This is a genomic window from Burkholderia sp. BDU5 (assembly GCF_001522845.1).
GTDB lineage: Bacteria > Pseudomonadota > Gammaproteobacteria > Burkholderiales > Burkholderiaceae > Burkholderia > Burkholderia mayonis.
On sequence record NZ_LOWC01000079.1, the window covers coordinates 1 to 53,101 of the forward strand.

Annotated in this window: 39 protein-coding genes and 3 pseudogenes; 19 read left to right on the forward strand and 23 right to left on the reverse strand. The window is 65.4% G+C overall.

Annotated elements, in window-relative coordinates; genetic code table 11:
• Nucleotides 1-162 precede the first annotated feature (162 nt).
• Both WS69_RS13955 and WS69_RS13960 read left to right on the forward strand, forming a co-directional pair.
• Nucleotides 163-360 carry a hypothetical protein gene (locus tag WS69_RS13955; protein ID WP_059471350.1) on the forward strand — a complete coding sequence of 66 codons (198 nt, stop codon included), beginning with the start codon at nucleotides 163-165 and terminating at the stop codon, nucleotides 358-360.
• Nucleotides 361-540: 180 nt separating this feature from the next.
• Complete coding sequence (locus WS69_RS13960) at nucleotides 541-1,236, forward strand: TetR/AcrR family transcriptional regulator (protein ID WP_059471380.1); 696 nt, start codon at nucleotides 541-543, stop codon at nucleotides 1,234-1,236.
• A gap of 225 nt (nucleotides 1,237-1,461) precedes the next feature.
• Here WS69_RS13960 and WS69_RS13965 read toward each other — a convergent pair whose 3' ends face one another.
• From WS69_RS13965 to WS69_RS13985, 5 genes are all read right to left on the reverse strand, one after another.
• Nucleotides 1,462-2,964, reverse strand: coding sequence for a DHA2 family efflux MFS transporter permease subunit (locus WS69_RS13965; RefSeq protein WP_059471351.1), 1,503 nt, complete (start codon nucleotides 2,962-2,964; stop codon nucleotides 1,462-1,464).
• Nucleotides 2,965-3,449: 485 nt separating this feature from the next.
• The gene (locus WS69_RS13970; RefSeq protein ID WP_059471352.1) at nucleotides 3,450-4,829 is read right to left on the reverse strand and encodes an MmgE/PrpD family protein; all 1,380 of its coding nucleotides are present in this window, start codon (nucleotides 4,827-4,829) and stop codon (nucleotides 3,450-3,452) included.
• Entirely contained in the window at nucleotides 4,826-5,647 is an 822-nt protein-coding gene (locus WS69_RS13975) for an ABC transporter ATP-binding protein (protein WP_059471353.1), read from the reverse strand. Before WS69_RS13975 ends, WS69_RS13970 begins: the two co-directional genes overlap by 4 nt.
• Entirely contained in the window at nucleotides 5,647-6,621 is a 975-nt protein-coding gene (locus tag WS69_RS13980; protein ID WP_226382936.1) for a FecCD family ABC transporter permease, read from the reverse strand. The genes WS69_RS13975 and WS69_RS13980 overlap by 1 nt, the downstream gene beginning before the upstream one ends.
• A 163-nt stretch (nucleotides 6,622-6,784) precedes the next feature.
• The gene (locus WS69_RS13985) at nucleotides 6,785-8,959 is read right to left on the reverse strand and encodes a TonB-dependent siderophore receptor (protein WP_231747138.1); all 2,175 of its coding nucleotides are present in this window, start codon (nucleotides 8,957-8,959) and stop codon (nucleotides 6,785-6,787) included.
• 712 nt (nucleotides 8,960-9,671) lie between these two features.
• Between WS69_RS13985 and WS69_RS13995 the strand changes: the two genes are divergently transcribed.
• From WS69_RS13995 to ahpF, 12 genes and pseudogenes are all read left to right on the forward strand, one after another.
• Entirely contained in the window at nucleotides 9,672-11,294 is a 1,623-nt protein-coding gene (locus tag WS69_RS13995; protein ID WP_059471355.1) for an AMP-binding protein, read from the forward strand.
• Nucleotides 11,291-12,052 carry a thioesterase II family protein gene (locus tag WS69_RS14000; protein ID WP_059471356.1) on the forward strand — a complete coding sequence of 254 codons (762 nt, stop codon included), beginning with the start codon at nucleotides 11,291-11,293 and terminating at the stop codon, nucleotides 12,050-12,052. The genes WS69_RS13995 and WS69_RS14000 overlap by 4 nt, the downstream gene beginning before the upstream one ends.
• A 34-nt stretch (nucleotides 12,053-12,086) precedes the next feature.
• Nucleotides 12,087-13,133, forward strand: a complete 1,047-nt coding sequence (locus tag WS69_RS14005) for a PLP-dependent cysteine synthase family protein (protein WP_059471357.1) — start codon at nucleotides 12,087-12,089, stop codon at nucleotides 13,131-13,133.
• 4 nt (nucleotides 13,134-13,137) lie between these two features.
• Nucleotides 13,138-13,707, forward strand: a complete 570-nt coding sequence (locus tag WS69_RS14010) for an allene oxide cyclase barrel-like domain-containing protein (protein WP_226382934.1) — start codon at nucleotides 13,138-13,140, stop codon at nucleotides 13,705-13,707.
• A 12-nt stretch (nucleotides 13,708-13,719) separates the two neighbouring features.
• Complete coding sequence (locus WS69_RS14015) at nucleotides 13,720-16,602, forward strand: type I polyketide synthase (RefSeq protein ID WP_082716192.1); 2,883 nt, start codon at nucleotides 13,720-13,722, stop codon at nucleotides 16,600-16,602.
• A 20-nt stretch (nucleotides 16,603-16,622) separates the two neighbouring features.
• Nucleotides 16,623-17,636: a Glu/Leu/Phe/Val dehydrogenase dimerization domain-containing protein gene (locus WS69_RS14020; RefSeq protein WP_059471359.1), complete on the forward strand. Its 1,014-nt coding sequence runs from the start codon at nucleotides 16,623-16,625 to the stop codon at nucleotides 17,634-17,636.
• A 125-nt stretch (nucleotides 17,637-17,761) separates the two neighbouring features.
• A pseudogene (locus WS69_RS14025) lies at nucleotides 17,762-17,959 on the forward strand (IS110 family transposase); the annotation flags it as partial.
• 570 nt (nucleotides 17,960-18,529) lie between these two features.
• Nucleotides 18,530-19,702 carry an ABC transporter substrate-binding protein gene (locus WS69_RS14030; RefSeq protein ID WP_082716193.1) on the forward strand — a complete coding sequence of 391 codons (1,173 nt, stop codon included), beginning with the start codon at nucleotides 18,530-18,532 and terminating at the stop codon, nucleotides 19,700-19,702.
• Between the two features lie 71 nt (nucleotides 19,703-19,773).
• Nucleotides 19,774-21,057 (forward strand): FAD-dependent oxidoreductase, encoded by a 1,284-nt coding sequence (locus tag WS69_RS14035; protein WP_082716194.1) that lies wholly within the window; start codon nucleotides 19,774-19,776, stop codon nucleotides 21,055-21,057.
• A gap of 140 nt (nucleotides 21,058-21,197) precedes the next feature.
• Nucleotides 21,198-21,482, forward strand: a complete 285-nt coding sequence (locus tag WS69_RS35485; protein ID WP_156438136.1) for a transposase — start codon at nucleotides 21,198-21,200, stop codon at nucleotides 21,480-21,482.
• Nucleotides 21,483-21,584: 102 nt separating this feature from the next.
• A complete protein-coding gene (gene ahpC, locus WS69_RS14045) occupies nucleotides 21,585-22,148 on the forward strand; it encodes an alkyl hydroperoxide reductase subunit C (protein ID WP_059471360.1) in 564 nt (187 codons plus the stop codon).
• A 129-nt stretch (nucleotides 22,149-22,277) separates the two neighbouring features.
• Complete coding sequence (gene ahpF / locus WS69_RS14050; protein WP_059471361.1) at nucleotides 22,278-23,885, forward strand: alkyl hydroperoxide reductase subunit F; 1,608 nt, start codon at nucleotides 22,278-22,280, stop codon at nucleotides 23,883-23,885.
• 215 nt (nucleotides 23,886-24,100) lie between these two features.
• On the opposite strand, the gene WS69_RS14055 is transcribed toward ahpF, so the two are convergent.
• The 8 genes from WS69_RS14055 to WS69_RS14090 all read right to left on the reverse strand — a co-directional run bounded on the left by WS69_RS14055 (nucleotide 24,101) and on the right by WS69_RS14090 (nucleotide 36,503).
• Nucleotides 24,101-24,472, reverse strand: a complete 372-nt coding sequence (locus WS69_RS14055; RefSeq protein WP_059471362.1) for an MAPEG family protein — start codon at nucleotides 24,470-24,472, stop codon at nucleotides 24,101-24,103.
• A 348-nt stretch (nucleotides 24,473-24,820) separates the two neighbouring features.
• The gene (locus WS69_RS14060; protein ID WP_059471363.1) at nucleotides 24,821-26,956 is read right to left on the reverse strand and encodes an AprA-related methyltransferase; all 2,136 of its coding nucleotides are present in this window, start codon (nucleotides 26,954-26,956) and stop codon (nucleotides 24,821-24,823) included.
• Between the two features lie 13 nt (nucleotides 26,957-26,969).
• Entirely contained in the window at nucleotides 26,970-30,791 is a 3,822-nt protein-coding gene (locus WS69_RS14065; protein WP_059471364.1) for an AMP-binding protein, read from the reverse strand.
• Between the two features lie 129 nt (nucleotides 30,792-30,920).
• A complete protein-coding gene (locus tag WS69_RS14070; RefSeq protein WP_059471365.1) occupies nucleotides 30,921-31,817 on the reverse strand; it encodes an MBL fold metallo-hydrolase in 897 nt (298 codons plus the stop codon).
• Between the two features lie 5 nt (nucleotides 31,818-31,822).
• Nucleotides 31,823-32,821, reverse strand: a complete 999-nt coding sequence (locus WS69_RS14075) for a ketoacyl-ACP synthase III (protein WP_059471366.1) — start codon at nucleotides 32,819-32,821, stop codon at nucleotides 31,823-31,825.
• Nucleotides 32,811-33,917 (reverse strand): 3-oxoacyl-ACP synthase III family protein, encoded by a 1,107-nt coding sequence (locus WS69_RS14080; protein ID WP_059471367.1) that lies wholly within the window; start codon nucleotides 33,915-33,917, stop codon nucleotides 32,811-32,813. The genes WS69_RS14075 and WS69_RS14080 overlap by 11 nt, the downstream gene beginning before the upstream one ends.
• Entirely contained in the window at nucleotides 33,917-34,801 is an 885-nt protein-coding gene (locus WS69_RS14085; RefSeq protein WP_059471368.1) for a hypothetical protein, read from the reverse strand. Before WS69_RS14085 ends, WS69_RS14080 begins: the two co-directional genes overlap by 1 nt.
• 79 nt (nucleotides 34,802-34,880) lie before the next feature.
• Nucleotides 34,881-36,503, reverse strand: a complete 1,623-nt coding sequence (locus tag WS69_RS14090; RefSeq protein ID WP_059471369.1) for an AMP-binding protein — start codon at nucleotides 36,501-36,503, stop codon at nucleotides 34,881-34,883.
• Between the two features lie 673 nt (nucleotides 36,504-37,176).
• Here WS69_RS14090 and WS69_RS33330 point away from each other — a divergent pair.
• On the forward strand, nucleotides 37,177-37,404 hold the full coding sequence (locus tag WS69_RS33330) for a hypothetical protein (protein ID WP_156438138.1): 228 nt from the start codon (nucleotides 37,177-37,179) through the stop codon (nucleotides 37,402-37,404).
• 316 nt (nucleotides 37,405-37,720) lie between these two features.
• Here the strand turns inward: WS69_RS33330 and WS69_RS14100 are convergent, their stop codons facing one another.
• The 10 genes and pseudogenes from WS69_RS14100 to WS69_RS14145 form a co-directional block, all read right to left on the reverse strand.
• Nucleotides 37,721-40,252 carry an adenosylcobalamin-dependent ribonucleoside-diphosphate reductase gene (locus WS69_RS14100; protein WP_059471371.1) on the reverse strand — a complete coding sequence of 844 codons (2,532 nt, stop codon included), beginning with the start codon at nucleotides 40,250-40,252 and terminating at the stop codon, nucleotides 37,721-37,723.
• Between the two features lie 394 nt (nucleotides 40,253-40,646).
• Nucleotides 40,647-41,951, reverse strand: a complete 1,305-nt coding sequence (locus WS69_RS35665; RefSeq protein ID WP_442854904.1) for an acyl-CoA dehydrogenase family protein — start codon at nucleotides 41,949-41,951, stop codon at nucleotides 40,647-40,649.
• Nucleotides 41,924-42,490, reverse strand: a complete 567-nt coding sequence (locus WS69_RS14110) for a carboxymuconolactone decarboxylase family protein (RefSeq protein ID WP_059471372.1) — start codon at nucleotides 42,488-42,490, stop codon at nucleotides 41,924-41,926. Before WS69_RS14110 ends, WS69_RS35665 begins: the two co-directional genes overlap by 28 nt.
• A 157-nt stretch (nucleotides 42,491-42,647) precedes the next feature.
• Nucleotides 42,648-43,602 (reverse strand): annotated as a pseudogene (locus tag WS69_RS14115) (AraC family transcriptional regulator).
• Nucleotides 43,603-43,942: 340 nt separating this feature from the next.
• Complete coding sequence (gene groL, locus WS69_RS14120; RefSeq protein ID WP_059471373.1) at nucleotides 43,943-45,583, reverse strand: chaperonin GroEL; 1,641 nt, start codon at nucleotides 45,581-45,583, stop codon at nucleotides 43,943-43,945.
• Between the two features lie 13 nt (nucleotides 45,584-45,596).
• Nucleotides 45,597-45,887: a co-chaperone GroES gene (locus WS69_RS14125; protein ID WP_059471374.1), complete on the reverse strand. Its 291-nt coding sequence runs from the start codon at nucleotides 45,885-45,887 to the stop codon at nucleotides 45,597-45,599.
• Nucleotides 45,888-46,053: 166 nt separating this feature from the next.
• Nucleotides 46,054-46,467: a hypothetical protein gene (locus tag WS69_RS14130; RefSeq protein WP_059471375.1), complete on the reverse strand. Its 414-nt coding sequence runs from the start codon at nucleotides 46,465-46,467 to the stop codon at nucleotides 46,054-46,056.
• Between the two features lie 101 nt (nucleotides 46,468-46,568).
• On the reverse strand, nucleotides 46,569-47,531 hold the full coding sequence (gene speB, locus WS69_RS14135) for an agmatinase (RefSeq protein ID WP_059471376.1): 963 nt from the start codon (nucleotides 47,529-47,531) through the stop codon (nucleotides 46,569-46,571).
• Nucleotides 47,532-47,661: 130 nt separating this feature from the next.
• Complete coding sequence (locus WS69_RS14140) at nucleotides 47,662-49,152, reverse strand: aldehyde dehydrogenase (protein WP_059471377.1); 1,491 nt, start codon at nucleotides 49,150-49,152, stop codon at nucleotides 47,662-47,664.
• A gap of 98 nt (nucleotides 49,153-49,250) precedes the next feature.
• Nucleotides 49,251-49,802 (reverse strand): cupin domain-containing protein, encoded by a 552-nt coding sequence (locus WS69_RS14145; protein ID WP_059471378.1) that lies wholly within the window; start codon nucleotides 49,800-49,802, stop codon nucleotides 49,251-49,253.
• Nucleotides 49,803-50,230: 428 nt separating this feature from the next.
• Between WS69_RS14145 and WS69_RS34770 the strand changes: the two genes are divergently transcribed.
• From WS69_RS34770 to WS69_RS31100, 4 genes and pseudogenes are all read left to right on the forward strand, one after another.
• On the forward strand, nucleotides 50,231-50,434 hold the full coding sequence (locus tag WS69_RS34770; RefSeq protein ID WP_071811507.1) for a hypothetical protein: 204 nt from the start codon (nucleotides 50,231-50,233) through the stop codon (nucleotides 50,432-50,434).
• Nucleotides 50,435-50,737: 303 nt separating this feature from the next.
• The gene (locus tag WS69_RS14150) at nucleotides 50,738-51,538 is read left to right on the forward strand and encodes a gamma-glutamyl-gamma-aminobutyrate hydrolase family protein (RefSeq protein ID WP_059471386.1); all 801 of its coding nucleotides are present in this window, start codon (nucleotides 50,738-50,740) and stop codon (nucleotides 51,536-51,538) included.
• 26 nt (nucleotides 51,539-51,564) lie between these two features.
• Nucleotides 51,565-52,899 carry a glutamine synthetase family protein gene (locus tag WS69_RS14155; protein ID WP_059471379.1) on the forward strand — a complete coding sequence of 445 codons (1,335 nt, stop codon included), beginning with the start codon at nucleotides 51,565-51,567 and terminating at the stop codon, nucleotides 52,897-52,899.
• A 35-nt stretch (nucleotides 52,900-52,934) separates the two neighbouring features.
• Nucleotides 52,935-53,101: pseudogene (locus WS69_RS31100) on the forward strand (aspartate aminotransferase family protein); the annotation flags it as partial.

Here is a 53,101-nt window from a genome sequence, read left to right on the forward strand (position 1 = left end):
AAGCGTCAGGCATCCGCAGCGTCGCTACCCCGCAAACATCATCTTCCAAGCACGGCCACTTCAAACGCTCAATTCCAGAACGCCGTCGTTTAGTGTCGGATTTGGACCGGCGTTCACACACGGCGAGTTCGCGGGAATGGCGGCCGGGGGGTTCTCTCCACTTTGCAGCAGCTGGGAGCCGCGTTCGGCGTGACCGCCGTCAGCACGATCATGCAGATTACGCTCAGGAAACTGTCGAACCTGGACGCGCTTCCTCCGCTTCAGAGCGCATTCGTCTACAGCATGCTGTTCAACCTCGCGACCGCCGTGATCGCCAGCCTGCTCCTGCGCACGTTGCCGGAACGGCCACAGCGCGTCTGAAGCGCCAGCGTTCCCCCGCCTCCCGACCTGGGCGTGCAACGCAGCGTTGATGCACGGAACCTCACCAGAACTGATTTTCATGCACAATTCGACCTGCGAAGGGTCATCAACGACAGGTTGGTTACAACCGTTTCATGGCCTAGACTTCTGACTTTTGCACACGAGCTTCCAATCTGCATGATGAGATACAAGACCAGCCAGCGCGAACAGGGAACGCCGAAATCTCCCCGCACCAAGCCAGCCGAGGTACGTTTAGACGAATTGATGGCCGCTGCGGAAAAGTTGTTCCTGGAGCAAGGCGTCGAGGCCACCACGATCAACGATATCGTCGAACTGGCCCAGGTCGCCAAGGGCACCTTCTATCATTACTTCGCATCCAAGAACGAATTGCTGACTGCCATGGGCCAACGCTACACGGCGCAATTCCTGGACCGCCTGAAACAAGCCGTCGACGCGTGCGCCGAGGACGATTGGTTAGGTCGACTTTGCACCTGGATCCGCACGAGCATCGAGGTCTACGTCGAGACATATCGCACGCACGACATCGTGTACACCGACCATCATCATCACAACCGCAGCAATCGCGAAAAGAACGCCATCCTCGACCAGTTACAGGACATTCTTGACGGCGGCGCGCGGGCAGGCGTATGGCAACTTGCGCAATCGCGCGTCACCGCCCTCCTGATCTACACGGGCGTACACGGCGTCACGGACGACGCGATCGCAGCTCAGGAGACGGATTGCTCCGAATTCGCCCGCGATGTCATCGCGGTCTGCCTGCGCATGGTCGGCGTTGCCGACGACGGGCAGCCGCCCAAGCCGCGCCGCCGGTCGCGCCAGGCAGCCGGCCGTGAAAATCCGGCCGACAATTCCTGAACGCTCATGCACGGAAAGCGTGCCCGGTTCCAGTCAGGCGTGCGCCGCGTCAACCACGATCAAGCAACAACGCGCCCGACTCGCCATTCAGCCCCTTGGTGGTTCCAGACAGTGTCGATTATTCGATATGCCAACGTTCTGTTGCACGCATAAACTGTCGTTCCTCGGCTACTGCGGCGAAGCAGCCGAGGTATCGCAACCATAACTGGAGCCTCTATCGACGCACTACTTGTTCGTCGGCACCACCTGGAGAGCGGGTCGCTCGGTATGAAAGAAGAGCAACAGGCATGCAATCAACAGGCAGACCACGCCGGCGCATGCCATCGCGAGTGCGAAACCGCCGGCCATGGCAGACCGATACAGATCGGAAACCCATGCTTGCTGCGTCGGCAACACATGGTCCAGCACTGCACTCCTCGCCATTCTTGCAGGATCGCTCGCGCCCGCCGCCGCGACCGAAACCGTCAGCTGGCGGACAGCGCAAACGCTCATTGCGCTGCCCAGCATGGCGATCCCCAAGGTCATTCCGGTTTGGCGCAAAGCGTTCATCGTGGCCGACGCAATGCCCGAGCGCTCCGAAGGCGCATACCCCATGACCATCATGCCGGTTGCGGGCACGGACAGCCCCATCCCCAGCCCCAGGACCGCAAAGACCAGCTTGATCACGGCATCGGACGTCCATGGCGTGAAGGAAACCATGATGCATAGCGCCAAGCCGACCAACGCGTAGCCCGCAACCATCAGCAATTTCAGGGAAAAACGCGCTGCGAGGCGACCGAACAAGAGCGATGCCGCTGCCATCACAGCGAACTGCGGCACGAGTTGCCAGCCAGCGAGCGCGGGCGCACTTCCTTTCGCTTGCTGAAGGTAGAGAGACAGAAAGAACAGACTGCTGTAGGCCGAGAAGCCAAGCGCAAACGACGCCAGATTCGCCAGTGCCAACGAGCGGTTGCGGAACAGCTGCACGGGAAACAGCGGCCGCGGGACACGCGTTTCGATCCAGACGAAGGCGACGAACCCCACCAGGGCGATGCTCAAAGGCTTCATCACCTTATCCGGAGAGGTGCCGTGCTCACCGATCCCGATCAGGCCGTAGCTGAGCATCCCCAACCACACCATGCTGAGCACCTGCCCCACCGGATCAAACGCCGCGTGATCGGGATGCTTGCGTTCCGGGATGCCCCATGCGCCGAGCAATGCCGCGGCGATGCCCAGAGGGACATTCACGAGGAAAACGCTCTTCCAGCCGACATTCTCGACCAAGAGCCCACCAAGCAACGGCCCGGAAATCAGCGCAAGCGCATTGAAGGCGGACCATCCGCCGATCGCGCGAGCGCGTTGGCGCGGATCCGGGAACGCATGAGTGAGGATGGGCATGGCGCCGGGAATCAGCAACGCACCGGCGATGCCTTGAATCGCGCGCCCCCACAGGAGCGTATCGAGGTGGCTTGCCGCCGCGCAGGTAATTGATCCAAGGACAAACAAAAGAACACTGCCAAGCCACACCCGCTTATGCCCATAGCGGTCCCCCAACGGCCCAGCCGACAGCATCACGGCCGATAGGGCTATGGCATACACGTTGACAACCCATTGCAGGCCGGCCAGATCGGCCCGCATAGCCAGTTGAAGAGTCGGCAGCGCGACGTTCACGATACTGATATCGATAGAAGCGAGAAATGTGCCTAGATAGGCAGCCGCGACTAAGGCGGAAAGGCGATATCTGTGCATGGCGATCCATTAGGTAGTCCGAAAGCAGTTCCTATGCTATATACTGACCGACCGTCGGTCAATAATAATCGCTCGCGATACCGTGAGCGTGGTCAAGACTGCAAACTCTTGTGCGCCAGAGGCGGCGGTCGATGCGGGTAGCCAGATGAGTGATTGAATCGGCGGCGCACCTGGATACGCACTAGTGTCACAGCCTGCGTCGAAACGTACCGCATCCCCGCCATCGTTTACACTCACTGCCACCATGATCGAAGCAACCGCGGAACGAACGCCATGTAGGATCTGCCGGAAGCGATGCAGGAGGGTGGGACACAGCCGGCACGTGGCAGCCTGGCCGTGCTCGTATCACGGCCTGCCAGCCCACTCGGGCGTGCACGGCGTCATCGACGACGCCATTGCAGCCCGGCAGAGGAATGCGAGCAAATCGCTCAAGACGTCGCCAGCGTGGCTGCGCCTGGTGGGTGGAACAGGAGAACCCTGGCTCGTCAGCCGTTACCGCCGATCATGCTGACAAGCATGTCGATGCTGGGAGCCCGCTCCAGGTCATCGACCAACGCCGCGATTTCTTCATGACGCGTGTGGAATCCCGCGCATGCTGACTGGCCGCAGCAGAGCCGGAACTTGTTGAGCAGCTCTTCGATCTCTAGCGGGTTTTCCGGCCAGCCCTTCCCATAGGCAGCGTCGATCGAGAAGCACTCCACCTGCTGCTCCGTGATACTGAGGCGGCATTGATCGAAACGCTCGAATTCCGGAACTTCCACCAGCTCGATGCGCTGCGCCAGCTCGACCACCATGGTTTCGCGTGCGGCATCTGCATGGAATTCACTGGGCGTGGCACTTCCGCGCAGCAAAGCGTTGGCAGTGACGTACTGCGCGCTGAATTGGGCATCGATTTGCGCCGTATCCGACGGTTGGTAGTGAGCACCGCACACCATGCGCATGGTCGGCGAGACTTCGAGGCGGATGTCGCATGCGTCGAGCCTCAGCCCCAGCATGTCGGATTTGGCGGCCAGCAGTGAGTCGGTCAACGCGAGCAGAATGCTGCAGTGGGGGTATGCCTTGAAGCATGTATCCGCTCGTCCCAGGAACCGCACTCCCAGGTCCGCCGTGAGAATGGACAGATCCGGCTCGCCAGGGGCATAGAGATTGAAGAACCCGTTTTCGCCAGCCAATATCCGGCGCGGCCCGGTCACGCCCGCCTGTGCCAGAATGGCCGCCTCGATGGCATGGCGCGCGACCAGCCCCTGTCCGAAGCGCACCGCCATCACCTTGTCCTGGTAGTGCTGGAATGTGCCGACGCCGTAATCGAACGCGAGTCCGATGGCGTCGACATAGCGCTCCGCAGGCAGGCGAAGCAGTCGCGCTGCGATGATCGCCCCCGAAAACAGGCCCAATACATTGGAGTCGAAACCCCGGTAGAAAAAGCCATTGCCCTGCGCGGCGAGATTGATTCGTTGGCCGATGTCCTGACCGATCGCCATCGCGGCCAGCATCTCGCGCCCGCTGGCCCCGGTCATCTCTGCCATCGCCAACGCAACCGGCAGGTCCGACGAGCTCGGGTGCCAGCCGGGAGAAACGACGTCGCAGTAGTCCAACGCGCGGGCGCGCACCGCATTGACGAACGCAGCTTGACCGGCAGCCAGCCGCAGGTCCGAGCCAAGTACGGTTGCCTCCGAGCAGCCACTGTAGCGTTGCGCGAATTCAATGGCCTGCTGCACACCAGCCGCATCGTAACCGGCTGCCAGGCATGCCAGATGATCCAGGAGACGCAGGCGCTGGAACGCCATCACGTCTTGCGGGATTTGCTCGACATCGGTCGAGAAGGCACTCTGCGCGAGTATCAGGATAGGGTCGACGGTTGTCATGTCAGGGTCCTTTCTAGGACAGGCGAAGGGAAAGCAACTGCAGGTTCGACGTGCGGTCCGTCGACAATCACGTGCAGGTGACCTTGAGAGCAGTGCTCGACCCGCGCACGCACGCCGTAGACCTGCGTGAGAAGCGAAGGCGTGATGACTTCCCCGGGAACACCGAACGCCAGGACGCGGCCCTCGTGCAGCACGGCGACGTAGTCGGCAAACCGCAGCGTGTGGTTGAGGTCGTGACTGGCCATCAGCACGCACAACCCGCGCTCACGAGTCAGCCACCGCAACAGCGCCAACAGTTCGAACTGCCGCTGCAAATCGAGCGCGCTGGTGGGTTCGTCCAGCAGCAGAATGCGGGGGTTCCGAATCAGCGCTTGCGCAATCGAAACCAACTGACGCTGGCCGCCGCTGAGCGTTTGCAGTTCGCATTGCGCGATACCTTCGATCCGCAGCTGTCGCAGAAGCACGGCCACTGCATCCAGTTCATCCGCGGCGATGCGCCAGCCACCCTGCTGCTTGCACGCGAGCAGCAGGGCTTCAAGCACGCGCAACGCAGCGCCAGCAAAAATGTCCTGCGGCACGAACGCCGGGCGATTGGAATGCTGAGACGGCCAGAACTCGACGGGACGACTGTCGACCTGGATCAAGCCCGGTCCGTCGAGATCCCCGGCGATTCGCCGCAGCAAAGTGGATTTCCCGGCGGCATTGGCGCCGAGCAGCGCGGTTAGGCTGCCGGGTGGCAAGGGGCCGATGCCCACCCGGTCAAGCACCCTCCGCCCATCAAGCGTGGCGCCAACGTTTTCGATGCGCAGCAGTTCCATCAACGCATTCCTTTGCGCACGATCAGTACAAAAAACAAGGGCACGCCGACCAGCGAGGTGACGATGCCGATCGGCAACGTCTGCCCAGCAAGAACCACCTTGCTTGCCACCGAAGCCGCCGACAGCAACGTCGCCCCGCACAGCGCCGCGGCCGGCAGCAGGAACCGCTGGTCCTCTCCGACCAGCATGCGCGCAATATGAGGCCCGATCAGCCCGACGAAGCCGATAGCACCGACGAAGGAAACGCAGACGGACGCCAGGAGGCTGCTCAGCACGATGGTCCGCAACCGGAGTTTCGCTACCGGGACGCCCAGCGCGCCGGCACGGGCGTCCCCCAGGCGCAGCGCCGTCAAGGCCCACGCATTGCGCATGAACGCGACGAGTACCAGCAGCAAGGCGCCCGCCATGATGGCCAGCTGGATGCCGTTGGTACGGGTCAGGCTTCCCATGCTCCAGAACACCACAGCGGCCAGAGCCTGGTCCGGAGCCATATATTGCAGCCCCTGAAGCAACGCCGTGAACGCAAAGACAAGCGTGGTCCCCAAGAGGACGATCAACTCACTGCTCATGCCGCGCCATCGCGTCACGCGGTCGATGAGCAGAACCGCGCCCATGGCCATCACAAAGGCATTGACCGGAATGATGTACGGAACCAGTGCGGCGGGAAGGACGCTGACGCCCAGCACCAGGCCGAGTGCGGCACCGAAGCTGGCCGCGGCTGACACCCCGAGCGTGAACGGGCTCGCCAGAGGATTGTTCAGCACGGTCTGCATCTCCACGCCGGCGACAGACAGGCTGGCGCCCACCACCAGGGCGGTCAGCGCCGCCGGAATGCGGATGTCATGCAGCACCACCCGTACTACCTGGGAGGCACGCGGGTTCCAGAGCGAGGAGAACACCTTGTTCATCGGGTAATGCGCTGGCCCTACCGACAGATCGGCAAAGCTGCACAGCAGCGCCAGCAGGCCCAGCATGGCAAGCCACCGCAGGCGTCGCTGGACTGAGCCGGCGTACAACTGCCACATGCCGGATTGTTGAGACCCTTGGGCATGCTTACCCGCATGCGCCCCACTCGCCGACCAGGACGACGACTGCCTGCCTTCAGGCTTGGCAACTGCTACTTGAATGCGCGCCATGTCACCACCGATAGGAGAGCGTTGCGTTGATCACCCGGTCCTGACCGATGAAGCAGTACATCTCCGAGGTGCAACTGGCCACGTAGGACTTGTTGGTGAGATTGCTCACGTTGAGCGAGAGCGTCGCATCATGTCCGATGAGGTATCCAAGATCGTAGCTGGCAGCCAGATCAATCAGCGTTGCCGACGGCACCTTGAACGTGTTGCGCGGGTTGCCCCAGGTCGAACCAAGATACCGCGCGCCGCCACCTAGGCGCAGCCCGGCGAGCGCGCCCCTGAAACTGTAGTCCAGCCAGGCACTGGCAGAGTGGCGCGGTGTTCCGGCGGGTGATTTGCCTTGGTAGAGCGAATCGCTGACCAGGCTGCTGTCCAGGTAGGTGTAGCTGGCGATAAGATTCAGGTCGCGCGTCAACCTGGTAACCGCCTGCAGGTCCAGCCCGCGCGAACGCAACTCGCCAGCCTGCGTCCAGTAACCCAGGTGCAGTACGTCGCTCGACTTCACGTTGGTCTGGTTGGTCTGGAATAGCGCGACGGTCAGCATGGTGGTGCCGCCTGGAGGCTGGTACTTCACCCCCACTTCCGTTTGCCTCGCCTCCACCGGAACGAAAGCGCGCCCCTTGAAATCGGCACCCAGTTGCGGATCAAATGAAGTGGCGTAGCTGACGTAAGGCGCAAGGCCACTGTCGAAGACATAGCCGAGCCCGACACGTCCCGTCCACTTGCTGTCTTCTTGCCGGCGGGACTTCCAGACGGGCGAGTAGCTCCGCGAGGTGTCGTCGGTGCGGGAGCGGTCATAGCGGCCGCTGAGCGTCAGCCGCCAGCGTCCGTAGACAATCTGATCCTGTGCGTATACGCCCACGCGCTGGAAATCCTGGCGCACGTTGTATGGCCAGTTGACGCGACTGTCAGTGAAATCCGGTGTCGCGTGGGGCCGATAGTTCACGGGGTCGTACGGGTCAAACAGTACCGGAGCCATCCGATACGAGTCGCTTTGCAGCCGCCCCGTCGCATAGTCCCCCCCCACGAGCAACCGATGGATGGTGGCTCCCAGGGAGACCTCACCGGCCAGGTTGTTGTCGAGTTGAAACGTGTGAGAGCTGGCCGGGGCGAGGCCATAGGTGCCCTCCAACGAGAGGTGGCCGCCCCGGTCCTGGTAGCCGTAGATCGACGTGCGCCGAATGTCCGAGTTGATGTACATGTAGCGCATGTTGCTGTTGAACGCCCAGCCGTTGCCAAGCCGATACGTAAGCAGTGAACTGATCGAGTCCTGCTTGCGTGACGACCCTTCGAAGTCCATATCGGTATAGTTGCGATTCCGCATCACCCCCGGATACCGGCTGCCGTTCAGCCCAAGCGCGGCCGCAGGCAGGCTGTTGTAATTCGGTATGTCCGGCTCCCACGAATGCGTCGCCAGGATCGTCCACGAAAACCGCTCATCGGGGCGCCAGGTCAGCGCAGGTGCGAGGTAGATGCGCTTGTGGCGCACGTCTTCGACCTGCCCGTGCTCATCCAGGCCCGTCGCGGTGAAGCGGTACAAGAACGTGCCGTTGGCGTTCAGGGGGCCCGTGCTGTCGACGCCAATCTGCAGGCGTCTGAAGCTGCCCGCTTGCATCATGATTTCGTGCGCGAATTCACGCTGCGGCCGCCGGCTGACCTGATTGATCACGCCACCGCCGCTCCCCTGTCCATACAGCGCGGATGACGGCCCGCGCAGCACTTCCACACGCTCCAGCGTGTACGGATCGATCTGCGGCGTCCAGGTCGACGTATTGCTGATCACGCGCAGCCCGTCCAGGTAGTAGTCAGCATCGATGCCACGGATGCGCGTGAGGTCCAGTTGCGCTCCAAAGCCGCCGTAGCTTTCGCTATTGACGCCGGCGGCATAGCGCAGCGCCTGGCTCGTGGTGGTCGGCTGTTGCGCCTCCATCTGCCGGCGGGTGACCACGGAGACCGACTGCGGCGTTTCCAGTACGGATGTACGCACCTTGGTCCCCACAGTGGCCGCCTCAGCCACATAGCCCCGCTCCGGCCCATTGTCTGCGCCGGGCTGCCGGCCGGTGACAGTAACGGTCGGCAGTGCAGGGGGATCCTCCTCTTGAATACGGGTAGTCGATGGATTGCTTCCTGCGTCCTCCCGCGCCCACGCGCCGGAAACGCCAGCGCAAGTTGCCAGCATCAGCGAGAGCGCGAAACGGCGGTGCGAAGACGAGTAGCGGGACCGAGCCCCCCCATCCGGTCGGCGGAGCCTGGTTCGAAAATGGCGTTGCATGTTTGTCCGTGCTGTCTCGAGTCAAAGGGTCGTTCGCCATGGGCGCCGGGTTGAGAGCGCATGCGCACCGCTGCAACCGACGGCCTTGACGAAAGACCTTCTGACAGGCGCGCGCCGGGAACGGGTGTACTTGCCATCCGGATAACCGTAACGGGAAGGAAGCGGCTCAAAGGTATATTGACCGACCGACGGTCGCAGTTAATAATAACCATTTTCATTTGCAAGTCAAGCAATGATGCACCACGCCGCGAGCAATAATTTGAGCCTCAATTGAAATTGACCGACCGACGGTCATATGTTAATAATTCTCACTCATAAAACAAACACAGAGGTGCGGAATGACATCTGGACGGATCATCGGCCTACTGACCGAAATAGGGCTGCAGCCCGAACTACTTCGAACAGCGGCGAGTGACTGGCAACTGCGAGCAGACCTCGGGTTGAGCTCGGCGGAAACGTTCGAGCTGCAACGGATGCTGGAGCAGTTGGGGTGCGTCGGCTTTTCGCTTTGGGGGACCCACGATCACTCGCTGCAGGAGCTGGAGCAACTGATCGACTCGGCACCTGCACTTGCCCGGCCGTCTGCCGTTGCCGCGGGCGACACGGCGAGAGGCGCTTGATGAACGGCCACCCTGCCCTCCTGAACCAGCGGCTGGCGGCCGCCCTGCAAACCGGCGAAGACGCTCCCGCACTGGTTGCCGCCGGCACTGTGATCTCATACCGGCAGTTGATGGCGCAGGTCGCCGCTACCGCGGCACGGCTTCGCACTGCAGAGATCGGCAAAGGCGACCGCGTCGCGTTCCAGTTGCCCAATTGCGCCGACGCCGTCGTGTTGATGCTTGCGGCGCTGATGACGGGAGCCGTCCCCGTTCCCATGCTCCCCGCATACCGGGAGCGGGAACTTCGACACGTACTCAAGGCGACGCGTCCCTGCGTCATTGCGTTGACCAAAGGCAATCGGCGCTTCAGCGCGGCACGCGTCGTGACCGACTTTCTCCGCGACGAGAACCTTGATGTCGCGCTTCGGCTGCTCGACGGTTCGCCGGGCGATGAACATGCGGGCTGGCGCGACCTTGGCCTCTTCTGCTCCGCGCCCGCCGACGCGACAGCGGTCAGCGAATGCGCCGCTGCCGAAATGCTTGCCGAGGATACGGCGATGATGCTGCTATCCAGCGGCACGACGGGCTTGCCGAAAGCCATCGCGAGGCTGAACGGCGGCTACAGCTACATGATCGCGGAAGCCTGTCGGGTATTTGAGCTCAGCCGCCAGTCCGTCTACCTCGCGGTCATGCCGATCTCGCACGGCTTTGTCATCAACTGTCCCGGCATGCTCGGCACCCTGAGCTGCGGCGGAACCGTCGTCCTGGCATCCGATACGTCGGCTCAAACGGCCCTGGAGCTCATCAGCGCACACGGGGTAACTCACACCACGCTCGTTCCGGCATTGCTGACGCAATGGCTCGAGCAAATCGACGACCTGCCCGCCAGGCTCGGCACATTGCAACACGTCCAGGTGGGTGGGTCGCGCCTGTCCCCGAACCTCGCCGCTCGCGCCGAATCGAAATTGGGCATCCGCATTCAGCAGTGCTACGGGATGAGCGAAGGGCTGCTTTGCTTCACCCGCAGTACCGACACCGATGCAGTCCGCTTCCATTCGCAGGGGCGTCCGCTGTCCGAGCAGGACCAGGTGCTGATCGTCGATGAAAGCGGTACGCCAGTGCCCTGCGGCGCATCCGGCGAGTTGATCACCCGCGGTCCGTACACGATCAAGACTTATTACAACGACCCTCTAGCCTCTTCGCGCGCCTTTACACCGGACGGGTACTACCGCACCGGCGACCTAGCCCATCTCGATGCCGATGGCAACGTCTATATCGACGGGCGCGTGACCGACTCCATCAACCGCGGCGGCGAGAAATTCAGCCCCGAGGAACTCGAAGAATTGAGCAAGGGGCACGCCCGGCTCAAGGACGCTGCCTGTGTCGGCATGGCCGACCCGCGCTTCGGCGAAGTGGCCTGCCTGTTCGCCGTCGCGCATGAAGGCGAACCGTTGTTGCTGTCGGATATCCGCCAGCATTTGGAGACGGCTGGCGTCGCGTCGTTCAAGCTGCCGGAGAAGCTCGTTCTGGTCGACGAGATACCCCGCAAGGGCATTGGGAAGATCGATCGCGCATTGCTCCGGGCAAGGGTTCGCGACGATGCCGAAGGTGCCGGACAGGCATCAAAGGCGGCACTGCTATGAGACACCTGCAAACCCAAGCCGAAGGAGCCGTGAGATTCAGCCTTGCGGGCGCAGCGCCGGTGCGGCACCAACTGGTGATCTTTCCGCATGCCGGCGGCAGTACGGAATTCTACCGCCCATGGCGCGACCACCTGCCGGCGGATGTCGAGCTGATCGTCCTGCAGTATCCACAACTTGGCGCAGGCACCGCCTCGGCCTGGGACGATCCCGTCGCCGCGGTCCGTCGTTGTACGCGAGGGCTGGCCAATCTTCTGGGCGTCGCGCCCATCACCGTCTTCGGCCACAGCATGGGCGCGCTGCTGGCCCTGCATGTCGCCCAGGCCCTGGCGCCGTTGCGATTTCGAATCGAACAGCTCGTCCTGTCGTCGCAGATGACGCCGGCCGCCCTGCAGACCGAGCTTCGAACGGAGCAGGACATCGATCGCCTCGCGCAACAGGCGCTGGGGCTCGGCGAAGTGGACGGGTTGAGCCGGATCGGGGAAGACGCGCAACGCCTGCTGGTTTCCTTCATTCGCCAGGATCTCGCGCTGTTGCAACGGCTGGCGCCGCTACCCGTCGGCGAATTGCCGGCAACCCGCATATTCGGCGGCGACGAAGACCCGCTGGTCGACCGACCCAAGCTCGCCGAATGGTCTGCATTCCTATCGCAACACCTGACACCAGAGGTATTTCCCGGAGGCCACTTCTATCTTCGTGACCAGGTACCGGCCGTGGTGGACGCCCTCCTGAGGTCCCATCGTTCGGCACTCGCCTCATAAACACTCAACTCAAATGCGCAGTGGGAGACTCATCTTGGATTTTGAACTGTTCAATGCTCAGCCAGCAGCCCCCGCATTCGGAAAAGCGCTGGAGCTGTTCCCTCAACTGAAGGCCTATCGCGATTCGCTGGGCAATACCCCGCTGGTAGAGGTCCCGGGGCCGACGAACGGCGCTCGCGTGTACGCCAAGCTGGAGTCCAAGAATCCGTCCGGCTCCATCAAAGATCGCGTGGCGTTCGGCCTCTTCTGCGACGCGATCAACGCCCACGACTTCAGCAGCGGCCCGCTGAAGCTGCTCGATTCCTCAGGCGGCAACATGGCCAAAGCCCTGGCTCACCTGGGCAACCTGTGCGGACTGCCGGTACACGTGGTGATTCCGGATTCTGCTTCGGACGAGCTGCTGCAATCGCTGAACGACAACAAAGCAATCGTCACGAAGGTGGATCGCAGCCACTTTCTGCTCGGCATCATCGCCCGGAGCCAGCAGATCGCTCGCGAAGAACCGGGCTGGACGCTGCTGTCTCAACACTTGAATCTGGTGAACACGGCGGTGCACCAGCACCACACCGGCACGGAGATTTGCCGCCAGCTCGACGGCCGTCGCGCCGATGCCTGGGTCGCAGCCGTCGGCACCGGCGGCACGCTCGCCGGTGTCTACGCGGCGCTGGCGCAGCAGAATCCCGATGTGCGCGTGGTCGGGTGTACGCCCGACGAAATGCCCTTCGGCACCATGGCGCCGCCAAATGGCAGCGCCCGCTTCGCCGGCGCCGGCGGCTTGGGCTACGGATTCCGCCAGCCGTTCGTTTCGCTGATTCCTTTCGCCGTGCCATTCCAGACGGTCACGCATGCCGAGTCGCTCAAGGCGATGTACCGGTTCCTCGAGGAAACGGGCATCCCGATCGGAGGCTCGGCCGCCGCCAACTGGATCGTCGCGTGCAACGTCGCCGCCGAACTCGGACGCAACGCCACCGTCGTGACCGTATTCGCCGATGCCGGCAGCGACGCCGACCGCGAGCGCGGCCGCCAGCTGATGGAAAGTGACAAGAATCCTATCGGGAACCCCAACTATGCCAATGCGTGAACAAATGCCTGAACTCGACATGATGTCCAGCCTCGTCGCTCTCGCCAATCTGGCAAGAGCGCAACTGGGCCAGCCCGACGGAATCGAAACGGCGCGGCAGGCCGTTGCCGAGCGGATCGGCCATGACCACATGGTCATCATCCCGGCGGTCGAACTGTGCGAAATCAAATTCAAGGCCCAGGCCGACGACCGGCCCAGCGTGGGCGACGTCAACTCGCACAACGACCGTTGGGTCGGCGACGACGGCGATGAACTGGGAACCATCTGCGGCGAAGGCTGGAAGATCTCGCGCCTGGACGACGACGTCGTTTCTTACTATCGGGAAACGGCGGAGACGAAGTTCGGCAGGATCGAGACCGCGGGCATCTGGAATTCGTCCGCGATCTGGCAAGGCCGGTGGCAATCGCTGTTTGCCACCGGCGTCAGCGGCGAAGTGGCCGGCATGTTCGGAGTCCGGCAGTTGTATCAGGAAGTCCCTCGCCTGCGCTATCGGTCCTTTGTGCTGCTGATTCCCATCAACGCCGCCGACGCCGCCCTGCAACAGCGCATCCGTCGCGGATACATGACCGACTGAATTGGGGATTCCATGCACATCCAGCCCTCTGATCGGGACATCGCCGTAATCGGCATGGCTTGCCGGTTCCCAGGCGCAAGCGATCCCGACGAGTATTGGCACAACCTCGTCAACGGCGTCGAATCGGTGATGGAACTCGGCGATGCGCCGAGCGACCGGCAAACCCTCCCATTCGCCGCGCCGCTGACGGGCGACGTGCTGGCATTCGATGCCGCCTTCTTTGGGGTCGGCCATCGGGATGCCGCATTGATGGACCCGCAGCACCGCCTGTTTCTCGAATGTGCGTGGCACGCGCTGGAGCAAAGCGGAATTCTCCCCGGGCGCTTGCCGGATACCGGCCTGTTCGCGGGGGGGAGCAGTTCGGCGTATCTAGCGCACCTGCAGCAATCGGAACTGATGGAGAAATTCCAGCCGTCCGCTTTCGAGCTGCAGATCACCAACGACAAGGACTATCTGGTCAGCCGCACAGCGTGGCATCTGGGCATCGAGGGGCCGGTGCTCGGCGTGCAGGCCGCCTGCGCCACGTCCCTCGTCGCCGTCGCCGAGGCCGTGGAGGCGCTGCGGGCGGGCCGTTGCCGCACCGCGCTGGCCGGCGGATGTACGGTTCGCTTTCCCCAGCGGGTTCCGTACCAGGCCCAGCAGGGCATGGTCTACTCCCGCAATGGTCATTGCATGCCGTTCTCCAGCAACGCGAGCGGCACGGTGTTCGGCAGTGGCGTGGCTGTCGTCGTGCTGAAGCCGCTGCGGTTGGCGCTGGTCGACGGCGATCGCGTGCTGGCGGTGATCAAGGGCTGCGCCGTAAACAACGACGGAGCTCGCAAGGTGGGTTTCACCACCACCAGTGTCGACGGGCAACGCCGGCTGATCAGCCAGGCCATGAAGGATGCCAACCTCGCGCCTTCGGCCATGCGGGCCATGGAAGCTCACGGCACCGGCACGATTGCCGGCGATCCGATCGAGTTCGACGCGCTGAACGAATTGTTCGCGACCGGCGACGTCGCCCCCCGCCATTGTGCGTTGGGCGCCGTCAAGGCCAACGTCGGGCACCTCGAGACGTGCGCCGGGATGGCTGGCCTGATCAAGGCCGTGCTTCAGATTCAGCACGGCTGGATAGCGCCGCAGATTCATATCGACGAGGTCAACCCGTCCATTGCGCTGGATGGCAGCCCGTTCTACTTTCCAACGTCCGCCGAGCGTTGGGAGTCGACGGATCCGCGAACCGCGATTGGCGTCAGCGCATTCGGCATCGGGGGAACCAATACGCACGTCTTGCTCGCCCGTCCGCCCCTGGACGCCGACGAGCGGCCTCCGGCTCCGGCTATCTACCCGTCGGCCGTTCCGGTGTCCGGGCAAAGCGAGGCCGCGTGCCATCGACTGATTCAGACCTACCGCTCGGATCTCTCGGCATTGCCTATCGATACGCTGGCGTGGAGCGCCCAAACGACGCGGCGGCCGCTCAGATATCGCGCGACCTTGCTAGCCGGCAAGGACGGAATGCTTCAGGTGGGCGAAGAGGTGCGCGACAGCGGGCGCCGCGCGCCGCATGTCGTGTTCCAGTTCCCCGGTCAAGGCAGCCAGTTCCTCGGCATGGCGACGGGCCTCGCACAGTCCAATGCCCGCTTCGCCACCGTTCTGCGTGAACTAGTCGGCCTGCTTCGCGACAACGCAAACGTCGACGTCTCCTTCCTGCTGCATGGCAGCGGCAGCGCCAGACTCACCGACACCGCGACGGCTCAGCCGGCTCTGGTGGCCGTCCAGATCGCGATGGCGCGTTTTCTCATGCAGCATGGCATCGTGCCCGACGCAGTCGTCGGGCATAGCCTCGGAGAAATCGCGGGAGCGTGCATTGCAGGCGTATTGACTGACGAACATGCGCTCCTGTTCGCTGCCCGCCGAGGCCGGTTGATGTCCGCCCTGCCTCCGGGCTCGATGCTGGCGGTATCCATGAGCGAGGAAGCCTGCCAGGACTGGCTTGCGGAGGATGTGTCACTCGCCGCCGTCAATGGCAAGGAATCGTGCGTGCTCTCTGGCACGGCGGCGGCGATTCAACGCGTGCAGGCATCGTTGTCGAAGCGCGGGATTCGCTGCCGTGCGTTGTCGGTATCCCACGCGTTCCACTCTTCGATGATGGACCCTGCTCTGGCCGAACTGGTACTGGCGGCGCCGGCCCCATCGACGGACGCTGCCGGGATCCGGTTCCATTCGACCTTGCTGGGTTCCGAACTTGCATCAATGGCGCAGCTGGACCGGGACTATTGGGCGCGGCACGCCCGCGAGCCAGTGCGGTTCGTGGACGCGATCCAGTCGATACCGGCCCGGGAAGGAACGGTATTCGTCGAGGTCGGGCCCGGCACCACGCTGACCGCACTGACGATGGCGTTGCGCGGGAAAGACATCGCCGTCCGCACGATGCGCGCCGAACGCGACGAATCCCAAGAGCACGAAATCTGGCACGGGGCGCTGCAAAAACTATGGACGGCAGGCGTGGACCTGGACTGGCGCCCGTCATGGGACAACGCCGGCACGGTCGCGCCCTTGCCTCACTATCCGTTCGACAGGACACGTCATGGCATCGCCGCGGATGCGGATGCGGCCGGAAACCCGCCGCCCGAGGCGCCCGTCCGCCGTCTGGCGTCGCGCGAGTATGAAACGCTCGACGCCGCAGCCGCAGCCCTTTGGGAGAAAGCCACCGGAGTGGCGCCGTCGGACCCGCATCGGCAGTTCAGCGACGATGGCGGCGATTCGCTGTCGGTCATCAAACTGGTCGCACTTGCCGACTCCGAGCTCGGGGTCATGGTGAGCGTGCCGGACTTCATGCGCGCCCCGACACCAACAGGCTTACGCGCCTGCCTGGTGGAAGCGGGTGCCGCCAAAGCTATTCGCACACATCGTTAAGGAAAAAAGTACGCTTGACTATGGCCATCATCAATCATCCCCGCTACGGCAAATACGAAGTCGAAACCATCGTCGTGGACGACCAGAGTTCCTTCACCATCGCATGCTCGCCGCGCCGGCACGCGCTGCCGAGCAACGGCGGAATCCGCTGGCATCGATATGACTCGCTGAGCAAGCAAAAGGACGAGGCAGTCATGCTGGCCCATGCGATGGACCTGAAGCACGGCCTATACCGCACGGGCTTCAGCGGCGGAAAGATCGTCGTCAACAGCAACGCCGCGCCCGACGACGCGCCGCACGTGTTCGACGCAATCGGCGAGACGCTCAACCGGTATGCCGGCTCGATGTACACCGGATGCGACATCAACACCAGCAGTACCCACATGGCCTATCTCCGGAAGTCGACGCAGTGGATTCTGGACGCCATGGACAGCCCCCAGATCAATACCTCGATCGCCACGGGCTACGGAGTCTGGAGTGCGTTGCTGGCCGTGCTGCAGTTCACGCACCGGAGCAGCGACGCGCCGCTGGTGGCAATTCACGGCATGGGCAAGGTGGGCCGGGAGGTGGCCCGGCAATGCCTCGAACGCGACTACGAGGTGGTCGGATTCGACGTTCGGCCAAGTCCGGAGATCCCCACCGGCGTGCGCATGCTGAGCGAGGACGAGTTCTGGTCATGCGCATCCGACGTACTATGCGTCGCCTCCCTCTCCGGGATTCTCGACATGAAGACCGTCGATCGCATTCGCACTCGCTGGGTGGTCAGCAGTTCGAACTCCCCGTTCGAGAGCCCGGAAGCGGAAGCGAAGCTGATCGGCAGGGGCATCGGGTATCTCCCCGATTACGTCAGCAATGCCGGCGCTGTGATCTGCGACAGCGTCGAACGGTCGTTCCCGGATGTCTTCCGCATCATGACGCAAAATCAGGCGAACGAATACACCGGGGTGCTGATCGGCGCCAAGACGGAAGAGTTGCTCAAGCGCTCGCATCTGCTGGGTTGCAACATTCCCACGCTGCTTTCGCACGCCCACTAGTCGGTATGGCTCCCGTGAGAAAGGGGCTGGCCTGCTGCGAGGAATCAAACGCGGGTTAGCATCGCTGCCAGAGCCGCACGGTGTGGACGGGGCCACACCCGGCGATTTCCACCGCGGAGGCCAGCATGGAAGACGGTAGCACGCTGTACGTCGGTCTCGACGTCCATAAGGACTCGATCACCATCGCCTATGCGCTCGGCGCGGGCGAGGTCGAACTACTTGGCAAGATCGGCACGACCAAAACGGATATCGATCGGCTGTGCAAGCGCCTACAGTCAAAGGCGCGATGCATCCGCATTGTCTACGAGGCGGGTCCGTGCGGTTAAGCAAAAGAACATCGCGGTCGTCGCGGTCGCCCGCGAACTCAGCGGCTTCATCCGGGACGTCAGCCGGCTCGCGATGTCGTTCGCCGTCCGGCCCGATGTACGCAGGGCGTAACACGACACCTGAGCAACGCTTGAATCACCCTAACCACTCGAGAAGGCGTTTCCTGAAGGCGGCGTAGCCCGGCACACGAGCAACCCGCGACGCGGCTACGCAACGGATCTGATTCGACTTGCGGCACTAGATAGCGGCAGACTCATTGGGCGGACCTCTGTAATGCGGCAGCCAATCCGCGGATATCAGCGCGATCCACCGTCGAGATTTACTGCTGCGCCGCCCTCAGGAAATTCGAACAACATGCATTTGAAAACCGAAAAAACGATCCCGATTGACAGCGGGAGTCATATCAGCCGCCTCGGCGCCCGCGTCCAGACGATAGGAGCCTGCCTGGTCCGCGTTCGCTGCAAGCGGCACCGAGAGAAAGTGCCGCGTCCGGCGCAGCCCTGCCGTACAGCCGTGCAATCGAGCGGCTGCGCCCGGACGCGGCCCATTCGTCGCGAGATGAAAATTTGACTGACATTTCCCGGCCGCGCCGCGCGCTGCTGCACGGTATGCTCGCCACGGCGTGGCTGGTATCCCTGCCTTCGGCGCGGGCTGTCTCCGCCGAAGCGACGGTGATCAAGGACGTCGCAGGCCGCGCCGTACCGCTGCGTCGCCCGGCGCGCCGCCTGTTGCTGGGTGACGGCGCCTTAGCCTATGTCCTGCCCTTGCTGCGTTCGAACGCGCCTTTCCACGACGTGGTCGGCTGGGGGGAGAACTTCCGCGCCGCCGATCTCGACAGCTATCGCGCGTATCAGCGGCGCTTTCCTGAAATCGGCAACATTCCCACGTTTCCGGGCGCGACGTCGGACGCGCTGAGCGCAGAACGGCTCATCTCGCTGGAGCCCGACGTGGTGCTGCTGAACCTGAGCTCACGCTCGGCCGCCGAATCGTCGGGGCTGGAATCGCATCTGGAGCGAGTCGGCATTCCGGTCATCTACCTGGATTTCCGCACGCCTATGTCTGCCAACGCGACGCGCAGCGTAGAGATCATGGGCGAGTTGCTGGGGTGCCAGGCGCGCGCAAGCAGCTTCCTGGCATTCCGCGACACGCAGACACGGCGTGTGACAGAGACCTTGCAAAAGGTCGCATCGCGGCCGCTGCTCATGCTCGAGCGTGCCGCCGGCCTCTATGACGACTGCTGCCTGAGCTACGGCCATGGCAACTTCGGCATATTGGTCAGCGCCGCGGGCGGCGACAACCTCGGCGACCGATTTCTGCAAGGGGACTTTGGAACACTGCATCCGGAGCAGGTCATCGCATCCGACCCGGACGTCGTGATTGTCACAGGAGCCAACTGGTCGCTGTATTCGCCGGCAGGCGATTGGGTCAATCTCGGGCCGGGCGCCGACCTCGCCGAAGGGCGGGCTCGTCTTCAACGACTGATGGCAAGGCCCGGGTACCGGGCCTTGCGCGCAGTCAGAAGTGGGCGCGTGTATGCGATCTGGCATCCGTTCTACGACAACCCGTATTACTTCATCGCGCTGCAGCGCCTGGCCAAATGGCTGCACCCGGAGCCCTTTGCGGACCTGGATCCCGAAGCCACGTTTCGCGAGCTGCACGAGCGATTTCTGCCGGTTCCCTATCAACCCGGGTACTGGGTCAGCCTGAGCGCGGCGCGGCTCCGGACCGAGCGCGCTTAAGACCCGCTGCGCTGCCGGTCGCATCAACGAATCATCACCATCACGCAAGCTCTAGCTATCAGGAGAATACGATGCATCCCATCAAATCCGGTTCGAATTTCGACGTGCTGGTCGTAGGCGGAGGCATTCTCGGTCTCGCAAGCGCCTACTATGCGACGGCCAAGGGCCTGGATACGCTGATCATCGATCAGTTCGGTGTCCGCAATGACGTCAATAGCTCCAAGGGCATCGAGCGGATGTTCCGCCTGATGCAGGACAACAAGTCGGAAGCGCGTCTGGCCGAAACGTCCCTCGCCCTCTGGATGGAACTCCAGCACGCAACGGGCGCGCAACTGCTTGCGGTGAACGATCTCATTTTCTTTGGACATCGGGATGCGCCGATGACGACCGAAGGCAACATCATGCAGGTCCGGGCGACCATGGACGGCATGGGAATGCCGTATGCGTACCTGGACTCTCCCGATGCGATCCACCGGCGGTTCCCGGTATTCAATCGGGCGGCCCTGCCTGACGATTATGCGGGGCTTGTCCAGGCCGCGAGCGCCTCTATCAATGTCCAGGCGGCCGCGAAGACGTTCTTTCTGGCGGCGAAGCAGACAGGCCACCTGCACGTGCTGGACAAGCATGCCGTGGTCGGCATCGACCATCATCCGGCGGCCGCGGGCCGCGGCTACATGCTGCACACCGAGAGCGACGGCGAGTCGCTCTCGGTCCACGGACAACATCTGATAGCATGTCCGGGCGTATGGACCGACTCGGTGCTGAAGAGCTTCGGCCTGCAGCAAACGCCGCGCTGGAAGATCTGGCAGATGAACTACGCGTACTGGGAACTCAAGAAACGCAGTCCCCAGGTACCGATCTGGTTCGAGTTCGGGAACATCGATGCGAGCGACCATGGCACGTTCTACGGCTTCCCTCCGCTGGATTTCTCGCCGACCATGAGCAACATGGTGAAGATGAGCGCGGACTACACCTACGATGTCTTCGACTCGCCCGCGGCAATCCGGCCTGGCGTGAACGAGCGCCTGCTGGATGAGCTCACCGGTCATCTCGGCCGGCTCATCGATCCCGGTGTCATCGATGCCGGCCGCTACCATCACGCCGGCACATGCCTCTATTCCATGAGTCCGGACGGCAAGCTCGTCATCGGTCGAATCCCGACGGAACCGTCCACCGACGCGTTCTATCCACGCGCTTCAATGTGCGTCATGGAGTCTGGGCGCGCATTCAAATACGCTCCGTTGTTCGGGCGCGTGCTGGTCGAACTGGCAGTCGAAGGTCAATCCCGCTACCAAGCGGACCTCGATGTTTTTTCGCCCGTCCGCGAAGGACTGTTCGACGTGGCGCGTCCTTGACGCGAAAAGCCTGTCTGTACGGTCACTCCCGCGCAGACAGAAGTGACCGTCCGCGCGACTCTTGTTTTGTCGCTCGGGCGGTCGACTGAAGTTGACCCGGTTTCTTGGACACCTATCCTGTGGAACAGGAGGAGCCCGTCATGGGAAAGCACCACAACCCCTACGCGCCGGAATTTCTGGCGCAGATGGTCGAGTTGGTCAAGGCTGGCCGTGCGCCCGAGGAGCTTGCGCGGGAGTTCGAACCCACGGCGCAAACGATCCATAACTGGGTGGCGCAAGCCGATCGCGACGGCGGCAAGCGACATGACGGCCTGACGACGGCCAAGCGTGAGCATGAGATCCTCTCAAAATCCGCGCCGCGTTCCCCGGAATTCCTCGATGAGCCTTTTTTTGCCTGCCCGCCGCCCGGCCGGGCGGCCGGATAGGCATTACCGATTCCGACCATTGAAACAAGCAATTTCACAGAAACGGGCCACATCGCCATACTGGCGCTTCCTGATCACACACCGACCCAAGAGGAAGCGCAAATGCCGATCATCAACAGCCAGATCAAACCGTTCAAGGCCACCGCATACCATAACGGCGACTTCGTGCAAGTCAGCGACGAAACCCTGAAGGGCAAGTGGTCCGTCGTCGTGTTCTATCCGGCCGACTTCACGTTCGTGTGCCCGACCGAGCTCGGCGATCTGGCCGACCGCTACGCCGACTTCCAGAAGCTCGGCGTCGAAATCTACGCGGTGTCGACCGACACGCACTTCACGCACAAGGCATGGCACGACACGTCGGACACGATCTCGAAGATCAAGTATCCGATGATCGGCGATCCGACGCTCGCGATCTCGCGCAACTTCGACGTGCTGATCGAAGAAGAAGGCCTCGCACTGCGCGGCACGTTCGTGATCAACCCGGAAGGCGAGATCAAGCTGTGCGAGATCCACGACAACGGCATCGGCCGCGATGCAGGCGAACTGCTGCGCAAGGTCCAGGCCGCGCAATACATCGCCGCGCATCCGGGCGAAGTGTGCCCCGCCAAGTGGACGCCGGGCGCCGACACGCTCACGCCGTCGCTCGACCTGATCGGCAAGATCTAACTCCGCACGGCGGCATTGCCGCCGTGCGCGCCACGCGGGCCGCGTCCGTCGCGGCCCGCTCACCGCACCGCACCGCATCGTACGAGAGCGGCGAGCGCGGTCCACTCTCGTTACGGAATCCGAATCGCCATGCTCGACACCAATCTCAAGACTCAGTTGAAATCGTACCTCGAACGAATCACCCGCCCGGTCGAGCTCGTCGCGTCACTCGACAACGGCGACAAGTCGCGCGAGCTGCACGCGCTGCTCGACGAGATCGCGTCGCTGTCGCCGCAAGTCACCGTGGTCGAGCGCCGCGACGACGCCGAGCGCAAGCCGTCGTTCTCGGTCGGCGAACGGGGCAAGGCGGCCGGCATTCGTTTCGCCGGCATTCCGATGGGCCATGAATTCACGTCGCTCGTGCTCGCACTGCTGCAAGCGGGCGGTCATCCGCTCAAGCTCGACGACGCGGTGATCGAGCAGATCCGCCAGCTCGACGGCGACTACGCATTCGAGACGTACATTTCGCTGACCTGCCAGAACTGCCCGGAAGTCGTACAGGCGCTCAATGTGATGGCGCTCGTCAACCCGCGCATCCGTCACGTGATGATCGACGGCGCGCTGTTCCAGGACGAGGTCGAAGCGCGCCGGATCATGGCCGTGCCGACGCTCTTTCTGAACGGCGAAACCTTCGGCCAGGGCCGCAGCAGCGTGAAGGAAATCCTCGCGAAGCTCGATGCCGGCGCGAGCCGGCGCGCGGCGGAGGCGCTCGCGGCGAAGCCTGTGTTCGACATGCTGATCGTCGGCGGCGGCCCCGCGGGCGCGGCGGCTGCGATCTACGCGGCGCGCAAGGGCATTGCGACGGGCGTCGTCGCCGAGCGCTTCGGCGGGCAGGTGCTCGACACGATGGCCATCGAGAACTTCGTGTCGGTCCAGGAAACCGAGGGGCCGAAGTTCGCGACCGCGCTCGAACAACACGTGAAGCAGTACGAAGTCGACGTGATCGACGTGCAGCGCGCCGACAAGCTCGTCCCCGGCCGTATTCACGAGATCCATCTCGCGAGCGGCGCGGTGCTGAAGGCGAAGGCCATCGTGCTCGCGACCGGCGCGCGCTGGCGCGAAATCGGCGTGCCCGGCGAGCGCGAGTATCGCAATCGCGGTGTCGCGTACTGCCCGCATTGCGACGGCCCGCTCTTCAAGGGCAAGCGCGTCGCGGTGGTCGGCGGCGGCAACTCGGGTGTCGAAGCGGCGATCGATCTCGCCGGCGTCGTCCGCGAGGTGACGCTGATCGAATACGGCACACAGCTGCGCGCGGACGAAGTGCTGCAGCGCAAGCTGCACAGTCTCGCGAACGTGACGGTGATCACGCAGGCACGCACGACCGAACTCACGGGCGACGGCGCGAAGCTGAACGGGCTCGTCTACGAAGACATGCGCGCCGGCGAGACGAAGCGCGTCGAGCTGGAAGGCGTGTTCGTCCAGATCGGCCTCGTGCCGAACACCGAATGGCTGAAGGGAACGCTCGCTCTGTCGAAGCACGGCGAGATCACCGTCGATGCGCGCGGCGCAACGTCGGTGCCGGGCGTGTTCGCAGCCGGCGACGTGACGACCGTGCCGTACAAGCAGATCGTGATCGCCGTCGGTGAAGGCGCGAAGGCTTCGCTCGGCGCGTTCGATTACCTGATCCGCAGCGAAGCGGACGCGGCGCCGGCCCCGGCCACCGAAGCCGCGCAAAGCGACGAGCGGGTCGCTGCCTGATCCGCGCGATACCCGCTCAACTGTCTACCGTTGGCCCTCGTCGAGATGTGGAGAGCATCGCGGCGAGGGCGTTTTTTTAGGTTCGCGACACAAAGAAAGCCGCGGCGGCCGGGCGCGTCGAACGCCCGGCCGCCGCATCGCACAGTGAAAGGTGTGAAGCGCAATGCGCCAGCCGCACGCAACGTCGTGCAACGGGCTTGGAACATGCCGTGCGCTCAGGGCGCGGCGAAGAACAACCAGACCACGCAAGCGAAACCGACGGTCCACACCAGCGAGCGCAGCGTCGCCCAGTTCAGCAGATAAAACACCCCATAGACCACGCGCGAAGCAACGAAGACAATCGCAAGCTGATCGACGCGCTGCACGTTCGCGCCGTTGTGCCACGCAACGACGAGCGCGGCGGTGAACAGCGCGAGCGCCTCCCACGAGTTCTGATGCGCGGCGAACGCCCGCGCGCGCCAGCCTTCGAGCTGCGCGAGATACTGGCGCGGCGCGCGGTTGTCGTAGTGCGCGCCCGACTTCGCGCACATCGTCCAGACGAATGGCATCAGCGCGGCGATTAGCAGGCAAGCTTGCGACACGTTCATGTTTCCCCTCCCCTATCGATTTTTACGAACTGGATCGATCATCTTGATCGATGCGCGGCGGACGCCGTCCGCGCCAGCCGAACTATACGGCATCGGTTGACGCGACAGCGGAATCGGCGAGGGAATGTGGACGGAACCCGTCCGCGCCGATATCGGGGACGACATCCCGGAATCGAGCGCGCGACGTCATAGCCGGAAATTGGTGTCGCGCTGCGTGCATCGGCGGCGGCGAACGCCGCGAGCGCCTTCCGCCCGCAGGCGACGTCCGGACCTCGGCCGCCGCCGTCAAACGAAAGGCGCTCGCGCTAAACGTCCCGCCTCTGCCCCGAAGTTCGCCGGCAGACGGGCTCAGGCATCCGCCGCGTCGAAAGCAACATAATCGGCGATGCTGAAGAACCGGTACTCGTTCAGCAGGTCGGGCCCGGGAAACCCCTCCGGGTGGATGCGCCCGTGAATCGCATCGCGCGGGCTCAAGCCTGCCAGGCACATCGCGAGCATGAACTCGTCGAACGGCGCCATGAACTGCCGCGACACGAAGTGCATCCCCCAATTGAACACGGCCGGCAACTGTTCGGTGCGGGTCCAGCGGCCCGGGTCGGCAATCGCGTCGTCCAGCAGGCTCGCGGCCCACGGGCTGTGCCCCTCGACGACGAGGAAACCATGCTTCGCGTGCGGCTTCCAGCGCGCGACGAAGTCGATCAGATCGGCGGCCGCGACGTAGCCGGGCACGAGTCCTTCGGCGTCGCTGTACGCGACGCGGAACGCACGCTTGATCTCGTCGAGCGGAATCGGCAGCGCCGCATCGTCCGAGACGGTCAGTTGTCCCGGATAGTAACGCTCGACGACACCGCGCAGATGCGTCCGATCGACCTGCCGCAGGTAGCGCTCGAGGATCGCGTCGGCGGCGTCGCCGCGACGCACGTCGAGACGCCGGTTGTGGACCAGGAACATGAACGTGTGCAGCAGATCGCCGAGACGCGCCGCGCGGCGGCTGCCGTCCATCGCCTTCACGGTCAGGCCGCTCGCGGTGACCGCTTCGTCGTAACGATCGGGCTGCGAAATGTCGGCGTCGATCACGCGCACGTGCACGCCCGGCACGCGGCCCAGCTCCGACAGCGTGTCGGCCGCGCGACTGCGCGCCGATTCGTTGTAGTCCGCGCCGATGACGATGAGCGGATAGTCGGCGAGATGCCGGCCGCGCCGCGTCGACTGTATGACGTACTGCGCGAGGCGCCGCAGCGCGCTGCCGTCGCCGCAGCCCATGTCGGAAATGCCGGCCGGCTGTTGATCGAGCGGCGTCTCGTCGAACAGGCGGCGAATGATCTTCGTCGAAATCTCCCTCGACGCCGGACCCGACCCGGCGCCGCTCGACGCGTACACGTTCATCACGCGATCGATGTGTCCGTCGCGATCGACATCGAGCGGATCAGGATCGCCGAACAGCAATTCGTCGAGCAACGCGTAAGTGCGCAGGTACGATGCGGCGAGCCCCGCGTACGGCGCGGCAATCGGCCGATGAATCCGGCCCGCTTCGTTGAGCTGCACGCGCGCGCCCTCGGAATCGACGTCCGCGACGCCCGCGTGGCCCATCAGCGCCCACGCCGCGCTCAGCGCTACGCCATCCGCGTGCGGCCAACCGTCGCCGATCGACACCCAGTCGCGTCGCATATCGAACGCCTCGAAGACGCTTGCCGCGACCTTGCCTTGCTGCTTGCCTTGCTTCTCGAACACCGGCATGTCGAGCGCGACCCACGTCGGGCCGAGCAACAGCCCGTCCATTGCTGTGCGCAACTGCGCATGGACGTGCCGCTCGAGGTCGTTCCGCGGTGCCGGCAGCGGCCATCCGTCGACGCAGATTCGCACGAGCTCCGCATAGAGCGCGCTTTCGTCGTCGTTCACGCGCCGACGCTGACACAGCGCATGCAGGTGCTGCAGCATCGACGTCGCATCGGCCAATCGCGTGAAGAGCGGCCGCTGCGCGTTCACGCACTCGACCACGCACGCGCCGGCGGGCGTCAGCGCATAGTCGGCGCGCTCGTCGCCGCTGCTCAGCGTGACCCAGCCGGCCAGCGCGAGCAGGTTCAGCGCGCCCCACAGCAGCCCGAGATTGCGCGTCGGATCGGCCTTGTGCCCGGCGGCGAACGCGCGCATCGCGCGCGGCTCGCCGGCCTTCAGACCGTCAAACGCGCCCGCGAGCACGAGGCGCGTGAGCGTCGGCACGAGCACGATGCCGTTCGCCCAGTTGCAGCTGCGCGTATAGGCCATCACGCGCTGCGCGTCCTCTTCGCCGATGCGCAGCGTCGCCGCCCGATCATCGCGGCGAGTCTCGATCGGCGCGCCAGTGTCGACGATCTCGACGCGCAACGGCGTGCCTGCCGGTACGCCGAGCAGCTTGCAGCTGTCGTCGGCGTGCGAGCGGAGGTAATTTTCAAGCTGCTCGGTCAGAGTGCCGGCAGAGGTGGCTAGTTCACAAAGCGACTGCATGATCGGATGCGCCTCACAAGGAAGAAGAAGTGTCGGACGAAGCCGCGCCCGCGTGTGCGCGCATGCTTCGGTCCATTCGGGTGGCGAGATGCGCCGCCAATGCGTCGATCGACGAATGATCCCAGACGGCGGATGCGTCGATGGTCGTGCGGAATGCGTCGCTGAACGCCATCGTCAGCTCGACCGCGAGGATCGAATCGAGCCCGATGTCGACGAAAGTCGTCTCGGCCGTCAGCGCGATCCGGCGATTCCGCAGACGCTCGCCCAGCCACGTCAGCAGCCATTGCTCGAACTCCCGCTTCAGTTCGGGATCGGCCGGAGCGACCGGCGCAGGCGTCGGCGCGTCGTCCGCCGTCGGCGGCGGTTCGTCGTCGGCGAGCGCGACGCCGGCATCGGACGGCTCCGGGCGCGCGTCATGCTCGGCGCGCAGCAGCGGATCGAGCCGCTGCGTCGCGCCCGGCGCCGTCTGCTCGATCGGTCCGATCTCGCGCTCGACGTGCAGCGCCCACTCGGCGATCTGCGCGGCGCTCGACAGCACGCGCCGCCGGCCAACCTGACGCTGCGCCGCTTCAACGGCGAGTTCGTATTGGCTCTGCGCCCATTCGAGCGTCGCGCCGTCGACGCCGCGTCGCTTCGCGGCCTGCTCGACGGCCGCCAGCAGCAGCGCCCACTGCGCGACGGCGCCGAGCCAGTAGTTGACCCAGTTCGTCGCATGCGCGGCGCCGCCGAGTTGCCCGGCGTTCGCAAGCCCGTCGTCGAGCAGCCGTTCGCCGAGCTCGCGCAGTTCCGCGGCGAGCGCGCCGGCGCCCGTCCGCGCGCCCAGATAGCCGAGCAGATCGTCGCTGCCGTTCAGCAGCCGGCTGCCCAGATGCGCGAGCAGTGTCTCGGTCGGCCCTTCGAAGATGCGCGGCAGGCGCGCATCGCGGAAGATCTGCGGCGCGAGATTGGATTCGATGTAGCCGCGGCCGCCCAGCATCTGCATCAGTTCGTCGGACGACTGCGACAAGAATTCGGAGCCGAGGATCTTCGCGATCAGCAAGCCGTCTTCGGGCGCGTCGCGCCCCGCGTCGAAATCGGCCGCCAGGTGCTCGATCAGCGCGTTCAAGCCGTCGATGCGATGCCGCAGGTCGCCGAGGCGCTGGCGGCTCAGCGGGTTGTCGAGCAACAGCCCCGTGCCGATCCGGCGCCGCGCGCCGTAGCGATGCATCAGTTGCGCGCAACGCTTCATCCCGCCGACGCAGACCGCACCGATGCCGAGGCGCGCGAAATTCATCGTCTGCTGCGCAACCGCCATTCCCTGCCCGATCGCGCCGAGCCGGCACGCGTCGCTCACGCGTGCGCGATCGAGATGCAGCGTGTTCTGGATCATTCCGCGCACGCCCATCGTCAGGTCTTCCGCGCCGATCCGCAGGCCGGGCGTGCCTTGTCTGACGGCGAGCCCGATCATCCCCGCGCCGTCGGCCTGCTTCGCGAACACGTTGATCACGCCCGCCCACGCGGACGATCCGCTCCAGCTCTTCTGGCCGCTGACGAGCCAATGATCGCCGTCGATGCGCTGCGCGGTCGAGCCGATCGCGCGCACGTTGGAGCCCGCGGCCGGCTCGGTGAGCGCGAACGCGGCAAGTGTTCGCCCTGTCGCGAGCAGCGGCAGCAGTTCGTCGCGCAGTGCCGGCTGCGCATGCAGCATGATCGGGCGGATGCCGAGCGTATTGTTCAGGCCGACGAAGAATGCGAGCGTCGAATCGATCGTCGCGAGCTGCGACACCACCTCCAGCATCTCGCGATGCGCGAAGCCGAGGCCGCCGTATGCGCGGTCGATCTGCATGCCGAGCAGCCCTTCGTTGCCGAAATCGAGCACGATGTGCGGCGGAATCGTGCGGCGCTCGTCGATGGTCCGCGAATCGATCCGCGTGCGCGCGTAGTGACGCAGCCAGTCCTTGAGCTGCTCGACCTTCGATGCGTTCGGCGAAGCGTTGCAGCCCGCGTCGGCCGCATCGATCTTCACGCTCGGCGCGGCGGACGACACGGTTGACGCGATCGACGCGACAGCGCCCTGCGTCGCGTAGGACATGCGATCGTCGGCGTCCCAGCGCGCGAGTATCGTCAGCTCGCCGTCGCGCATCCGGTTGCGGCATTCACTGCGCCGCACCTTGCCGCTCGACGTCTTCGGCACGCTGCCGGGCGACACCAGCAGCACCGAGCCGGGACTGATGTCGTGGCGATGCCAGATCACCTCGCGAATGCCCTTGAGCAGCGCGTCGAGATCGCCCTTGCGCTGCGTGCGCTCGATTTCGGCGACGACGACGAGCCGCTCCTCGTCGTCCGCCTCGACCGTGAACGCCGCGCAGCCGTTCGGCACCAGCTCGGGCCGACTGCCGATGACCGCATACTCGACGTCTTCCGAGTAGTAGTTGCGCCCCGCGATGATGATCATGTCCTTCAGGCGGCCAGTGATGTACAGATCGCCGCGATGATGGAAGCCGAGATCGCCCGTGCCCGCGAATTCCTGCCCCGTTTCGCCGCCGATGCCGCGCTGGAACGTCGCGATCGTCTGTTCGTACTGCTGCCAGTATCCGGGCGCGACGCTTTGGCCGGCGACGCAGATTTCGCCGATCACGTCGTCCGCGCAGCGCTCGTTCGTGTTCAGATCGCGCACGACGACCCGCTGCTCGCCGATCGGCACGCCGACGCTGACGAGCACGCGCTCGCCGTCGCGCTCCTGCATCTGCGGCGACAGACCTTCGAGCTCGCGCTTGATCACGACCTTCTGACGCTGGAGCGCCGCCTGGTCGACGCACACCGTGCGCAGCGGCCGCGGCGCGCTGCGCCCGGCGACCAGCAGCGTGCATTCGGCAAGGCCGTAGCAAGGCTTGAAGCGTTCGGGATCGAAGCCCGTCGACGCGAAGCGCTGCGCGAACTCAGCGAGCGTGCCGTAGCGGACCGACTCCGCACCGCTGTACGCGGTCCTCAGACAGCTCAGGTCGAGCGTCGCGAGTTGCTCGTCGGGCACGCGGCGGCTGCACATCCGGTACGCGAAGTCGGGCGCGCCCGTCACGTCCGCGCGATAGTCACTGATTGCGCGCAGCCACAGGAACGGATGCTGGATGAAGCGCTCCGGCGCCATCAGCACGCAGCGGAAGCCGCCGAACAGAGACGTCAGAATGCCGCCGATCAGCCCCATGTCGTGATAGGGCGGCAGCCAGCTGACCATCGTGCTCTCTTCGTGATACCCCATCCATTCGCCGATCAGCGCGAGGTTGTGCATCAGGTTGCCGTGCGTGACCATCACGCCCTTCGGCCTGCCGGTCGTGCCCGATGTGTACTGCAGGAACGCGACGTGCGACGGCGCGACGTCCGCGGGCTCGAGTGACGCGTCGAGCGGCTTCGCGGCGTCCAGGTCGAGCAGCGCGACGTGCGACGCCGCGGTGTCTTCCAGCAGCTTCGTGCAGCGCGCGAAATCGTCGCCCGTGCACAGGATCGCCTTCGCGCCAGCACTCTCGACGATGCCGACGATGCGGGCCGCGTGCTGCCGGTTGCGCGGCGGATACACGGGCACGGCGACCGCACCCGCGTACAGGCAGCCGAGAAAGCCAGCGATGTAATCGAGGCCGGGCCGGCAAAGCAGCAGCACGCGCTCGCCGATGCCGACCGAATGCCGCTGAAGCAGCAGCGCGACGCGGCGCGCCGTCCGGTCGAGGTCCGCGAACGTGATCGACTGCTGCTGCTCGTCGTCGGGCTGACCGCTCAAGAACAGATAGGCGTCTTTCTCGCCTTTCGTCGCCGCACGGAAACGCAGCAATTCGTTGATCGTCTTCGGCAGATTGGTGGTTGTCATGACGTCATCCGACAGGAAATGAAATCCACGGTCGTGGTGGTTGCGTTCGGCGGCCGGCGCCGAAGATCCGAGGCGAGCCGGCCGGTGAGGCAATCGACGCGGGCGTCGCCCGCGTCGGCGTTCGCGCGCCTATGCGGCGCGCTGGAACAGGTCGATCATTCGTTCCATGCTCTTCAGATGCAGCGTGCGCGGCACCACTTTCGCGCTGCGCGCCGCATAGCGCTCAGTCCATTGCTGCGCGAGCGCGCGCGTCGCGGCCGCGTCGCCGCGCGCCGCGCACGCTTCGTCGTTGCGCACCGCGAGGCCGGCCCGCGCGTGCCGGACCGCGTGCCGCGCGACGTCGCCGCCGATGATCCCGTGATGGCCCAGCGCAATCCGCGCGGCCTGCTGCCGCTCGATGACGGCGAGCGACTGCCGGTACGCGGGCAAATCCTGGAACACGAGCGGCAGCCACTGCGTCGGCCCGTGGTATTCGCCGAGCGCGTCCGACACGAACAGCAGGTCGAGCTGCGGGCAGTGATAGCCGAACAGGCAGACGCTGTGGCCCGGCAGCGCGATCGCGCGCATCCGCATCCCTTCGCCGATGTCGAGCGCCGTGCCCGGATTGACCGGGTACAGCGGGACTTCGGCCAGGTCCGCGAGATCGGCTTCGGTGATCGGCTCCCACGCAACGGACGCCTGAGCGTCGAGCTTTCTGATCGTCCTGCACGCGGACGGGCTCTGCAGCGCGTCGGCGGTGTCGGGCGAGCCGACGACGTGCAGCCACGGCATCCGCGGTTTCAGTGTTCCGAGCAGGCTGCAATGGTCGTAGTGCGAATGCGTGATCAGCCAGTAGCGCAGATGCCGGATGCCGCCGTAGTCCTTCAGCAGATCGTGAAGCTGTCGCCACACCAGCTCGGTCATGCCGCTCAACCCGCCTTCGATCAGCGTCGCGGCTTCGTCGTTGACGACCACGTACAGCGGCACTTCCGCGCTTCCGACGATGGCGAGCTGCGAGTCGATCCAGCCAGGGGTGCAGTGCTGCATGTCGTTCAGCTCCGATAGAGCGCGCACGCCCAGGTAGCGCCCGCGCCGTAGGTCACCAGCAGGTTCAGTTGCCCGGCTCGCATGCGCCCTTGCTCGTGCGCGAGCGCGAGCGCGACCGGAAACGCGGCGCTCGCCATGTTGCCGAGGTGCTCGACGGAGATCATGCAGCGCTCGCGCGGCAGGCCGAGCTGCTCGATCACCGCGTCGATGATCCGCAGGTTCGGCTGGTGCGGCACGACGAGCCCGATGTCGCCGAGCGTCAGCCTGTGCTTGTCCAGCATCTGACGACATGCGTCGACGATGCGGCGCGTCGCGTCCTCGAACATGTCCGCGCCGCGCATCCGGAAGTGGTGGCGGCCCGCTGCGATGTCGTCGGCATCGATGAAGTTCGGCCGCTTCGCGCCGGGCGCCTCCGTCTGCAGCAGATCGAATTGCGTGCCGTCCGCGCCGAGCGACAGGTCGAGCAGGCCGCGCGTCGCGTCAGCCTGCCCTTGCAGCACCATCGCGGCGGCGCCGTCGCTCAGCAGGATCGACAGGTTGCGGCCCGCGTTGCTCGTGTCGATCCGCCGCGACAGCGCTTCCGCGCAGATCAGCAGCACGTTGCGATACAGGTCGCTCGCGAGGAAATGCCGCGCGATTTCGATCCCGTACAGCCCGCCACTGCATTGCGCCCGGATGTCGAAGCACGGAATCTCGCGCAGCCCAAGCCGCGGCTGGATGTAGCACGCCTGCGACGGATCGTGATGATCCGGCGACAGCGTGTTGACGATCAGCAGGTCGATGTCGGCCGGCGTCACGCCGGCGTCGGCCATCGCCCGCTCGGCGGCCGGGCACGCGAGGTCCGCCAGTTGCTGGCCGGGCGCGAGGTAGCGGCGATGCAGCACGCCGGTGCGGGTGCGGATGAATTCGTCGCTCGTGTCGATGACGCTCGCGATCTCGTCGTTGTCCACGATCCGCTCCGGCAGCGCATACCCGAGCCCGGCGATGACGAGGTTACGCGGCATGATCGGCCTCCGCGGCATCGACGGTCGAATCCGCGTCGGTCACGACCGTTTCGCCCCAGCGCCATAGCTGCGCGCCGAAGCCCCAGCCGGCGCCCGCGCCCGCGATCACCACCTGCGAGCCCGGCTTGACGACGCCGCTGCGGATCGATTCGTAAAGCGCGAGCGGCACCGCGGCCGACACGAGGCACGCGCAGTCGGCAAGACGAATCACGTATTGGTCCGGCGCGAGACCGAGGCGCTGCGCCCACGCGCGCACGAGGATCTCCGACGGCTGATGGAACACCATCGCGTCGATGTCGTCCGTGTTCAGGCCGCTCTTGCGCAGCAGCCGGTCGACGATGTCGGGAATCGCCTCGGGCATGAAGCGCGCGATCTGCTCCTGCGCCTCCGGCTTCAGCGTGAAATACGCGCCGAAGCGCTCGGCCTGACGCTCCGCTTCGTCGCGGTTCGCCGCGGGCTTCGGGTAGCGCCATTGCATCGTCGCGAGATCGTAGTGCGTCGCGTCGCTGCGATAGACCGCGTTCAGCCAGTCGGCGCCTTGCGGATCGTGCGCGTCGGCGACGAGCACCGCGGCCGCCGCGCCGTCGCCGAACGTCGTCGACGACTTGCTCGCATAGTCGACGACCGACGACATCCGCTCCGACGAGCACACGAGCGCCCGCTTGACGCGCCCTTGCTTGATCAGGTTCGTCGCGAGCTGCAGTTGCAGCACGAAGCTCGCGCATTCCATTTCGACGTCGGCGTCGAGCGCGCGGTGCGCACCGAGCCGATCGCGCAGCGTGCGCGCGAGCCGCGGCGCGAAGCGCCTTGCGCCGCCTTCGGCGGTGACGAACGGCGACGTGATGTTGAACAGCACGAGATCGAGATCGGCCGCCTCGACGTCTGCGCGCGCGAGCGCCTGGCGCGCCGTGTGCTCCGCCATCGCCAGCTCGGATTCGCCCGCGCGCGGATCGATCACGTAGCGCGATTTGATTCCCCAGAAGTGCCACCACTCGGAAGGGATCGGCTCGACTTCGTCGAAAGCCGGATCGTCGTTGCGCAGCAACCGCGACGGCAGATTGCACGCCAAACTGGCCATACGAACGTTGTAGGACATCAGATCTCCATTGCGATGCATGCGATGCGCGGCTTGAACACGTCGAGCGTCAGCGCGGCGACGATCTGCGCGTCGCCGCGCGCGCCCGTGGCGCCGCTCGCGCGGGTCGCGAGCCAGGCGGGAAGCTGGAATGCGACGGGGATGTCAGCTGCGCCGTCGATCACGTCGACGCGCGATTCGCTCGCGAAGCCGGCGTCGTCCGACAGCCAGCCGCGCAGCCACGACTCACGAAACAGTTCGGACACGTGCGCATCGACTTTGCCGCGCACGTCGCCGACGACCGCGCGCACGGCCGCGTCGGCGTTGCCCGGCTGCGTGCGAAAGCGGCCGGCCGCGGGATCGAAGCCGCTGTCGAAGCGCGCGACGACGCCGGTCTCGTGCGCGTGGCGCGCGGGCACGGCGTCGAGCGTCGCGAGGCTCGTCGCGTCGAGATCCGCGTAGCTCGCGTGATAGCGATCGTCGCGTCCGGACGTCAGCACGATTGCGCCCGCGCCGTCGGTGAAGCCGCTCGACTCGGCGCCGTCGACGTCGGCCAGCGCCTCTGCCTTCACGACGAGCGCGCGTCGGTAGCCGAGCTGACGGCAATGGCTCTGCACGAAATCGAGCGCGAGCGTCCAGTCCGCGTCGAGCAGATCGAACACGGCCGCGTTGGCCGCGCGCAGATCGCGCTGCACCGGATGCGCGAGGCGCGGCCCCGCGATGGGCGCCGCGTCCGCCATCCGGTTCGGAGAAACCGACAAACTGACGATGAGATCGAGCTCCGACGGCAGGCAGCGCGCTTTCGAGAGCGCCTGCCTCGCCGCCTTGACCGCATAGTCGTTCGCAAACGGAAGCGCGTGCTTCGCGCCGTCCGATACCGCAATACCCGCTCCTAGTATTTTCATGTCGCTTCGATCTTGTGTGGGTTTGGCGTTGTCGATGCCGATCGCCGGCCGCGCGCGGCGCCGCCGGCCCGCGCGGCCGTCAGGCCGCTTGCGCGTCCTCGGCCGCCTGTCGCAGCTTGAAGCGCTGCAGCTTGCCGGACTCGTTGCGCGGCAGTCCGCTCGCGTGATACTCGATGCGCCGCGGATACTTGTAAGGCGCGATCAGCGCCTTCACGTGCTGCTGGAGCGCCGCCGTCAACGCATCGGAGCCGCTCACGCCGGGGCGCAGCACGACGTGCGCGCACACGACCGTGCCGCCGCGCTCGTCGGGCGCACCGACGACACCGCACTCGAGCACGTCCGCGTGGCGCAGCATCGCTTCCTCGACTTCGGCGGGCGAAATGGTGTAGCCGAGGCTGATGATCAGATCGTCGGCGCGCGCCTGGTAGAACAGGTAGCCTTCCTCGTCGAGATACGCGGCATCGCCCGTCAAGTTCCAGCCGTGCTGCACGTAGTCGCCCTGCCGCGCGTCGTTCAGATAGCGGCAGCCGGTCGGCCCCTGCACCGCGAGGCGGCCGACGTGGTAAGGCGGCAGACGCTCGCCGTGCTCGTCGAGGATCGCGAGCCGGTAGCCGGGCACCGCCTTTCCGATCGCCCCTTCCTTCGCCCGCGCTTCATCCGCCGACGCGAAGATGTGCAGCATCTCGGTCGCGCCGATGCCATCGATGATGCGGATGCCCGTCCGGGCCAGCCACGCGTTGCGCGTCGGCACCGGCAGCGCCTCGCCCGCGCACACGCATTTGCGCAGGCTCGAGATGTCATGATCGTCGACGGCGTCGAGCATCGCGCGATAGGCGGCCGGCGCGGTGAAGAGGATGCTGACGTGATGCGCGTCGATCGCGGCGAGCAACCGCTCCGGCTTCGCCCGCTGCAACAGCACGACGCTCGCGCCGACGCTCAGCGGAAACAGCAGCAGTGCGCCGAGGCCGAACGTAAACGCGAGCGGCGGCGAGCCGCAGAACACGTCGTCCGCGTCGGGCTTCAGCACGTGCTGCGGGAAGCAATGGCAGATCGCCATCACGTCTCGATGGAAATGCACGGTCGCCTTCGGCCGCCCGGTCGTGCCGGACGTGAACGCGACGATGCACGGATCGTCGGCGCGCGTGTCGGCCGTCTCGAACGTGGCCGGGTACTCGCGCATCAACCGCTCGAACGCGCCAGTCTCGTCCGCTTCGTAGCAGCGGACGAATTCGACGCCGGGCGCGGCCGCCATGGCCGCCTGCAATTCCGCCGAGACCGATGCCTCGCAGAGCGCATGCGAAACCTTCGCCTGCGCGATGACTTTCGACAACTCGCCCGCGCGCAGCAGCGGCATCGTCGTCACGGCAACGCCGCCCGCCTTGACGATCGCGAACCACGCGGCGGCGAGGAACGGATGATTGGTTCCGTGCAGCAGCACCCGGTTGCCCGGAACGAGGCCGCCGTCGCGCACCAGCATGTTCGCGATCCGGTTGCTGTATTCGAACAGATCGCGATACGACCACGCGACGCCGGATTCGGTCTTGATCGCGACGCGATCGCCCCAGCCGCGCTCGGTCACGGCGGCATCGAGGAGCGCCGCCGCGCAATTGATGCGCGCCGGAAACTGCAGGTCCGGCAACTCGAAGACGAACTCCGGCAGATCGGTTGTTGCAGGCAGATTCATGCGGCAAAAGTTGTCCATCGTCAGTGCTCACGAGAAGTTGACTGAGAAACCGGGGTGATTCGGCGCCGCGCGCGCCATCCGACGCGGACCGGACGCCGGCGAAGCCGCGCGTGCCGCGTGCCGGCTTCGTCGATCGAGCGCGCTCCGATCGATCGCGGGCCTGCGTCCGCCGACGCTCGCCTCACCGTTTCCCCGACGGCGCAGGCGGCGGCATTCTCGTCGCGGCCACTCATCGCATTCGAATTCCGGAAGACAATGACCACCGCAACCGGCGATTCATCGGAAGCGCTCGGATTGAAATTTCGAATTCATCCAATTCAGGCCGGCACATCCCGAAATTCGATCATTTCAATCCACTGAACCATTTCAAATAATTTTCATGACCTGAAAATATCTTTCCGCCAATCTTGAGCGCGCAATATTAAAAACAAATTTCAGAAAAATAAAGCCCTTGCCTGAAAACACTGTCCTAAATAGTCGACTATTCAACCCCCCAATGCATTGGGGCCCGGGGATTACTAGCCCCCCTCCATTTCGTTGACTTGTCAAAAATCCGGAAATATCGTTTTATGGCAGCCAACATACTTCAGATAAAGTTCGCCCGAGCAAGTTTATGTTTCAAATATCGAAACAACGACTTTCATCTTTTTATACTTCGCTTTTCAATTCGCTCCATTGAATCAAAATTCAATTGAATGGCGTGTTCCAAGCATTGATCCATTCAACCACCCAATCAGAAAATTTCGGCCACACGATCGAATCTTCATTCGGTCAATACGCGATGGCCGAATCGGCGCGCACGCGACGCATTGATCCCCCCGCACCGCTCGGTTCGAACGAGGACGCAAACGGGTTCATTCGCCGCGCGGATAGGCCGCTGCCGCTCGGGCAGCCGAGCGATCCGGTTGAATCGAATTGAAACGGGGCAGACCGGAAGTTGGAGAGGCCGGGCCGACGCCGATCCCGTTCTCGTGATGCTTCGGTGGAAAATCGGCGCGTCGCGCGGCGCTCGGACGATGCGCGCAATGGCAGCCGAGTCGAAATCGATTGCTTCGTCCATCTCGCCGTCCCGTAGTGCGGACATCGCACGCGGGCGCCGACGCGACAGTGCGACAGCGCCTATCGGACGAAGCGATCGTGAATCGAAGCGCCGCGCGCGATCGATAGCCCCGCACGGCCGAGCTTCGTGGAAATCGCGCGCCGGCTACTGCGCCGGCGCGCGCCTCGAACAGCAGTCAACCGCAGGCGCCGATCTCGCCGCACGCGGTGCAGAAATCGCAGCCGTCCTTGCGGATCACCGCATTCGCGCCGCACGAGTTGCATTTGCGCCCGAACATCGGGCGCAGTCCGGCGGCGTTGCGCGTGGCCGCAACCGTCTCGTCGGCGCTTTCGCCACCCGCCGATTCCGTCTCGGCGGCGAGCATCGCGGCGACCGCGTGCGAATCCGCACCGCCGCGCGGCAGCGTCGCGAGCAGGCGCGACGGCACCTGATTGCCTTCCGCATCGAGGAAGCCGCGACGATGCAGGATCTGCTGGATCGCGAAGCTGAGCGCCGCGACCTCGGAATCGTGCCACAGCGGGATGCGCCGGCCGTCGAGCCGCTGCGTCTCGCCGAGCCGCACCTGCCCGCGGTCCCACGACACCTTGCGCAGATCCTGCAGATTGCGTGCGACGAAGCCGCCGCGCGCGGCGAGCGACAGCGAACGCATCGTCGCCGTGATCCATTGCTGCGACTCGTCGCGCTGGCCGACCGGGATGAAGAATTCGATCGGCCGCTCGATCGTCACCTCTTCGCCGCCGATGCGCCCCGTCACTTCCATGAACGACACCGCGACGTACAGCGATTTCTTGCCGAGCTGCGTCAAGTATTCGACCTTCTCGATCACGGCGGGAAGCTCGCCCTTCGGCCGGTGGTCGATCGCGATCCGCAGCGGATCGAGGTCCGCCTCCGTCAGCGTGTCCTCCGGCTCGGACGTGTGCAGCACCGCGCCGAGCGTCTCGTTCGGCCGATACGTCGCGAGTCCCTTCAGGCCGCTCTTCCACGCGTCGAAATAGAGACTCTCGAAATCGTCGAACGGATAATCGGCGGGCACGTTGACCGTCTTCGAGATCGACGTGTCGACGTACGGCTGCACGGCCGCCATCATCGCGAGATGGTCGTGCGCGGACATCTGCAGCGCGCTGACGAAATAGTCTGGCAGCGCGTCGACGTCGCCGCCCAGCTCGCGATACAGCCGGTACGCGTAATCCTCGACGGCGAACGTCTGGCGGCTGCCGTCCGCCATGACCTTCGTGCGCTGATAGGTCCACGAGAACGCGGGCTCGATGCCGTTCGACGCGTTGTCCGCGAACGCGAGGCTCACGGTGCCCGTCGGCGCGATCGACAGCAAGTGGCTGTTGCGAATGCCGTCGCGCCGGATCGCGTTCTGGATGTCGTCGGGCAGGCGCGACGCGAACGTGCCCGCTTCGAGATACCGGTCCGCGTCGAAAAGCGGAAACGCGCCGCGCTCGCGCGCGAGCTCGACCGACGCGCCATACGCCGCGTCACGCATCTCGCGCCCGACGCGCGCGGCGAAATCGCGGCCTTCCTGCGAGTCGTAGCGCAGGCCGAGCATCACGAGCGTGTCGCCGAGGCCCGTGAAGCCGATGCCGATCCGCCGCTTCTGTTCCGCCTCGTGGCGCTGCTCGGGCAGCGGCCACAGCGTCACGTCGAGCACGTCGTCGAGAAAGCGCACCTGCGTGCGCGTGCGCTCGGCGAGCGCATCCCAGTCGAACAGGCTGTCGCCGCCTTGCAGTTGCGCGAACGGGTCGATCACGAAGCGCGTCAGGTTGAGCGGCCCGAGATTGCAGCAGCCGTATGCGGGCAGCGGCTGCTCGCCGCACGGATTCGTCGCACGAATCGTCTCCGCCGCGCGCAGGTTGTTGTCGTCGTTCATCTTCGAGATGAACACGACGCCCGGCTCGGCGACGTCGTACGTCGAGCGCATGATCTTGTCCCAGATCGCGCGCGCGCGCTTTTCCGCATAGACCCACATCCCGTCGTCGCGCCGATGCAGGTCGTCCGCCGCGCGCCGTGCGGGCGACGGCTCCGCACGATGCACGAGCTGCCAGGGCAGGTCCTGCTCGACCGCATCCATGAACGCATCGGTGATCGCGACCGAGATGTTGAAGTTGTTCCAGCGGCCCTTCGAGTGCTTCGCTTCGATGAATTCGAGCAGATCCGGATGATCGCAATCGAGCACCGCCATCTGCGCGCCGCGCCGTGCGCCCGCGCTTTCGACGGTGCGGCACGACGCGTCGAACACGTCGATGTAGCTGCACGGCCCGGACGCGCTAGAGCCCGTCGAGTGCACGTACGCGCCGCGCGGGCGAATCGCCGAGAAGTTGTAGCCGACCCCGCCGCCGCGTCGCATCGTCTCGGCCGCCTGCAGCAGCGCTACGTAGATGCCGGGCAGCCCGCGCTCGTCGACGCCCTGGATGCAGTCGCCGACCGGCTGCACGAAGCAGTTGATCAGCGTCGCCGCGATCGAGCTGCCCGCCGCGCTCATGATCCGGCCCGCGCCCAGCGCGCCGCGCTGCAGGTGCTCGACGAAGCGCGCCTCGATTTCGTCGCGCAGCGCGGCGGGCTCCGCCTGCGCGACGCCGTGCGCGACACGGCGATAGATGTCGTCGACCGTCCGCTCGTCGCCCTTCGCGTATTTTTCCAGCAGCACGTCGGTGGAGAATTGTTGCGGAGCGAGGTGGAGCTCGGATGCGATGGTCGCCATGGACAGCCTCTCTACGGCATTGCGCGTGGATCATGGGCTCGACACGCCGGCCACCGGCACGTGGCGATCGAGAGCGGCGCGTCGCCGCATTCGACGACCATACCGCAGCCGCCATTCCGCCGCAATCGGCGGCGCGCGGCCGCCGCGCGGAAAACTACGGCCGGATCAACGGAAAGCCGACGAGCGATGGGAAATCGGGGCGCCGGGTACGCATTGTCGCGCAACGGGTAGCAAGTTGCTTGCCGCTTCGCAGCATGCGTGCGGCGCGCACGCGCGCTCCGCACGGGCACGGGCTTGGGCTTGGGCTTGGGCTTGGGCTTGGGCTTGGGCTTGGGCTTGGGCACGGCGCATGCACGCGCCGAGCCGGCGATGCGTGAGGCGACCGCGCGTCGCGTCACGCGCGCGCCTTCGTCCAGCGGGCAACCGCGGCCCGCGCGAGCGCATCGAGCGCGAGCCCGATCGCGCCGATCGCCCTCGCCCGAGCGCATCTCGAAGCCTCCGCGCGCCGCCGCACGCGCGGCAATCGTCCACACGCCGGCCGTCCCGCCGCGCCCGTCGAGCAGCACGATCCGGTCCGCGACGCGCAGCGCCTCGTCGATGTCGTGCGTGACGAGCACGGTTGCCGCCCGCGTGTCGGCGGCGACGCGCAGCAGCGGGTCCTGCATGTCGGTGCGCGTCGCGGCGTCGAGCGCGCCGAACGGCTCGTCAAGCAGCAGCACTTGCGGCCGCCGCTCGCCTGCAATTCGAGCTGCACAGCCGTTTGCGCGAGCTCGGCGAGCGCGATCCGGATCTCGAAGAGCCGTGCGCGCTGCGCGCCGAACGTGCCGTCGCGCAGCCCGGCGACGAGACGCTCGACGGTCGCATCGAGCATGTCGCTCGCGGCGGCGATTTCCATATCGAGCACGCGGCGCGCGGCGCCCGCCGAGCAGCGCGCCTCGTCGAGCGAGCGGCTCGCGAGCCCGATCGCCATCGCGCATTGCATCCCGAGAAACGCGGGGCGTACGACAGGCAGGAACGCGTGCGCATCGTCGTGAATCCGCCAGCGCGCGTCGAGCGCGACGTCGTCGAACCGCAGCGCGGCCGTATTGCTGCCGCGCAACGCGATCAGATCGAGGTCGTCGCTTCTCGTGAGACCGGCCACATCGCCGCGCACCGCGAAGATCGACGCCGCGCGCCCTTCGTGCGCAACCGCGACCGCGACGAGCGCACCGCCCGGCCGCACGTTCGTCACCCAAGGCAACGCGCCGTTCAGACGCCATGCTTCGGAAGACGAAGGATCCGGTGTCGCGTCGAGCTGTAACGATTCGATCCCCTGTAGATACTTCATCGCATTCGACAGGCCGGTCGCGCCGGCCGCTTCGCCGTTCAGCAGCGACGGCAGCCAGCGCGCGCGCAGCTCGGCATTCGCGCTGTGCAGCAGATATTCGATGAAGGTCCGCCGCGCCCAGCACACGAACGCGGCCGTCAGCGAATGCCGGGCGAGCGCGGCGATCGTCGCGACCGCCTCGACGACGTCGGCCGACGCGCCGTCGCGCTCGGGCACGCCCGCGCGAAACGCGCCCGCCGCGGCGAGGCGCGGCACGAGCGGCTGTTTCGATGCGGACGACGCGTCGAGCGACGCCGCGTGCGCATCGAGCCAGCCGGTCAGCGCCGGATCGAGCGCGATCCGGGTCAGGCGGGTTGCGTGCGAGGTTCCCATCGGTAGGCGGCCAGTTCAGGATTCAATTCGTTCTGCGCGAGATTGCTCGCGAAGTTGCAGAGCGTCGCGAGGCTCACACCGAGCACGATCTCGAGCGCGTTCGCGCGCGTGAAGCCTGCGGCGAGGAACGCATCGAACCGTGCGTCGCTGACCGCGCCGCGCGTCGCGATCACCGCGCGCGTGAACGTCGCGATCGCCGCGAGACGCGCGTCGGCGGGCGGCTCGCCCGCGCGCAGCGCATCGACGTCCGCATTCGGGACGTGCGCCTTCTTCAGCGCGACCGCGGTATGCCCGGCGACGCAGAAACCGCAGCCGTGCGTCGCGGCGGCCGTGATCTGCACGGCTTCGCGCTCGGCGAGCGTGAGGCCGCTGCGACCGTTGATCTCGGCGACGGTCAGATAGGTTTCGAGCGCCGTCGGCGCGTTCGCGAGCGATGCGACGAGATTCGGCAGGAAGCCGTTGTTGTTCAGCGTCCGGGTGAGATACGAGACGCTCGCTTCGGGCGCATCGCTCGGCGTGAGAAGAGGAAGTCCGCTCATGTGAGGCTCCGGATGGGATGCACCATTGTCCGAAGCTCGCCGACGGCGGGCAATGCGCGAAGGTCTTCGAGTGCTGCGAATTCGTCCACGCGTGCGAAGCGGCGAACGAAAGCACGAAGCGGACGCTTCCGCGTAACGTCGAAGCGACGGAACCCGCTCAATGCAATGCGGCGTTCGCTCCAGCGGCATGCGGGCCGTCGGCCGCGCGGCGGGGCGGCGGCGCACCGCCCTGCTCGCGCCGGTATGCGCCCGGCTGCAGCCCAACGGTTCGCTTGAACGCATGCGCGAACGCCGATTCCGACTGGTAGCCGACCCATTCGGCGACGCGCGCGATCGCCTCGCCCTGCCGCAGCATCTCGGCCGCGATCTTCATCCGGATCAGCGTGACGAATTGCGCGGGCGGCTGGCCGCACGCATCGACGAAGCGCTTGAAGAACGTCGCGCGGGACATGTGCGCGAACGACGCCATTACATCGGTCGTCCATGGGTCGCCCGGCCGGTCGATGACGGCCGCGATCAGGCTCGCGAATTCGGCGCGGCGCATCAGCGGCGCGAGGCCGCTCGCGAGCGAATCGTCGTCGACCGCGTCGCGCACCGCGTAGAAGAACAGCAGTTCGGTCAGCCGCGCGATCAGCGGCGACGGCTCGTCGAACGAGCCGGGCATCGCCGCCTCAGTGCGGATCAGCCCGACGATCGCATGGATCTGTTCGGCCGCCGCGCTGTCGCGCCGAACCACGAGGCAATCGGGCAAGTACGATGCGATCCAGTCGCTCGAGCCGTTGCGAAACGCGAGAAAGCCGCATGCGAGGCCGACCGCGCCCGGCGCGCCGGGATCGAAGGCCGTGCGCACGGCGTCGCGCCGGACGTCAGCGCATGCGGGAGATCGCGCATCAGGAACACCGCGTCGCCCTCGGCGAGCGGCACGCTCGCGCGGCCATCGGAGATATGCAGCCGCAGCCGCCATGCAGCACGACGTGGAAGCTCGCCCGCGCGCGGCCGGCCGTCGACGCGCGCCAGCCGTCGCCGCAGTATTGGCCGACGTGAAAGATCGAGCTGACGGGCTCGAGGCTCGACAGCAGCCAGTGGATGATCTTGTCTGTATGCGCCCGCATGCGTCGCGCCCCCGATCGTGTCGTGTTGGTCGAATGCGATGGTGATCGCATTACGTTAACGGCATCGCGCCGGCAGACAAACCAACGTTTCATTGGACGCTTATGAGCATGGGAAATAAATGCAACGCGGCAGGCGTCGAACGGTTCGGTTCGACGCCTGCCGCTTGGCGGGCATTCGGTTCGGTGTACGGCGCTTCGCTTTGCGTGCCGTGCGTCGTGCGTCACGCGTCACGTCCGATGCCGCGCACCGGCCTGCGTTACCGCGTCGCACCCAGGCGCGCTGCGTACAGGCGCGCGCCCGTCGAGCACGGCGCGCATCCACCGCCGCACCACGCGCTCCTCAGAAGTCGAAGCCCGGACCGCCCGCGCCAGGCACGCCCGCCGGCGCGGGCGACGACGCGTCCTTCGGCGCTTCGTGGACGGTCGCGTCCGTCGTCAGCAGCAGTCCCGCGACCGACGCCGCATTTTGCAGCGCGGTGCGCGTGACCTTCGTCGGATCGAGCACGCCTGATTCGACGAGGTCGCCGTATTCGCCCGTCGCCGCGTTGTAGCCGTAGTTGCCCTCGCCGGCCGCGACCGTCGCGACGACGACGCTCGCCTCTTCGCCCGCGTTCGCGACGATCTGGCGCAGCGGCTCTTCGAGCGCGCGCAGCACGATGTTGATGCCGGCCTTCTGATCGGCGTTCACGCCGACCAGATCCGCGATCGCCTGCTTCACGCGAATCAGCGCGACGCCGCCGCCCGGCACGATGCCTTCCTCGACGGCCGCGCGCGTCGCGTGCAGCGCATCGTCGACGCGATCCTTCTTCTCCTTCACTTCGATTTCGGTTGCGCCGCCGACCTTGATCACCGCGACGCCGCCCGCGAGCTTCGCGACGCGCTCCTGCAGCTTCTCGCGATCGTAGTCGGACGTCGCGTCAGCGATCTGCGCGCGGATCTGCTTCACGCGCGCCTCGATGTTCGGCTTGTCGCCCGCGCCGTCGATGAGCGTCGTGCTGTCCTTGCCGACCTCGATGCGCTTCGCGCGCCCGAGCTCGGCGAGCGTCGCCTTCTCGAGCGAGAGGCCGGTTTCCTCGGCGATCACCTGGCCGCCCGTCAGGATCGCGATGTCTTCCAGCAGCGCCTTGCGGCGGTCGCCGAAGCCGGGCGCCTTGACCGCAACGGTCTTCAGGATGCCTCGAATGTTGTTGACGACGAGCGTCGCCAGCGCTTCGCCCTCGACGTCCTCGGCGACGATGAGGAGCGGCCGCCCCGCTTTCGCGACCTGCTCGAGCACCGGCAGCAGATCGCGAATGTTCGAGATCTTCTTGTCGTGCAGCAGGATGAACGGCTCGTCGAGCACCGCGAGCTGGCGGTCGGGATTGTTGATGAAGTACGGCGACAGATAACCGCGATCGAACTGCAGCCCTTCGACGACATCGAGTTCGTCGGCGAGCGACTTGCCGTCCTCGACGGTGATCACGCCCTCCTTGCCGACGCGGTCGATCGCCTCGGCGATCCGCTGGCCGATCGATTCCTCGCCGTTCGCCGAAATCGTCGCGACCTGCGCGATCTCCTTGCTCGTCGTCGTCGGCTTGCTGATCTTCTTCAGCGCCTCGACCGCGGCCAGCACGGCCTTGTCGATCCCACGCTTCAGATCGAGCGGATTCAGGCCCGCGGCGACGTACTTCTGCCCTTCGCGAACGATCGCCTGCGCGAGCACGGTCGCGGTCGTCGTGCCGTCGCCCGCCGCATCGCTCGTCTTCGATGCGACTTCCTTCACGAGCTGCGCGCCGATGTTCTGCACCTTGTCCGCGAGCTCGATCTCCTTCGCGACCGACACGCCATCCTTCGTGACGACGGGCGCGCCGAAGCTGCGCTCGAGCACGACGTTGCGGCCTTTCGGGCCGAGCGTGACCTTCACCGCGTTCGCGAGTAGATTGACGCCTTCGACGAGCTTCGTGCGCGCGCCATCGTGAAAAATGATTTCTTTCGCTGCCATGACTCGGCGCTCCTCAGGAATGAACGACTGCGACGATTTCTTCTTCGCGCAGCACCAGCAATTCGTTGCCGTCGACCTTCACGGGCTGCCCGGCGTACTTGCCGAACAGCACGCGCTCGCCGACCTTCACGTCGGGTTCGACACGCTTGCCGTCGGCGTCGCGCCGGCCGGGGCCGACGGCGACGATCTCGCCCTGGTCGGGCTTTTCCGCCGCGCTGTCCGGGATGACGATGCCCGACGCGGTCTTGGTTTCCTGGTCGAGTCGCTTGACGACGACGCGATCGTGGAGCGGACGTAGGCTCATTCTCAGGTTTCCTTATCGAAGTCGTTGGCACTCGGGTTCGATGAGCGCCAGTCCGGTGTCGAGTATAGAAACGTGCAGCCGATCGCTCCAATAACGGATTGGCACAAACTTATCGGCGAATCGCATAAGGCGCGACCGGGCATCCATCGGCCGGCGGCCGGTTGCGCTAGATGAAGAACGTGTCGAGGAACGCCGCCGCTTCGTCCGAGATGCCGACGATCTTGTTGGTCGCCTGACGATAGAACTTGAAGTTGAGCTCGGTCGCGGGCTGACCGTCGCGCCGGTCCGCGAAACCTCCGAGTTCGTTTCGTCCGAGCGGCCGCTTCGCGCGCGCCGCGCGCTCGATGGCGACGCTCACGCGCGGCGTTTGCCGAGCCGCGCCGGGGATTTTCGCGATTGCTTCGACGAACGTCACGACGCCGCGCGCGATGAGGCCGCGCCCCCCCTCGTTCTCGCTCGCGAACACGAAGATCGTGTCGCCTTCGGCGATATGCTTGCCGCCGTACATCGTCTTTTGCGCAGTGAACGCGAACGTCTTCGCCTGCGGATCGCTCACTTCGGCTTTGATCGCAAATGCCATGCTTCGCCTCCGTTTGCGCCCAAATTTCGTTGTCGTCCCAGCCAGCCATTTGCGCGCCGCTCGCTCCCGAAATAGGAGCGAGCGCCATTCGGCACCGTCGGTCAGCGCGCGCCGACCTTGCGCTGCCGCCACAGGCACAGCAGATCGCACGCGATGTGCGCGGCCGCGATCGCGGTGATCTCGCTCTGGTCGTACGCGGGTGCGACTTCGACGACGTCCGCGCCGATCAGGTTCACGCCGCCGAGGCCGCGCACGATCGACAGCGCCTGCGCGGACGACAGCCCGCCCGCGACCGGCGTGCCCGTGCCCGGCGCGAACGCGGGATCGAGGCAGTCGATATCGAACGTCAGATAAGCGGGCCGGCCGCCGACGATCGACCGGATGCGTTCGAGCGCCGCGCGCGGACCGTGCTCGTGCACCCACGCGGCGTCGAGCACGTTGATGCCGAGATAGTCGTCGTTCCACGTGCGGATGCCGATCTGCACCGACGTCTTCGGATCGATCAGCCCTTCGTCGACCGCCTTGTAGAACATCGTGCCGTGATTGAGGCTGTCCGGATCGTCGTCGGCCCATGTGTCGCAGTGCGCGTCGAAATGGATCAGCGACAGCGGCCCGCCGTACTTCTGCGCGTGCGCAATCAGCAGCGGATACGTGATGTAGTGATCGCCGCCGAACGTCAGCATCTTCGCGTTCGATCGCAGGATCGTTTGCGCATGCTCGACGATCGCGGCCTTGATCGTCGGCGGATTGTGCGCGTCGAACCAGCAGTCGCCGTAGTCGATCACCGCGAGATCGTCGAACGGATCGAAGCCCCATGGATAGGGATGCAGCTCCGCGAGCTGCACGCTCGCCGCGCGCACCGCGGACGGGCCGAGGCGCGCGCCGGAGCGAAACGTCGTCGCGAGATCGAGCGGCACGCCGGACACGGCGACGTCGACGCCGTCGAGATCGCGACTGTAGTTGCGTCGCATGAACGACAGCACGCCCGCGTAGGTGTTTTCGATCGAGGAGCCGTAGAGAGATGGACGGCGGATCGCGCCGTCGCCATAGAGCGTTTCATTCATCGAATGACCCGATGGAGGAACCCGCTCGTTCGCGGTGCAGCGAGAGAAAAAGCGAACGCGCCGGCGGTCAGATTCATTGGGAATGCGGCGGCGTGATGCGTTCGCGCCGCCGCGCTGGCTTGCGAATCCTTTAGCGCAGCCGCACGAGCGTCGACTTCAGCTCGGTGTACTTCTCCAGTGCGTGCAACGACTTGTCGCGGCCGTTGCCCGATTGCTTGTAGCCGCCGAACGGGAAGTTCATGTCGCCCCCTTCGTCGTAGCAGTTGACCCATACCGTGCCCGCGCGCAACCGACGCGCGACTTCGTGCGCGGTCGTCAGGTTCGCGGTCCAAACCGCCGCACCGAGCCCGTAATCGCTGTCGTTCGCGATCCTCACCGCTTCGTCGACCGAATCGAACGTGATCACCGACAACACCGGGCCGAAGATTTCCTCGCGCGCGATCTTCGCGTCGGGCGTCGTATCGAACACGGTCGGCTCGATGTAGAAGCCGCCGCCCTTTTCGTTCACGCGCGCGCCGCCGAGCAGCAGCTTCGCTTCGCCGCGGCCCGACTCGATATAGCCGAGCACGCGTTCGAGCTGAACCTCATCGACGATCGCGCCCATCGACACGTTCGGATCGAGCGGATTGCCCGGCGTATACGCGCGCGCCGCGGCGACGAGCTTCTCGACGAACGCGTCCTTGATGTCGCGATGCACGAGGAGACGCGAGCCCGCCGTGCACATCTCGCCCATGTTGTAGAAGATCGCGCCCGCCGCCGCCTTCGCCGCGCGGTCGAGATCCGGGCAATCGGGCAGCACGATGTTCGGCGACTTGCCGCCGAGTTCGAGCCACACGCGCTTCAGGTTCGATTGCCCCGCGTACTGCATGATCAGCTTGCCGACGCCCGTTGACCCGGTGAACGCGAGACAGTCGACGTCGCGATGCAGCGCGAGCAGCTTGCCCGGCTCGCCGCCGCCCGGCACGACGTTGAACACGCCGGCCGGAACGCCCGCCTCGTGCGCGAGCTGCGCGACCTTGATCGCCGTGAGCGGCGATTTCTCCGAAGGCTTCAGCACGACGCTGTTGCCCGCGGCGAGCGCCGGCCCGAACTTCCACGACGCCATCAAGATTGGGAAATTCCATGGCACGACCGCGGCGACGACGCCGAGCGGCTCGCGCGTGACGAAGCCGACGAGATGATGATCGGCGGGCACCACTTCACCGCCGACCTTGTCGATCGCTTCCGCGAACCACTCGACGCAATACGCGGCGCCCGGCACGTCGACCGTCGTCGTGTCGCCGATCGGCTTGCCCGCGTCGAGCGTCTCGAGCAGCGACAGCTCGTCGAGGCGCTCGCGCATCAGCGCCGCCCAGCGCAGCAGGATCGCCTTGCGCTTGCGCGGGCTCAGGCCCGCCCACACCTGCGCGTCGAACGCGCGCCGCGCGGCGGTCACCGCCGCGTCGACGTCGGCCGCGCCGCAATCGGCGACCTTCACGAGCACGCGGCCGTCGATCGGGCTCACGCAATCGAACGTCTTGCCGCCGTGCGCGTCGCGATACGCGCCGTCGATGAATGCGCGCCCTTCGATCGCGAGCGTCGCAGCCTTGTCCTGCCAGTAAGCCAAAGTCGTCTTGTCCATCGGGATTGCCTCGTAGGATTTGATTCGCCATGCGTAACGACGTACGTGACGCCGCTCGCTTGCGGCGCGCGGCGGCGGCGAATCGCGTTGGCGCGTCGTCAGAAGGTGGGCGGCGAATTCGCCGACACGACCTCGCAGACGTGTTCCGCGCTGGGATTGCGAAAACGGTGCGGCAAGCGGCTCTCGAAGTAGTAGCTGTCTCCGGGATCGAGCAGCCACGTCGTGCCGTCGACGGTCAGCTCGATCTGCCCGGACACGACGACGCCGCCCTCGTGTCCCGCATGCGCGAGCATTTCCGGACCGGTGTCCGCGAGCGGCTGATAGACCTCGCGCATGATGCACATGTTGCGGTCCTTGACGCCGGAGCCCGCGAGATAGAAGCCGATCGCGTCGTTGCCGAGGTTCGGCATCTCGCCGCGGCGCGAGACGACCGAACGGTTCTCGTCGACTTCGAACGTGAAGAACTCCGCGAGACTCATCGGAATGCATTCGAGCAATTTCTTCAGCGATCCTACCGATGGACTGACGCGGTTCTGCTCGATCAGCGAGATGGTGCCGTTCGTGACGCCCGCGCGCTTCGCGAGCTCGCGCTGCGACAGACCGTACTTCACGCGCACGTGACGCAGGCGGGTGGCGACTTCATTGGACATCGATAGGGTTTCCGACACGATTGGTAGCGTCTACGACCGACGATTGCGTGGCTCGAGTGTCGAATATTCTAATCACTTTCAATTGATTTCTGTCCGGGAAAACCCTGCAAGGCGTTCGAAATAATGCACGCCGCGGCATGCAATCGCTTATGCAGGATCGATGCCCGCCACAGAAAGAACACAGTGATCCGTATTTTTGAAAAATATTTGACGCCGTTTTTGGCTCGTATATGCTGATCCACAGGTCGGCGTCACATCATCGTCATGTTGCAGCGCGTTCCGACGGTGTACGAAGTATGTAACGCGTTGGCGATCTTGCCGCCGGACCGCCGCCTCGATTTATTAAACGCCGAATGCGTTCGATGAACCGGGGTGTTCAAAACTTTCAACGTCACCAGTCGAGTGTAATCGTGAGAGTCCGTGGCCCTCTGGTAAGGTGGGATCGAAGACATGCGGCAAGCATCCCGCATGACGTCGCCCTCTCCGACGGCAGCAGCGGCGCGCTTGTTCCTCGCCTGCTTCCTTCCGTCTTCACCATCCTGTCCCGTCGTTCCGTACGACGTCACAACGCCGTCTCCGCACGCGCCTACATCGCCGTGCACATCGACGAAGTCGCCTCGCTTCTGCCATAGCGCCTCTCCTTCTGACGCGGTTCGCTTCGAGCGTATGCCCTGACGCCTGATCGGCGCAGCGGCGTGCCGCATCGTCGCGCGTGCGCTCGACCATCCACGTTGCGCCGCGCGTTCGATTCGAGCGAGCGTCATCCCCATTCGTTGCGTGCCGTGCGGTCGCCCGCTTGCTGCCGTCGCTCGTCCGTCGCGCCTCTCTCTCAGCGGCTTCGCGCATTGCGTGAAGCCGACGGGCCCTGTCACGCCTGCCGTATTGCGATTTCGATGCGCGATTCGCAATCCCGGCATTCATCGAACGTGAAATTCATGCAAAGCAAACCATTGGTCGGAATCATCGCGGATAAAACGATGATCGGCGCGCATCCATCGCACGTCGCCGGCGAGAAATACGTCTCGGCAATCGTCGACGGCGCAAACGCGCTCGCGATGCTCGTGCCCGCGCTCGGCGCGCGGCAAGCGACTCCGGACGTGCTCGCCGCCGTTGACGGACTGCTGTTTACCGGCAGCTATTCGAACGTCGAGCCGCATCGCTACGGCGGCCAGCCGAGCGCGCCCGGCACGCTGCACGACCCGTCGCGCGACGCGACGACGCTGCCGCTGCTGCGCGCGGCGATCGACGCCGGCGTGCCGGTGCTCGCGATCTGCCGCGGCTTCCAGGAGATGAACGTCGTGTTCGGCGGCACGCTGCATCAACAAGTGCATGCGGTCGAAGGCTTCGACGATCACCGCGAAGACAAGCGCGACGCGCTCGACGCGCAGTACGCGCCGGCGCACGCAATTCGGCTCGCGCCCGACGGGCTGCTGCAGCGCCTGCTCGGCGGCGCGGCCGACGCGCGCGTGAATTCGCTGCACAGCCAAGGCATCGCGCAATTGGGCGCGGGCCTCGCAATCGAAGCGGTCGCGCCCGACGGGCTCGTCGAAGCCGTCAGCGTGCCGGACGCACGCGCATTCGCGCTCGGCGTGCAATGGCATCCGGAGTGGAAGCACGCGGACGATCCGCTGTCCACCGCGATCTTCCGCGCGTTCGGCGACGCATGCCGCGACCGGATGCGCGCCCGAATGCAGAACGACGCCGACCTGCTGCCGGCGCATGCGGTTCACGCGTGAAACGGCCCACTACAACGAGAACGATCATGCAAGACATCGACGAATTCCTGAAGAAACATCGGATCACCGAAGTGGAAGCGATCATCCCCGACATGGCCGGCATCGCGCGCGGCAAGATCATTCCGCGCAGCAAGTTCGAAACCGGCGAATCGATGCGCCTGCCGCAGGCCGTGATGATCCAGACAGTCACCGGCGACTATCCGGAAGACGGCACACTGACGGGCGTCACCGATCCCGACATGGTGTGTCTGCCCGACGCGTCGACGATTCGCCTGATTCCGTGGGCGATCGATCCGACCGCGCAAGTGATCCACGATTGCGTGCACTTCGACGGCACGCCCGTCGAGATCTCGCCGCGCCGCGTGCTGCGCCGCGTGCTCGAGCTTTACAAGGCGAAAGGCTGGAAGCCCGTGATCGCGCCGGAGCTCGAGTTCTATCTGGTCGACATGAACAAGGACCCGGATCTCCCGCTCGCGCCGCCGATCGGCCGCACCGGGCGGCCGGAGACGGGACGCCAGTCGTATTCGATCGAAGCGGTCAACGAGTTCGACCCGCTGTTCGAGGATATCTACGAGTACTGCGAAGTGCAGGATCTCGAAGTCGACACGCTGATCCACGAAGTCGGCGCCGCGCAGATGGAGATCAACTTCCTGCACGGCGATCCGCTGAATCTCGCCGACCGCGTGTTCCTGTTCAAGCGCACGGTGCGCGAAGCGGCGCTGCGGCATCACATGTACGCGACGTTCATGGCGAAGCCGATGGAGAACGAGCCGGGCTCGGCGATGCACGTGCATCAGAGCATCGTCGACGAAGAGACCGGACGTAACCTCTTCACCGCCGCCGACGGCAGCCCGACCGACATGTTCTACGGGTACATCGCCGGGCTGCAGAAATACACGCCCGCGCTGATGCCGATCTTCGCGCCGTACATCAACTCGTATCGCCGGCTGTCCCGCTTCATGGCCGCGCCGATCAACGTGCAGTGGGGCTACGACAACCGCACGGTCGGCTTCCGGATTCCGCATTCGTCGTCGGTGTCGCGCCGCGTCGAGAACCGGATTCCGGGCGTCGACTGCAATCCGTATCTCGCGATCGCGGGCACGCTCGCGGCCGGCTACCTCGGCATGACGCAGCGCCTCGCGCCGACCGAGCCGCTCGTCAGCGACGGCTACAGCCTGCCGTACCAGTTGCCGCGCAATCTCGAAGAAGGCTTGACGCTGATGTCTGCGTGCGAGCCGCTCGCCGGGATCCTTGGCGAAAAGTTCGTGAAGGCCTATCTTGCGCTGAAGGAAACGGAGTACGAAGCATTTTTCCGCGTGATCAGCTCGTGGGAACGCAAGCATCTGCTGCTGCACGTCTGAACGCAAACGCAGCCGCATCTATACAGGAGGCAACGATGAGCTACCGACTGAACGAATCGGCATGGGTCCAGCCCGCCGCACCTGCGGCCGGCGCGCATGCCGAACAACGCCGCACGACCGCCGCATACCGCGCGCTCGACGCCGCGCATCACATCCATCCGTTTTCCGACATGGGCGCGCTCAATCGCGCCGGCAGCCGCAT

Excerpts from the sequence above, each read along its gene's own strand:
- WS69_RS14085 (WP_059471368.1), bottom strand. The coding sequence starts at position 34,801 with ATGAAAATACTAGGAGCGGGTATTGCGGTATCGGACGGCGCGAAGCAC.
- WS69_RS13985 (WP_231747138.1), bottom strand. The coding sequence starts at position 8,959 with ATGCTGGCAACTTGCGCTGGCGTTTCCGGCGCGTGGGCGCGGGAGGAC.
- WS69_RS14055 (WP_059471362.1), bottom strand. The coding sequence starts at position 24,472 with ATGAACGTGTCGCAAGCTTGCCTGCTAATCGCCGCGCTGATGCCATTC.
- WS69_RS14070 (WP_059471365.1), bottom strand. The coding sequence starts at position 31,817 with ATGCAGCACTGCACCCCTGGCTGGATCGACTCGCAGCTCGCCATCGTC.
- WS69_RS14080 (WP_059471367.1), bottom strand. The coding sequence starts at position 33,917 with ATGTCCTACAACGTTCGTATGGCCAGTTTGGCGTGCAATCTGCCGTCG.
- WS69_RS13980 (WP_226382936.1), bottom strand. The coding sequence starts at position 6,621 with ATGCTGGGCCTGCTGGCGCTGCTGTGCAGCTTTGCCGATCTGTCGGTA.
- speB (WP_059471376.1), bottom strand. The coding sequence starts at position 47,531 with ATGAATGAAACGCTCTATGGCGACGGCGCGATCCGCCGTCCATCTCTC.
- WS69_RS14140 (WP_059471377.1), bottom strand. The coding sequence starts at position 49,152 with ATGGACAAGACGACTTTGGCTTACTGGCAGGACAAGGCTGCGACGCTC.
- WS69_RS13975 (WP_059471353.1), bottom strand. The coding sequence starts at position 5,647 with ATGGAACTGCTGCGCATCGAAAACGTTGGCGCCACGCTTGATGGGCGG.
- WS69_RS14155 (WP_059471379.1), top strand. The coding sequence starts at position 51,565 with ATGCAAGACATCGACGAATTCCTGAAGAAACATCGGATCACCGAAGTG.
- WS69_RS35485 (WP_156438136.1), top strand. The coding sequence starts at position 21,198 with ATGGGAAAGCACCACAACCCCTACGCGCCGGAATTTCTGGCGCAGATG.
- WS69_RS14100 (WP_059471371.1), bottom strand. The coding sequence starts at position 40,252 with ATGGCGACCATCGCATCCGAGCTCCACCTCGCTCCGCAACAATTCTCC.
- WS69_RS14110 (WP_059471372.1), bottom strand. The coding sequence starts at position 42,490 with ATGAGCGGACTTCCTCTTCTCACGCCGAGCGATGCGCCCGAAGCGAGC.
- WS69_RS14130 (WP_059471375.1), bottom strand. The coding sequence starts at position 46,467 with ATGGCATTTGCGATCAAAGCCGAAGTGAGCGATCCGCAGGCGAAGACG.
- WS69_RS35665 (WP_442854904.1), bottom strand. The coding sequence starts at position 41,951 with ATGGGAACCTCGCACGCAACCCGCCTGACCCGGATCGCGCTCGATCCG.
- ahpC (WP_059471360.1), top strand. The coding sequence starts at position 21,585 with ATGCCGATCATCAACAGCCAGATCAAACCGTTCAAGGCCACCGCATAC.
- WS69_RS14060 (WP_059471363.1), bottom strand. The coding sequence starts at position 26,956 with ATGCAGTCGCTTTGTGAACTAGCCACCTCTGCCGGCACTCTGACCGAG.
- WS69_RS14090 (WP_059471369.1), bottom strand. The coding sequence starts at position 36,503 with ATGGACAACTTTTGCCGCATGAATCTGCCTGCAACAACCGATCTGCCG.
- WS69_RS14010 (WP_226382934.1), top strand. The coding sequence starts at position 13,138 with ATGCCTGAACTCGACATGATGTCCAGCCTCGTCGCTCTCGCCAATCTG.
- WS69_RS13960 (WP_059471380.1), top strand. The coding sequence starts at position 541 with ATGAGATACAAGACCAGCCAGCGCGAACAGGGAACGCCGAAATCTCCC.
- WS69_RS13965 (WP_059471351.1), bottom strand. The coding sequence starts at position 2,964 with ATGCACAGATATCGCCTTTCCGCCTTAGTCGCGGCTGCCTATCTAGGC.
- ahpF (WP_059471361.1), top strand. The coding sequence starts at position 22,278 with ATGCTCGACACCAATCTCAAGACTCAGTTGAAATCGTACCTCGAACGA.
- WS69_RS14125 (WP_059471374.1), bottom strand. The coding sequence starts at position 45,887 with ATGAGCCTACGTCCGCTCCACGATCGCGTCGTCGTCAAGCGACTCGAC.
- WS69_RS14145 (WP_059471378.1), bottom strand. The coding sequence starts at position 49,802 with ATGTCCAATGAAGTCGCCACCCGCCTGCGTCACGTGCGCGTGAAGTAC.
- WS69_RS14065 (WP_059471364.1), bottom strand. The coding sequence starts at position 30,791 with ATGACAACCACCAATCTGCCGAAGACGATCAACGAATTGCTGCGTTTC.
- WS69_RS14015 (WP_082716192.1), top strand. The coding sequence starts at position 13,720 with ATGCACATCCAGCCCTCTGATCGGGACATCGCCGTAATCGGCATGGCT.
- WS69_RS14000 (WP_059471356.1), top strand. The coding sequence starts at position 11,291 with ATGAGACACCTGCAAACCCAAGCCGAAGGAGCCGTGAGATTCAGCCTT.
- WS69_RS14035 (WP_082716194.1), top strand. The coding sequence starts at position 19,774 with ATGCATCCCATCAAATCCGGTTCGAATTTCGACGTGCTGGTCGTAGGC.
- groL (WP_059471373.1), bottom strand. The coding sequence starts at position 45,583 with ATGGCAGCGAAAGAAATCATTTTTCACGATGGCGCGCGCACGAAGCTC.
- WS69_RS14075 (WP_059471366.1), bottom strand. The coding sequence starts at position 32,821 with ATGCCGCGTAACCTCGTCATCGCCGGGCTCGGGTATGCGCTGCCGGAG.
- WS69_RS14020 (WP_059471359.1), top strand. The coding sequence starts at position 16,623 with ATGGCCATCATCAATCATCCCCGCTACGGCAAATACGAAGTCGAAACC.
- WS69_RS14150 (WP_059471386.1), top strand. The coding sequence starts at position 50,738 with ATGCAAAGCAAACCATTGGTCGGAATCATCGCGGATAAAACGATGATC.
- WS69_RS13995 (WP_059471355.1), top strand. The coding sequence starts at position 9,672 with ATGAACGGCCACCCTGCCCTCCTGAACCAGCGGCTGGCGGCCGCCCTG.
- WS69_RS13970 (WP_059471352.1), bottom strand. The coding sequence starts at position 4,829 with ATGACAACCGTCGACCCTATCCTGATACTCGCGCAGAGTGCCTTCTCG.